Origin of the sequence: Pseudonocardia sp. (assembly GCF_050250275.1) — a bacterium.
Lineage (GTDB): Bacteria > Actinomycetota > Actinomycetes > Mycobacteriales > Pseudonocardiaceae > Pseudonocardia.
The window spans coordinates 1-57,449 of sequence record NZ_JBFWOY010000036.1 but is presented as its reverse complement, the minus strand read 5'-3'; the positions used below and the strand labels follow the sequence as shown (position 1 = coordinate 57,449).

General features: G+C 73.4%; 50 protein-coding genes (1 of these 50 running past the window's edge). 28 read left to right on the top strand and 22 right to left on the bottom strand.

Annotated elements, in window-relative coordinates:
• A protein-coding gene (locus AB7F12_RS26650) for an MFS transporter (RefSeq protein ID WP_428501401.1) crosses the window boundary here: on the bottom strand, positions 1–331 show its beginning. Its footprint begins 848 nt before the window's first position; the window shows 331 of its 1,179 coding nt (coding positions 1–331); its start codon is at positions 329–331; its stop codon lies beyond the left edge, outside the window.
• Positions 332–384: 53 nt separating this feature from the next.
• Here AB7F12_RS26650 and AB7F12_RS26645 point away from each other — a divergent pair, with 53 nt between their 5' ends.
• Positions 385–1,137 carry an AraC family transcriptional regulator gene (locus tag AB7F12_RS26645; RefSeq protein WP_428501402.1) on the top strand — a complete coding sequence of 251 codons (753 nt, stop codon included), beginning with the start codon at positions 385–387 and terminating at the stop codon, positions 1,135–1,137.
• A 9-nt stretch (positions 1,138–1,146) separates the two neighbouring features.
• Here the strand turns inward: AB7F12_RS26645 and AB7F12_RS26640 are convergent, their stop codons facing one another.
• Both AB7F12_RS26640 and AB7F12_RS26635 read right to left on the bottom strand, forming a co-directional pair.
• Positions 1,147–1,968, bottom strand: a complete 822-nt coding sequence (locus AB7F12_RS26640) for a class II aldolase/adducin family protein (RefSeq protein WP_428501403.1) — start codon at positions 1,966–1,968, stop codon at positions 1,147–1,149.
• Positions 1,969–2,059: 91 nt separating this feature from the next.
• The gene (locus AB7F12_RS26635; RefSeq protein WP_428501404.1) at positions 2,060–2,194 is read right to left on the bottom strand and encodes a hypothetical protein; all 135 of its coding nucleotides are present in this window, start codon (positions 2,192–2,194) and stop codon (positions 2,060–2,062) included.
• A 79-nt stretch (positions 2,195–2,273) separates the two neighbouring features.
• Here AB7F12_RS26635 and AB7F12_RS26630 point away from each other — a divergent pair, with 79 nt between their 5' ends.
• Both AB7F12_RS26630 and AB7F12_RS26625 read left to right on the top strand, forming a co-directional pair.
• Complete coding sequence (locus tag AB7F12_RS26630) at positions 2,274–3,008, top strand: DUF899 domain-containing protein (protein ID WP_428501405.1); 735 nt, start codon at positions 2,274–2,276, stop codon at positions 3,006–3,008.
• Positions 3,009–3,051: 43 nt separating this feature from the next.
• Positions 3,052–3,987, top strand: coding sequence for an RNA polymerase subunit sigma-70 (locus AB7F12_RS26625; protein WP_428501406.1), 936 nt, complete (start codon positions 3,052–3,054; stop codon positions 3,985–3,987).
• Here AB7F12_RS26625 and AB7F12_RS26620 read toward each other — a convergent pair.
• The 4 genes from AB7F12_RS26620 to AB7F12_RS26605 all read right to left on the bottom strand — a co-directional run bounded on the left by AB7F12_RS26620 (position 3,932) and on the right by AB7F12_RS26605 (position 7,806).
• On the bottom strand, positions 3,932–4,810 hold the full coding sequence (locus AB7F12_RS26620; protein WP_428501407.1) for a class I SAM-dependent methyltransferase: 879 nt from the start codon (positions 4,808–4,810) through the stop codon (positions 3,932–3,934). The two genes, AB7F12_RS26625 and AB7F12_RS26620, sit on opposite strands and share 56 nt — an antisense overlap.
• Positions 4,803–6,563, bottom strand: a complete 1,761-nt coding sequence (locus AB7F12_RS26615; RefSeq protein ID WP_428501408.1) for a choline/carnitine O-acyltransferase — start codon at positions 6,561–6,563, stop codon at positions 4,803–4,805. The genes AB7F12_RS26620 and AB7F12_RS26615 overlap by 8 nt, the downstream gene beginning before the upstream one ends.
• A 2-nt stretch (positions 6,564–6,565) precedes the next feature.
• Positions 6,566–7,426, bottom strand: coding sequence for a HalD/BesD family halogenase (locus AB7F12_RS26610; protein ID WP_428501409.1), 861 nt, complete (start codon positions 7,424–7,426; stop codon positions 6,566–6,568).
• A gap of 200 nt (positions 7,427–7,626) precedes the next feature.
• Positions 7,627–7,806, bottom strand: a complete 180-nt coding sequence (locus AB7F12_RS26605) for a hypothetical protein (protein WP_428501410.1) — start codon at positions 7,804–7,806, stop codon at positions 7,627–7,629.
• A gap of 110 nt (positions 7,807–7,916) precedes the next feature.
• Between AB7F12_RS26605 and AB7F12_RS26600 the strand changes: the two genes are divergently transcribed.
• Positions 7,917–8,915, top strand: coding sequence for a DUF6925 family protein (locus AB7F12_RS26600; protein WP_428501411.1), 999 nt, complete (start codon positions 7,917–7,919; stop codon positions 8,913–8,915).
• 244 nt (positions 8,916–9,159) lie between these two features.
• Here the strand turns inward: AB7F12_RS26600 and AB7F12_RS26595 are convergent, their stop codons facing one another.
• On the bottom strand, positions 9,160–9,939 hold the full coding sequence (locus tag AB7F12_RS26595; RefSeq protein WP_428501412.1) for an HAD-IIA family hydrolase: 780 nt from the start codon (positions 9,937–9,939) through the stop codon (positions 9,160–9,162).
• Positions 9,940–10,055: 116 nt separating this feature from the next.
• On the opposite strand from AB7F12_RS26595, the gene AB7F12_RS26590 reads away from it, so the two are divergent.
• The gene (locus AB7F12_RS26590; RefSeq protein ID WP_428501413.1) at positions 10,056–10,838 is read left to right on the top strand and encodes a hypothetical protein; all 783 of its coding nucleotides are present in this window, start codon (positions 10,056–10,058) and stop codon (positions 10,836–10,838) included.
• 139 nt (positions 10,839–10,977) lie between these two features.
• Here the strand turns inward: AB7F12_RS26590 and AB7F12_RS26585 are convergent, their stop codons facing one another.
• The 3 genes from AB7F12_RS26585 to AB7F12_RS26575 form a co-directional block, all read right to left on the bottom strand.
• The gene (locus AB7F12_RS26585) at positions 10,978–11,784 is read right to left on the bottom strand and encodes an Fpg/Nei family DNA glycosylase (RefSeq protein WP_428501414.1); all 807 of its coding nucleotides are present in this window, start codon (positions 11,782–11,784) and stop codon (positions 10,978–10,980) included.
• A gap of 131 nt (positions 11,785–11,915) precedes the next feature.
• Positions 11,916–12,752 (bottom strand): Fpg/Nei family DNA glycosylase, encoded by an 837-nt coding sequence (locus tag AB7F12_RS26580; protein WP_428501415.1) that lies wholly within the window; start codon positions 12,750–12,752, stop codon positions 11,916–11,918.
• Between the two features lie 3 nt (positions 12,753–12,755).
• Entirely contained in the window at positions 12,756–13,229 is a 474-nt protein-coding gene (locus tag AB7F12_RS26575; RefSeq protein WP_428501416.1) for an RpiB/LacA/LacB family sugar-phosphate isomerase, read from the bottom strand.
• Positions 13,230–13,246: 17 nt separating this feature from the next.
• Here AB7F12_RS26575 and AB7F12_RS26570 point away from each other — a divergent pair, with 17 nt between their 5' ends.
• Positions 13,247–13,915, top strand: a complete 669-nt coding sequence (locus AB7F12_RS26570) for a DUF429 domain-containing protein (protein WP_428500181.1) — start codon at positions 13,247–13,249, stop codon at positions 13,913–13,915.
• Positions 13,916–13,977: 62 nt separating this feature from the next.
• On the opposite strand, the gene AB7F12_RS26565 is transcribed toward AB7F12_RS26570, so the two are convergent.
• Entirely contained in the window at positions 13,978–14,529 is a 552-nt protein-coding gene (locus AB7F12_RS26565; RefSeq protein ID WP_296143147.1) for a DUF937 domain-containing protein, read from the bottom strand.
• A gap of 434 nt (positions 14,530–14,963) precedes the next feature.
• Between AB7F12_RS26565 and AB7F12_RS26560 the strand changes: the two genes are divergently transcribed.
• From AB7F12_RS26560 to AB7F12_RS26540, 5 genes are all read left to right on the top strand, one after another.
• Complete coding sequence (locus AB7F12_RS26560; RefSeq protein WP_428500180.1) at positions 14,964–16,364, top strand: hypothetical protein; 1,401 nt, start codon at positions 14,964–14,966, stop codon at positions 16,362–16,364.
• A 407-nt stretch (positions 16,365–16,771) separates the two neighbouring features.
• On the top strand, positions 16,772–17,530 hold the full coding sequence (locus tag AB7F12_RS26555; RefSeq protein WP_428500179.1) for an MBL fold metallo-hydrolase: 759 nt from the start codon (positions 16,772–16,774) through the stop codon (positions 17,528–17,530).
• A gap of 285 nt (positions 17,531–17,815) precedes the next feature.
• The gene (locus AB7F12_RS26550) at positions 17,816–20,377 is read left to right on the top strand and encodes a glutamate--cysteine ligase (RefSeq protein ID WP_428500178.1); all 2,562 of its coding nucleotides are present in this window, start codon (positions 17,816–17,818) and stop codon (positions 20,375–20,377) included.
• 21 nt (positions 20,378–20,398) lie between these two features.
• The gene (locus tag AB7F12_RS26545) at positions 20,399–22,180 is read left to right on the top strand and encodes an N-acetylglutaminylglutamine amidotransferase (RefSeq protein ID WP_428500177.1); all 1,782 of its coding nucleotides are present in this window, start codon (positions 20,399–20,401) and stop codon (positions 22,178–22,180) included.
• The gene (locus AB7F12_RS26540) at positions 22,181–24,073 is read left to right on the top strand and encodes a S9 family peptidase (protein WP_428516961.1); all 1,893 of its coding nucleotides are present in this window, start codon (positions 22,181–22,183) and stop codon (positions 24,071–24,073) included.
• 22 nt (positions 24,074–24,095) lie between these two features.
• On the opposite strand, the gene AB7F12_RS26535 is transcribed toward AB7F12_RS26540, so the two are convergent.
• Both AB7F12_RS26535 and AB7F12_RS26530 read right to left on the bottom strand, forming a co-directional pair.
• On the bottom strand, positions 24,096–25,694 hold the full coding sequence (locus AB7F12_RS26535; protein WP_428500175.1) for a serine/threonine-protein kinase: 1,599 nt from the start codon (positions 25,692–25,694) through the stop codon (positions 24,096–24,098).
• 190 nt (positions 25,695–25,884) lie between these two features.
• The gene (locus tag AB7F12_RS26530; protein ID WP_428500174.1) at positions 25,885–27,309 is read right to left on the bottom strand and encodes an aldehyde dehydrogenase family protein; all 1,425 of its coding nucleotides are present in this window, start codon (positions 27,307–27,309) and stop codon (positions 25,885–25,887) included.
• Between the two features lie 330 nt (positions 27,310–27,639).
• Here AB7F12_RS26530 and AB7F12_RS26525 point away from each other — a divergent pair, with 330 nt between their 5' ends.
• The gene (locus AB7F12_RS26525) at positions 27,640–28,074 is read left to right on the top strand and encodes a CBS domain-containing protein (RefSeq protein ID WP_428500173.1); all 435 of its coding nucleotides are present in this window, start codon (positions 27,640–27,642) and stop codon (positions 28,072–28,074) included.
• A gap of 67 nt (positions 28,075–28,141) precedes the next feature.
• Here the strand turns inward: AB7F12_RS26525 and AB7F12_RS26520 are convergent, their stop codons facing one another.
• A complete protein-coding gene (locus AB7F12_RS26520; RefSeq protein ID WP_428500172.1) occupies positions 28,142–28,768 on the bottom strand; it encodes a DsbA family protein in 627 nt (208 codons plus the stop codon).
• 223 nt (positions 28,769–28,991) lie between these two features.
• Between AB7F12_RS26520 and AB7F12_RS26515 the strand changes: the two genes are divergently transcribed.
• Genes AB7F12_RS26515 through AB7F12_RS26505 form a run of 3 tightly spaced genes read left to right on the top strand, consistent with a single transcriptional unit; the run spans position 28,992 to position 31,975 of the window.
• Entirely contained in the window at positions 28,992–30,287 is a 1,296-nt protein-coding gene (locus tag AB7F12_RS26515) for a methyltransferase domain-containing protein (RefSeq protein WP_428500171.1), read from the top strand.
• The gene (locus AB7F12_RS26510) at positions 30,287–30,937 is read left to right on the top strand and encodes a PIG-L deacetylase family protein (RefSeq protein ID WP_428500170.1); all 651 of its coding nucleotides are present in this window, start codon (positions 30,287–30,289) and stop codon (positions 30,935–30,937) included. The genes AB7F12_RS26515 and AB7F12_RS26510 overlap by 1 nt, the downstream gene beginning before the upstream one ends.
• A gap of 15 nt (positions 30,938–30,952) precedes the next feature.
• Positions 30,953–31,975, top strand: a complete 1,023-nt coding sequence (locus AB7F12_RS26505) for an NAD-dependent epimerase/dehydratase family protein (RefSeq protein WP_428500169.1) — start codon at positions 30,953–30,955, stop codon at positions 31,973–31,975.
• 137 nt (positions 31,976–32,112) lie between these two features.
• Here the strand turns inward: AB7F12_RS26505 and AB7F12_RS26500 are convergent, their stop codons facing one another.
• The gene (locus tag AB7F12_RS26500; RefSeq protein WP_428500168.1) at positions 32,113–32,655 is read right to left on the bottom strand and encodes a dTDP-4-dehydrorhamnose 3,5-epimerase family protein; all 543 of its coding nucleotides are present in this window, start codon (positions 32,653–32,655) and stop codon (positions 32,113–32,115) included.
• Positions 32,656–32,778: 123 nt separating this feature from the next.
• Between AB7F12_RS26500 and AB7F12_RS26495 the strand changes: the two genes are divergently transcribed.
• The 3 genes from AB7F12_RS26495 (at position 32,779) to AB7F12_RS26485 (ending at position 37,271) form a co-directional block, all read left to right on the top strand.
• The gene (locus AB7F12_RS26495; protein ID WP_428500167.1) at positions 32,779–33,879 is read left to right on the top strand and encodes a class I SAM-dependent methyltransferase; all 1,101 of its coding nucleotides are present in this window, start codon (positions 32,779–32,781) and stop codon (positions 33,877–33,879) included.
• Between the two features lie 108 nt (positions 33,880–33,987).
• Positions 33,988–36,564: an aminopeptidase N gene (gene pepN / locus AB7F12_RS26490; protein WP_428500166.1), complete on the top strand. Its 2,577-nt coding sequence runs from the start codon at positions 33,988–33,990 to the stop codon at positions 36,562–36,564.
• Positions 36,561–37,271: a phosphatase PAP2 family protein gene (locus AB7F12_RS26485; protein WP_428500165.1), complete on the top strand. Its 711-nt coding sequence runs from the start codon at positions 36,561–36,563 to the stop codon at positions 37,269–37,271. The genes pepN and AB7F12_RS26485 overlap by 4 nt, the downstream gene beginning before the upstream one ends.
• A 20-nt stretch (positions 37,272–37,291) precedes the next feature.
• Here AB7F12_RS26485 and AB7F12_RS26480 read toward each other — a convergent pair whose 3' ends face one another.
• Positions 37,292–38,101: a hypothetical protein gene (locus AB7F12_RS26480; protein WP_428516963.1), complete on the bottom strand. Its 810-nt coding sequence runs from the start codon at positions 38,099–38,101 to the stop codon at positions 37,292–37,294.
• A gap of 256 nt (positions 38,102–38,357) precedes the next feature.
• On the opposite strand from AB7F12_RS26480, the gene AB7F12_RS26475 reads away from it, so the two are divergent.
• The 3 genes from AB7F12_RS26475 (at position 38,358) to AB7F12_RS26465 (ending at position 41,859) form a co-directional block, all read left to right on the top strand.
• A complete protein-coding gene (locus tag AB7F12_RS26475) occupies positions 38,358–39,542 on the top strand; it encodes an FAD-dependent monooxygenase (protein WP_428500163.1) in 1,185 nt (394 codons plus the stop codon).
• A gap of 205 nt (positions 39,543–39,747) precedes the next feature.
• The gene (locus AB7F12_RS26470) at positions 39,748–40,890 is read left to right on the top strand and encodes a GNAT family N-acetyltransferase (RefSeq protein WP_428500161.1); all 1,143 of its coding nucleotides are present in this window, start codon (positions 39,748–39,750) and stop codon (positions 40,888–40,890) included.
• A gap of 9 nt (positions 40,891–40,899) precedes the next feature.
• Positions 40,900–41,859, top strand: a complete 960-nt coding sequence (locus AB7F12_RS26465) for an NAD-dependent epimerase/dehydratase family protein (RefSeq protein WP_428500160.1) — start codon at positions 40,900–40,902, stop codon at positions 41,857–41,859.
• Here the strand turns inward: AB7F12_RS26465 and AB7F12_RS26460 are convergent.
• Both AB7F12_RS26460 and AB7F12_RS26455 read right to left on the bottom strand, forming a co-directional pair.
• A complete protein-coding gene (locus tag AB7F12_RS26460) occupies positions 41,843–42,931 on the bottom strand; it encodes a GNAT family N-acetyltransferase (protein ID WP_428500159.1) in 1,089 nt (362 codons plus the stop codon). The genes AB7F12_RS26465 and AB7F12_RS26460 overlap by 17 nt on opposite strands.
• Positions 42,932–42,945: 14 nt before the next feature.
• The gene (locus tag AB7F12_RS26455; RefSeq protein ID WP_428500158.1) at positions 42,946–44,001 is read right to left on the bottom strand and encodes a glycosyltransferase; all 1,056 of its coding nucleotides are present in this window, start codon (positions 43,999–44,001) and stop codon (positions 42,946–42,948) included.
• Positions 44,002–44,287: 286 nt separating this feature from the next.
• Between AB7F12_RS26455 and AB7F12_RS26450 the strand changes: the two genes are divergently transcribed.
• From AB7F12_RS26450 to AB7F12_RS26420, 7 genes are read left to right on the top strand one after another with little or no spacing between them, the layout of a single operon-like run.
• On the top strand, positions 44,288–45,424 hold the full coding sequence (locus tag AB7F12_RS26450) for a Gfo/Idh/MocA family protein (protein WP_428516965.1): 1,137 nt from the start codon (positions 44,288–44,290) through the stop codon (positions 45,422–45,424).
• A complete protein-coding gene (locus AB7F12_RS26445) occupies positions 45,421–46,437 on the top strand; it encodes an SDR family NAD(P)-dependent oxidoreductase (RefSeq protein WP_428502135.1) in 1,017 nt (338 codons plus the stop codon). The genes AB7F12_RS26450 and AB7F12_RS26445 overlap by 4 nt, the downstream gene beginning before the upstream one ends.
• A gap of 8 nt (positions 46,438–46,445) precedes the next feature.
• Entirely contained in the window at positions 46,446–47,567 is a 1,122-nt protein-coding gene (locus tag AB7F12_RS26440) for a DegT/DnrJ/EryC1/StrS family aminotransferase (RefSeq protein WP_428502136.1), read from the top strand.
• Positions 47,564–48,673 carry a DegT/DnrJ/EryC1/StrS family aminotransferase gene (locus AB7F12_RS26435; RefSeq protein ID WP_428502137.1) on the top strand — a complete coding sequence of 370 codons (1,110 nt, stop codon included), beginning with the start codon at positions 47,564–47,566 and terminating at the stop codon, positions 48,671–48,673. Before AB7F12_RS26440 ends, AB7F12_RS26435 begins: the two co-directional genes overlap by 4 nt.
• 23 nt (positions 48,674–48,696) lie before the next feature.
• On the top strand, positions 48,697–49,242 hold the full coding sequence (locus AB7F12_RS26430) for an acyltransferase (RefSeq protein ID WP_428516967.1): 546 nt from the start codon (positions 48,697–48,699) through the stop codon (positions 49,240–49,242).
• Positions 49,239–50,300, top strand: a complete 1,062-nt coding sequence (locus tag AB7F12_RS26425; RefSeq protein WP_428502139.1) for a glycosyltransferase family 2 protein — start codon at positions 49,239–49,241, stop codon at positions 50,298–50,300. The genes AB7F12_RS26430 and AB7F12_RS26425 overlap by 4 nt, the downstream gene beginning before the upstream one ends.
• A gap of 18 nt (positions 50,301–50,318) precedes the next feature.
• A complete protein-coding gene (locus AB7F12_RS26420) occupies positions 50,319–51,131 on the top strand; it encodes a polysaccharide deacetylase family protein (protein ID WP_428502140.1) in 813 nt (270 codons plus the stop codon).
• Positions 51,132–51,449: 318 nt separating this feature from the next.
• On the opposite strand, the gene AB7F12_RS26415 is transcribed toward AB7F12_RS26420, so the two are convergent.
• The 3 genes from AB7F12_RS26415 to AB7F12_RS26405 all read right to left on the bottom strand — a co-directional run bounded on the left by AB7F12_RS26415 (position 51,450) and on the right by AB7F12_RS26405 (position 57,179).
• Positions 51,450–54,797 (bottom strand): oligosaccharide flippase family protein, encoded by a 3,348-nt coding sequence (locus AB7F12_RS26415; RefSeq protein WP_428502141.1) that lies wholly within the window; start codon positions 54,795–54,797, stop codon positions 51,450–51,452.
• Between the two features lie 161 nt (positions 54,798–54,958).
• Complete coding sequence (locus AB7F12_RS26410) at positions 54,959–56,095, bottom strand: glycosyltransferase family 4 protein (protein WP_428502142.1); 1,137 nt, start codon at positions 56,093–56,095, stop codon at positions 54,959–54,961.
• Between the two features lie 73 nt (positions 56,096–56,168).
• On the bottom strand, positions 56,169–57,179 hold the full coding sequence (locus AB7F12_RS26405; protein WP_428502143.1) for a glycosyltransferase: 1,011 nt from the start codon (positions 57,177–57,179) through the stop codon (positions 56,169–56,171).
• Positions 57,180–57,449 lie beyond the last annotated feature (270 nt).

Below are 57,449 nucleotides of genomic sequence, written 5' to 3'. Positions count from 1 at the left end.
GCGACAGGAACATCAGCGGGTAGGACGGCACGAGCCCGGCGACGCCGGCTCCGATACCGGCGAGTGCGAGCCCGAGCGGCGACATCCACGGCATCCGACGCTTGTCGGCGAGCAGGCCGACGGCGATCTGCGGGAGCGAGCTGCCGAACGTCGCGGCGAGCGCGAGGCCCGAGGCGCCGAGGTAGCCGACGTCGCGCTGCAGCACGAAGTACGGGACAGCCGCGGGGACGAGGCCCTGGTAGAAGTCGTCGACGGCGTGGGCGGCGGCCCACAGCCGCATGCGCCGCCACGGCGATGCCGCGACCTGCGCGATGGTCTCGGAAGTGCTCACCCGGCAACGATCGCTGCCACGCGAACGACGAGCTTCCGATAATCTGCCGTTCGATGTCGCAGATCCGCCACTCCCCCAACGCGCCGACTCTGGTCGAGGCGCACGCGGCCGGCGACGTCATCGACCGGCACCGCCACGACGACCACCAGCTCATCTACGTCAGCACCGGCGTCCTGGCGATCAGCACCGCCCGCGGCGCCTGGGTGGCGTCCAGCGATCGCGCCGTCTGGGTGCCGGCCGGCATCTGGCACGAGCACCGCTTCTACGGGCAGGCCTCCCTGCATTCCCTCGGCTTCCCCCTCGACGACGCCCCGCTGCCCGACGACTCGCCGACCGTCCTGGCCGTCGGTGGGCTGCTGCGCGAGCTGCTGATCGCCTGCACCGAGCCCGACCTGCCCGGCCCCGAAGCGGGCCGGCTGCGGGCGGTGCTGGCCGACCGGCTGCGCCGCGCCGTCGTGCAGCCGCTCGTGCTGCCCACACCCGTCGACGCCCGGCTCGCCGACGCCTGCAGGATCGTCGAGCAGGACCTGGTGCACCCGCGGTCCCTCGGTGGGCTGGCGCGCACGGTCGGGACGAGCGACCGGACGTTGACGCGGCTCTTCCGCACCGAGTTCGGTATGACCTACCCGCAGTGGCGCACCGCTGTCCGGGTGTTCCACGCGATGATCCACCTCGCTGAAGGCTCGACCGTCACCGAGACCGCGCACCTGTGCGGCTGGGCGACGCCGAGCGCGTTCGTCGACGCCTTCACGCGGACGATGGGCCACACCCCCGGCACCCACCGTTCCGCCGCTGCGGCGGAATGAGCGCAGGGCTCAGTCGAAGAGATCGGGGTCGGTGCGGACGATCTCGTCCCACAGCGGCTGGAAGGAGAACCAGCCGGCATACGGGCTGCCGGTCTGCTCGCGGGTGAAGCGGGCGTTCTCCACGTCGATCAGCGTCGGGGTGCCGGCGGCTTCGGCCATGAGCTGGGCCTGGGCGTTGCGCTCCATCTGCACGAACCACCAGGCCGCCTCTGCGACGGTGTCGCCGACGGTGAAGATCCCGTGGTTGCGGTGGATCGCGGCCCGCTTGTCCCCCAGGCCCTCGGCCAGCCGCCGGCCGGCTTCCTCGTCGATGACGACCGCACCCGCGCCGTCCGTCACGACGACGTGGTTCTCGAAGAGGGCGCAGGCGTCCTGGGTGATCGGGTCGAGCACCCGGCCCAGCGACGACCAGGCCTTGCCGTGCACGGCATGCGCGTGGCAGGCGGCGACGACGTCGGGACGGGCCTCGTGGATCGCGGAGTGGATGACGAAGCCCGCGCGGTTGACCGGCCGGTTGCCGTGCAGGATGCGGCCCGTGTGGTCGACACGCAGCAGGTCCGAGGCCCGGACGTGCCGGAACGACATCCCGAAGGGGTTGACCCAGAACGTGTCCGGCTCCTCGGGGTCGCGCGCGGTGATGTGCCCGGCGATGCCCTCGCCGAACCCGAAGCGCCCGAAGATGCGGCACGCCCCGGCGACCTGCTCCTTGCGGTGGCGGCGCTCCTCGGCGCTGGTGGCGAAGACCGGGGGGCGGGGCAGCGAGATGCCCTCCTGCCCGGGCTCGAACGCCTCCATGGTGTCGGCGGGAGTCGTCTCAGCGGGCGCGGCCATGTCCCGACCGTGCGCCGATCCCCGACCGAAATCAAGAGCGACGTGTGCACCCCTCGTGAGCGGTGATAGTCGCTATAGCGACTATTACCGCTCACAGGGTCGTGCGCACGAAGCGGTAGGCCTCGTCGGCGAGGCCGAACCGGCCGGTCGAGCCCGGGGGCGTGACGCCGGGGCGGGACACGAACTCGTCGACGAGCGTCTCGAACAGCTCCTCCACCGTCTCCACCCGCGAAGCAGACCACATGACACCGATGAGTTCGCGGCGCCCGGGTCGTCGGTACTCGTGGCGACGAGAGGAGAACACGATGGCACTGCCCCGGATCGCGAGCCGCGACGAGTGGCTGACGGCCCGCAAGGACCTGCTCGTGAAGGAGAAGGAGCTGACCCGCGCCCGCGACGCGCTCAACACGATGCGCCGCGAGCTGCCGATGGTCGAGATCGAGAAGGACTACCGCTTCACCGGCCCCGAGGGCGAGGTGGGCCTGCTCGACATGTTCGAGGGCCGCCGCCAGCTCATGGTGGGGCACTTCATGTTCGACCCGTCGTGGGAGGACGGCTGCCCCAGCTGCTCGGCGGGTGCCGACGAGATGTCGCAGGGCCTGCTCGACCACCTGGCGACGCGCGACACCTCGCTCGCGTACGTGTCGCGGGCGCCGCTGGACAAGATCGAGCGCTACAAGGCGAAGAAGGGCTGGACGTTCCGCTGGTACTCGTCGAACGGAAGCGACTTCAACTACGACTTCCACGTCACGCTCGACGAGTCGGTGCAGCCCGCCGAGTACAACTACCGTCCGGCCGCGGAGTACGGCCCGACGTGGACGGGTGACGCGCAGCCGTTCGAGATGCCCGGCCTCAGCTGCTTCCTGCGCGACGGCGACCGCGTCTTCCACACCTACTCGCAGTACGCGCGGGGTGCGGAGTCGACGGGCGGCTCGTACTACTTCCTCGACCTCACCGCGCTCGGCCGCCAGGAGGACTGGGAGAAGCCGGCAGGCCGCGCCGACCACGCGCGGACGAACCAGCCGGACTTCGCCTCCTGAGATCGACCGATGAGTTCCGGGCGCGCGCGTCGTTGACACGAACATGAGCGACGACGCCTTCACCGCGCGGATGCAGGAGCACCGCCGCGAGCTGCACGTGCACTGCTACCGGATGCTCGGCTCGTTCGACGAGGCCGAGGACCTGGTGCAGGAGACGTTCCTGCGGGCCTGGAAGGCCCGCGAGTCGTTCGACGAGGCGACCAACCTGCGGGCCTGGCTCTACAAGATCGCGACGAACGCGTGCCTGGACGTGCTGCGCCGCAAGAAGCGGACGCCGCCGAGGTCGGAGAGCCCGGCCGAGGTGACGTGGCTGCAGCCCTATCCGGACGAGCTGCTCGACGCGGTGGCGCCCAGCGCCGAGCGGCCCGACGTCGTCGCGATCGCGCGGGAGACGATCGGGCTGGCGTTCCTCGCGGCGATCCAGCTGCTGCCGGCGCGGCAGCGGGCGGTGCTGGTGCTGCGTGACGTGCTGGAGTGGTCGGCCGCCGAGACCGCGGACCTGCTGGAGATGTCGGTCCCGGCGGCCAACAGCGCGCTGCAGCGTGCGCGGGCGACGCTGCGCGAGCGGCTCCCGGAGAATCACGGGTCGTGGCAGGCGCCGTCGCCGACCGAGGACGAACAGGCGCTGCTGGAGCGGTTCGTCCGCGCGCACACCACGGGCGACCCGGACGAGATGGTGGCGCTGGTGCGTCACGACATCCGCGTCACGATGCCGCCGTACCCGATGGAGTACAACGGCCTCGACGAGCTGTGGCCGTTGTTCGAGCGGGCGACGTCGGGTACCGACGGCGAGTGGCGGCTGCTGCCCACCGCGGCCAACCGGATGCCGGCGGCGGCGAGCTACCTGCGCGTCACGGGCACCGACGAGTACGTGCCGTTCAAGCTCGACGTGCTGCGGATCGTCGACGGGAAGATCGCCGAGATCACGACGTTCGGGCCGTCGCACTTCGCCGATCACGGGCTGCCGGCGACGCTGTGACGAGCACTCCGGGCAGGGGCGGCGCGGCGTCGGCCGGGCGGGTGAGGAAGCACTCGGCGTGGTACCAGCCGGCGGCCTCGTGCCCGCTGGGGTCGAGGCCGCGGGCGGCCACGTCGCGGCAGGCGGCGGCGCGTTCGTCGGCGTCGGCGAACCGGCGCTGCCGGCACGCCGCGGCGGGGACTCGTTCGGTGACCAGCCCGAACCCGTCGAGGACGTCGACGATCGGGGCGTAGTCGAAGACGCGCAGCACGAACGCGACGACGAACATGCGCTCGGGGTGGGCGGCGGCGTCGAGGAGGCGCCGGAACGTCGCGGGGCCGACGTAGCCGATCCCGCCGGTGCACATGATCACGTCGACGCCGGCGAGCGCCGCGGTGAGCGCGGGCGACGGTTCGGTGGTCTCGAGGTCCTCGGCGAACCCGGCGTCGAGCAGCCCGGTCGCGGTGCCGTAGCCGACGGCGGGTGCCGACGCGTCGAGCCCGACGACGTGCGGGCCCGCGGGGTGACGGTGTGCGGCGTGGAACGCGGCGTCGTCGGCGACCACCTGCGCCGACGGCAGGCCGGCGCGGGCGGGGTCGGTGTGACGGGCGACGAGGTCGTCGTAGCCGACGGTCCCGCGCAGCAACGCGGCGTTGATGCCGTAGGAGCAGCACACGTCGAGGACGGTGGCACCCGGACGGGCGTCGAGGACCGCCTCGACGACGGGTTCCGCGTGCCGGGGCACCTGGTAGTCGAGCGGGCCGAGCGTCGAGAAGTAGGCGCGCGGATCGGGGCGTGAATAGATGTCGGTGAAGTCGGCCTTTCCGGAACCTGGGTCAACCATCGCTGTCCTCCCCCAGCAGGGCTTCCATCTCGGCGACCGCCACGGGCAGCTCCCGGGCGAACGCCTCCATCGCCGCGGCGACCGACCGCGGCGTGCTCAGGTACAGGTCGAACCGGGTGGGCATCAGGGCGTAGCCGACGCCGATGCAGTGCGTGCTCGTCGACCCGAAACCCCAGTAGCGCACGTGCGGGGAGGGCACGGAGCTGGTGGAGAGGTGGTCGTCGCGCAGGATGCGCCAGCCCGGGGAGTCGAACAGCGCGGGTGACGGTTCGCCGCGCCGGGTCGCGATCATCTGCAGCTCCCAGAGGTGCTGCTCCGGTGCTTTCCCGCCCTGGCACTCGCGGGCACGGCGGACATGGGCGTCGGCAGCGGCACGCAGGGCGTCGCGACGCACCGGGGCCGGTACCGACGGGTCGTCCATCGCGGCGGTGAACGCGACGATCTCGGGGGTGACGACGCGCATCGCCTCGGTCCGGCCGTGGTGGAAGTGCCGGGTCGCGATCGACTCGTAGGTGGCGCCGATCCGGCCCGTCGCACGCCGGTGCGCGACCTGGAACACCAGCTGCGCGAACGCGTCCGGGGAGATGCCGAGGGCCTTCGCCCGGTCGCTGCCGAAGTCGAGCGAGACGGTGGTCGTCGCGGTGGCGGCGGCGTAGTCGGCGAACGCCTTGGCGGCGTCGGCCACGGTGGCGCGCAACGCCTCGTCGAGCACCCAGGGCACGGCCGCGAAGTCCGGGACGTCCGCCGCGGCCGGGGCCGGGCCGAGGTCGGCCGTCGCCGCGAGGACGGCGTCGAGCAGCGCGATGACCGTCGTGCCGTCGAGGTTGCAGTGCTCGCCGTTGTAGCCGGCGGTGCCGTCGCCGAACACGATCAGCGAGACGGCCGTGTCGAACCAGCGGTTCGCGCTGTTCCCGGCCAGCAGCGCGTCGCAGGCCGCGAGGGGCGAGGAGGGGATCTCGTCCTCCAGGCACACGCAGAACAGCGCCGACTCGATCGTCTCCAGCGCGGCCGCGTCGGCCGGGTCGTGGGCGCGCAGCCGTGCGCGGGCGCGGGCCCAGTCCGCGCGCGCCATCGTCGTCAACGCGCCGACGCCCTCGCCCTGCACCGCGGCCGCCTGCACGGCGCGCAGCCCCGCGGCGATCTCGGCCCGGGTGTGCGGACGCCCGTCGGGGGCGATCACGTCGAGACGGAACACGTTGCCGCGCAACAGGACCACGATGTGGCGCGCCTGCGACGGCCCCGGGTGGGCGTCGCTGTAGGGGGTGCGGGCGGAGTCGCGGTCGACGCCGGGGATGCGCGTCGAGGAGAACAGGTAGCGGTGCTGCACCATCGACAGCGGCCCACCGCGGCCCTGCGCGGGTTCGAGCGATCCGTCGTCGATCCTCGCCTTGTAGGACACGATCCCCTCGACCAGCGCCGCCGCCCGGTCCACCTGCCCGAGCCGCGACTCCTCGAACAGGAAGAAGAAGTTGGCGTTCAGCGCGATCCGGTCGCGGCGACCCAGGTAGCGGTAGGGCCAGAACGTGTCGAGCCAGCTGTGCACGCCTTGCGTGGCGTCGTAGGCGACCAACGACGCGTGCAGGCGCTCCCCGTCGCCACCCGGGCGGGCGAACCCGGCGACGGCCTCCCGGGTCGCGACGCGCTCGGCCTCCGACAGCAGCGGCGCGCACCAGTCGAGGAAGCGGGAGCAGCTGTCGGCCAACGTCGGCAACGGGACCCGGGGCAAGGCGTCCTCGGCCTCGAATGTGCGCACGGTCAGTCCATCAGCGAGTCGACACGGACGCGGTCGGCGTCGGTGTGGGCGGGGGTGACCCGGCCGAACAGCTGCCGGGTGCGCGTGACGGCGCCGACGACGCCGGGCCGCGCGCTGTAGGCGAGGATCGCGGAGTGCCGGGCGTGGGCGCCGCCGACCGCCGTGACCCGGTGCAGCGAATAGCGTCCGGCGAAGATCTGCAGGTCACCGACGCGCAGCGGCAGCCGGCGCACGAGGTCGCCACCCTCGCCGTCGAGGACCGCGGTCACGGCGGTGAGGTTCTCGTCGTCGGCCGAGCGGATGCCCGGGCAGTACTCGAACACCCCGCCCGCCTCAGGTTCGCGGGTCACCATGCTGACCGTGAACTCGTTGGTGTCGAAGTGCCACGGGTGCCCGCGGCCGGGGACGACGACGTTGAGCGTCAGCCCGGCGAGCGGGTCGGCGAGCTCGAACACCTGCGGCAGTCCCACGCAGGCGGCGACGAACTCCTGCAGCGCCGTGCTGGTGTAGAGGTGCTGGACGACGGCGTCGGCGGGGATGCGGTCGCGTGCGACGAAGGCGTTGCCGCGCTCGGTCGTGCGCCGGGCGGGATGATCGGGCGACAGGGCAGGGTCCGGGTCGGTGTTGTAGACGTTGACGATCTCGACGTCGTGGTGGGCGAAGCCCGCCGCGGCCGCGCCCTCGGCCTCCAGGACGCCGCGGACCCCGGGGCGGACGAACCCCGGGAGCACGCTGCAGCCGTCGACGGCGAGGTCACGACGGACCCGCTCCACCACCGCGTCGCGGCCCGCACCCGGTGTCGCCACCGGGAACCGGTCGGTGTCGATGACGCGCTCGATCGTCGGCCGCTGGCTGGACCCCATCGCTCCTCCGCGCGGGCGCCGACGTCGTCGTCGACAGCCCCGGGCGTCAATGCAACCCGAGTTCGCCGGTGATCGCCCGCCCTGGCGGGCACTCGACCGAGCCTGACGCGGGGATCGGCAGGTCAGGCGGGGTGCGCGCGCCGCCGTCGGTCCTGGCCCGTCGATCAGGTGCGACCCGGCACCGACGGAGGGCCCGCGGGTCAGGCGGCGGAGTGGGCCGACGCGGTCGTCGCCCCGTCCCAGAGCCACTGCTCGGTCATCTCCTCGCCGCACTCCGGGCACGGCACCAGGAAGCCCAGGCCGTCGATCCCGGGCAGCTCGGCCTCGACCTCGCAGCGGACGCACGTCCACCACCCGATCGCGCTCTTTCCGGCATCCATGACATCCGATGGTAACCACATCCGTGTAGTTCGCCCGTCCGCCACGCGACGGACGTGTCGTCGTCGGCGTCCGCTTGCCGTGAAGACCTCCTGACTGCGACGCTTTTCCGATGGCAGGTACGGACGCCACCGACGCAGCCGACCCCGTCTCCGACCTCATCGAGTCCCAGCTCGCGGACGCCGGCGCGACGTGGACCGTCGGCGTCGGCGGCGCGATCGCCGAGTTCCAGCGACGCCCCGCCGAACCCGCGGCACGCGGCCCGCGCTGCGTCGTCACCGCACGCGGCGGGGTGCGGCTCGACCTGCCGGCCGGTGTCGAGGTCGTGGCCTACGAGACCCCGTCGGGCCCGGGCCAGCGCTGGGACCACGCCATCTCGTTCTGCCTGCCCGCCGAGGACGCCAAGCGCGGCAACCGCAGCGTCGTCACCCGCCTCGGGCCCGACGACGACGCCGTCCGCCCCCGCGACCGGGCCGCGATCCTCTACGACCTCGGCCTCGGCATCCCCACCGTCGACGCGTGCGTCCGCACCGCCGACCCGGCCCTGCGTGACCTGCTCGAGGACGCCTGCGGCGAACCGCTCGACTCCGAGACCGTCACGACGCTCGTGCGCCGCAGCCCCCACCGCGTCTTCGTCGGCGCCTGTGGTCGCGTGGAGGTGTTCGCCCACATCGCCCAGCCCGGCACCGACACCTCCGACGGCCCCCACACCCACGTCCGCCCCGAGCTGCTGCGCCCCGAGCACACCCACCCCGGCACCGCGCCGATCGGGCCCGGGCTCGTCACCTGCATGACGCTGCACCCCGTGCACCCGGTCACCAACGCCAACGGGCACGCCGTCGACTTCGACGAGACCCGCCACGCCGCGTTCCAACGGCTGCTCGACGCCTTCGGCGACCCCGTCGCCGGCGCCCACAAGGCCATGACGATCGCCGCCGTCCGCGCCGGCGTCGGCCCCGACCTCACGATGCTGCCGCGCGACCCCGCGTCCCGTGCCGCCGTCGCCGTGACGCTGCGTCAGCTTTTCCACACCGACGGGCCCTCCCCCACCCTGGACGTCTGGAGGGCACGGCATCCGCCGGATGCCGGTCTGCTGCATCCGGACGGCTGAACATCAACGGCGCGTCGCTCCGGCCGCGCCGGTCGCGCTAACGAACAGCAGCGCTTCACCGAGTGCATCGGCGGACGGGAAAGCCCAGATCGGATGCTGAATCCGCGGTGCGCTGGTGGTATCGCGGATGGCACGGTCGACCGGCCCGTCCGTGGGTCGGTTGGTGCCCTCCCGCCACCACCCACGGTCCACGCCGGCGTGCCCGCCGGCGTGGACCACCGGGCGACCATGACGGTCGCCGCCGTCACACTTCGTGCACGAGATCCGCGATCGAGTCGACGACGCGCCCCGGCCGGTACGGGAACCGCTCGACGTCGACGGCCTGCGTGATCCCGGTGAGCACCAGCACCGTCTGCATCCCGGCCTCCAGGCCGGCGACGACGTCGGTGTCCATCCGGTCGCCGACCATGACGGTCGTCTCCGAATGGGCCCCGAGCCGGTTGAGGGCGGCCCGCATCATCAGCGGGTTGGGCTTCCCGACGAAGTACGGCTGCACCCCGGTCGCCTTGCTGACCAGCGCCGCCACCGCACCCGTCGCGGGCAGCGGCCCCTCCGCCGACGGGCCGGTCGGGTCGGGGTTGGTCGCGACGAACCGGGCACCGGCCGCGACGAGCCGGATCGCCGTCGTCACCGCCTCGAAGCTGTAGGTGCGCGTCTCCCCCAGCACCACGTAGTCGGGGTCCCGGTCGGTGAGGACGTACCCGATCTCGTGCAGCGCCGTCGTCAGCCCCGCCTCGCCCACGACGAACGCCGTCCCCGCCGGTCGTTGCCCCTCCAGGAACGACGCCGTGGCCAGCGCGGAGGTCCAGATCGCCTCCTCCGGCACGTCGATCCCCGTGCGCAGCAACCGGAACCGCAGGTCGCGCGGTGTGTGGATCGAGTTGTTCGTCAGCACCAGGAACGGGGTGGCGGACTCGCGCAGCCGCGACACGAAGGCGTCGGCACCGGGGATCAGCCGACCCTCGTGCATCAGGACGCCGTCCATGTCGGTCATCCACGCCTCGACGGGCCTCGTCTCGGACATCCGCGCAGCGTAGGCCCGATGCTCCCGCTCGGCTGTCCGGGAACGATCGTCCCGTCTCGTCCGTTCCATTCGTAGGATCGGGTCGCCGACGGCGGACCCACGACGAGGAGGGGCTCATGGGCACGGTCGTGACCATCATCATCCTGGTGGCGATCGTCGCCGGCGGGGTCTGGCTCGTGCGGCAGCGCTCCGCGTCCCAGGCCCGTGAGCTCGAGGACGCCAAAGCCGAGGCCCGCCGCTGGGTCGAACGCCTCGGCGGTCAGGTTCTCAACCTCGTCGGTACCGACGAGGCCTCCAAGCAGGCCATGGCCGACGCGTCCGAGCGCTACAACGCCGCCGGCTCGCAGATGGAGCAGGCCCGCACCGCGGCCCAGTGCCGTCAGGTCACCGAGACCGCCTACGAGGGCCTCTACTACGTGCGCGCGGCCCGGACGGCGATGGGCATCGACCCCGGCCCCGAGCTGCCGCCGCTGCCCGGCCAGCAGCGTGCGGGTGCCGTCTCCGAGGACCGTGACGTCGAGGTCGAGGGCCACTCCTACAGCGCCTCGCCGAACCCGTCCGACCGCAACTCGCACTACTACCCGGGCGGCAACGTCGCCGGGCGTCCGGTCCCGGCGGGCTGGTACTCCGAGCCGTGGTGGAAGCCCGCGCTCGTGGCCGGCGCGTGGGGCCTGGGCTCGATGATGCTGTTCAGCGCCATGTTCTCCGGGATGTCCGGGGTCGCCTACGCCGACGGATACGCCGACGGCATGGCCGCCGACGGCGGCGACTACGGCGACGGGGGTGGCGACGGCGGCGACTTCGGTGGCGACGCCGGTGGCCAGGACTTCGGGGGCGACTTCGGCGGCGGCGACTTCGGCGGTGGCGACTTCGGCGGTGGCGGAGGTTTCGACTTCTGATCTTGGGGTACTCCAACCCCTGTCGGCGGCACCGCGGCCTCCGACCCTCATGCAACCGGACTCGTCCGGATTCCCCGTCGGCCGGCCCGGTGTTCGAACCCTGGGCCGGTCGACGATCTTCTGGGCCGGCCCGACTGCGTCAGGCCTGGCAGGTCGGGCCCCAGAAGAGGTTCCGCGCAGCGTGGGTCGCGTGCGCGATCGGTGTCCCGCACTGCAGGCACGGCCGGCCCGTCCGCCGGTAGGCGTAGACGGTTTTCGCACACACCGCGCCCCGGTCCGCAGGTTCCAGCAGCCGCGGGTCGTGCTCGGGCCGCAACGTCTCGATCTTCCCACGCCGCGCGCCGTCGGCCATGAGGTCGACGAGGTCGGCCCAGATCGCGTCCCACCGCTCCCGGCCGAGATCGCGACCCGCCGTCTGCGGGTGTACACCCTGGCGGAACAGCACCTCCGCCCGGTACACGTTGCCCACGCCGGCGACGACCTGCTGGTTCATCAGCAACGTCGCGATCGGCGACCGCGACCTCCCGATCCGCGCCCAGGCCCGCTCCGGGTCGACGTCGGCGCGCAGCGGGTCCGCGCCCAGCCGGTCGTGGACCGCGGCGACCTCGCCGTCGGTCAACAGCTCGCAGATCGCGGGACCGCGCAGGTCGGCGTAGTGCGAGGGGCCGAGCAGCCGCATCCGGACCTGGCCCCGCGGCGGTTCCGCGGGAAGCTTCCGGCTCGCGAACCGGCCGTACAGGCCGAGGTGCACGTGCACGACGAGGTCGGGGCCGTAGCGGTGGAACAAGTGCTTGCCGTGCGCGTCGACCGACTCCAGGACCCGCCCGTCGACGAGCTCGGCGTCGGTGGCGAAGCGGCCCTGCGGGCTCGACAGCGCGACCGGTTGCCCGCCGAACCGTCGACGGTGCAGCCGGGCGAGGCGGTGGATCGTGTGGCCCTCGGGCATGCGTCGACCCTGCCTGCTCGCTGGCCGAAGCGCGCGACGAACACCCGCCCCGAATTCGACGTCGAGCTGGTTCGATCATGGTCGGGACCAGCGTCACGTCGACGTCGGCGCGGTCCTTGCGTGGCGACGCCTCAGGGGCGGCCGACGGCGGGCTGACACGTCGGGCACCAGAACAGGTTGCGCGCGGCGTGCTCGGCCGTGAGCACCGGCGTCCCGCACACCAGGCACGGCATTCCCTGCCGCCGGTACACGTAGACCTCGCCGCCGTGCCGGTCCTTGCGCCCCGGCTCACCGCGCCGCCGCGGATCGTGCTCCGGCGCGACCGTGTCGATCCGGCCCTTGCGCACCCCGTCGCGCATCAGGGCGACGAGATCGACCCACATCGCGTCCCACGTCGCCCGCGACAACGCCTTCCCCGGCAGCTGCGGGTCGATGCCGTGCCGGAACAGCAGCTCCGCCCGGTACACGTTCCCCACCCCGGCGACGACCTTCTGGTCCATCAGCAACGTCGCCAACGGCGACGCCGAGCGGCCGATCCGCGCCCACGCCAGGTCCTGGTCGGCGTCACGGCGCAGCGGGTCCGGGCCCAGCCTCGACCGCAAGACACGCACCTCGGCGTCGGTGATCAGCTCGCACGCCGTGGGGCCCCGCAGGTCGGCCCAGTGCGTGGCGCCGACGATCCGCATCCGCACCTGCCCGCGCGGCTCCGGCGGCGCGCCACCCGGCTCGGGCAGCTCCGTCTCGTCGAACGTGCCGTACAGCCCGAGGTGGACGTGCACCACCCGGTCGCGGCCGTAGCGGTGGAACAGGTGTTTGCCGTGCGCGTCGGCTTTGGTGAGGACAGCGCCGTCGAGCAACGCCGCCGACGCCTCGAACCGCCCCTGCGGGCTGCTCACCCGCACCGGCGCGCGGCCGAACAGCCGTCCGTGCCGCCGCGCCAGCCGGTGCAGCGTGTGACCCTCCGGCACCGGTCAGGCGCTCGGCAGCGGCGGGTAGTCGTGGTCCTTCTCGAACTCGGCCAGGATGTCGATGCGGCGCTGGTGGCGCGGCTCGTTCGAGAACGGGGTGTTCACGAACGCGTCGACGATCGCCTTCGCCTCGTCCTCGGAGTGCATCCGGGCGCCGATGCCGACGACGTGCGCGTTGTTGTGCTCGCGCGCCAGCGTCGCCGTCTCGACGTTCCAGGCCAGGGCCGCGCGGCAGCCCGGAACCTTGTTGGCCGAGATCTGCTCGCCGTTGCCCGAACCGCCGAGCACGACGCCCAGCGAGCCCTCGTCGGCGACGACACGGCGGCCCGTCTCCAGGCAGAACGCCGGGTAGTCGTCCTGCGCGTCGTAGGCCAGGGCCCCGACGTCGACGACCTCGTGACCGGCACCCGACAGGTGCTCGATCAGCACGGCCTTGAGCTCGAAACCGGCATGGTCAGATCCGAGATACACGCGCACGGGGAGAATCCTGCCCCATGGTGGAGGTCGCGGGGGTCGACGGGGCGCCGGGTGGCTGGGTGGTCGCCCGCGTGCGCCCGGGGGCGGTCCGCTGGGACGTGGTGCCCGACGCCGCCGCCGTCCTGGACGTGACGGCCGGGTGCGCGGCGGTGGGCGTCGACATCCCGCTCGGTGTGCACGCCACCGCCGGACGCCGGGAGTGTGACGACGCCACCGCGCGCCGGCTCGGGAAGGCCCGCTCGTCGGTGTTCCCGGCGCCGCCGCGGGAGGTCCTCACCGCGCCCGACCACCCGACGGCCTGCGTGCGCGCACGGGCGTTGACGGGCAAGGCCATCAGCCTGCAGACCTTCCACATCGCGCCGCGCATCCTCGACTGGGATGCCGTCACCGACCGTCCGGCGCACGTCGTCGAGGTGCACCCGGAGCTGTCACTGCGCACGCTCGCCCCCGACGTCGCGTTCACGTCGAAGAAGACCGCACGCGGTGCGGGACAACGCATCGCAGCGCTCGCACGATGGCTCGACCCGGCCGTCGCGCTCGTCGACCTACCCATGGGCGCCCGCCTCGACGACATCCTCGACGCCCTCGCCGCCGCCTGGTCGGCCCGACGCTGGGCGCGTGGGGAGGCCGACGTCCTCGGCCCGGAACACGACGACCGCGGCCGCCCGATGTTCGTGGCGGTCTGACCCGACCCTGTGCGCGGTAATAGTCGCTATAGCGACTATTACCGCTCACGAGCCCTACCAGGTCATTCCTTGCGGCCGCCGCCGAGCAGGCCGCCGAGCAGGTCGCCAAGTCCACCGCCGAGCGCGCCGCCCCCGGCCTGGCCGCCACCGCCGCCGAGGAGACCACCGAGCAGGTCGCCCAGCCCGCCGCCCGCCGCCGCACCGCCCGCGGCCGCGCCGCCGCCCATCTTCTTGGCCAGATAGGACATGACGATCGGCGCCAGCAGCGGCAGCAGCTTGCCGATCAGCCCGCTGCCCCCGGCGCCGCCCAGCGACAGCTGGTTGATCACCTGGTCCTGGTTCGCGCCGAACACGTGGCCGACGATCTTCTGACCGTCGTTCGTGTCGACATCGTTCAGGTTCACCCCGCCGTCGATCAGCGAGCTGCTGTGCTGATCGACCGCCTGGGCGAACGACGACGCGCCACCCGGATCGTCGGTGTTGGCCTGGATTCCGCCCAACAGCGCGGGCAGCGCCTGCCGCGTCGCCTGCTCGGCCGTGGCCTCGTCGGTGCCCAGCTGGGCCGCGAGGTCGCTCAAGGGGATCTGCGACAGGATCTCGTCCACCGGACTCATGGCCGGAGCGTAGCGCCGAATCCGCGTCCGAAGCAGACACTCCGCGTGCCCGTCCTCAAACGCGGTCCCACGATGTCGTCACCCGGACGAGGGCCTATCGCGCCCGATGTGGGTGGTGCGACTCCGAGAAGTGACCACGAGAGCCCGAATGGGGATACGGTCCCACCGACAACACAAGCACCACCCGTCACACCCCGGGAGGTCCGCACAGGCGCTCGGAAATGCGAGACGGGACGGTTCCGCCAAGAACCGCCCCGTCGTCACGTCGCACCGTCGACAGGGTCGCACCCCTGACGACGACAGCGCCCCGGACGAACCGGGGCTTCTCCCCTCCTGCCACAAAGGGGCCTTGCCATGCTCACCATAGACCGCGGGCCGCGCCGTGCCCGGCCGACCGCCCCTGTCCCCACCGCGTGTCCCGCGGAGGTGACCCGATGGGCCTGACCGTCCTCGCCGCCGCCACCGCCCTGGTGACCGCCGGCCTCGCCCCCGCGGTCACCACCACCCCTGTGGACCCCGCGGCCTGCCCCACCCCCGCCGCCGTCACCGCACCCGCCTGCGCGGGCGGCTCCTCAGCAGGCGCCGGGAGCGCCACCGTCCCCGGTGCCGCCGCCTGCCCCGGCACCGCGATCGTCACGAAGCGGCCGTTCTTCCAGAAGGCCGACTGGCTCTGGGACCCGATCCCCGACGGCGCGAAGCTCGACCCCCAGTCGTCGGCGATGGCCGAGGAGCTCTCCTCCGGCGACCACATCCTCAACACCGGCGACTTCGGCGTCGCCCTCGTCGACCCCGACGACATCCCCGACGACGCACCCCGCTCCGCCATCCCCGTGTCGGAGAACTGGGGACCCGACCCGCTCGCCGGCCTGAAGGTGCCCGTGCCGCCCGACCTGAAGATCCCGCCGGGCTCCGACGGCCACGTCGCGATCGCCGACGAGAAGTCCAACACCGTCGTCAACCTGTGGGTCACCGAGAAGTCCGGCAACGGGCTGCGCGCCAACTGGGGCGCCGCCGTCCCCTTCGACGGCGACGGCCGCGAGCACAACGGCTCCTCCACCGGCGCCGGCATCGCCCGCTACGCCTCCGTCGTCCGTGCCGAGGAGATCGCCGACGGGCACATCCCGCACGCGCTGTTCTTCTCGACGAACGTCGTCAAACCGAAGGAGGTCCGCTACCCGGCGACCAAGACCGACGGCTCCAACATGGACGGTGCAGGCTCCCCGATCCCCGAGGGCGCCCGCGTCCAGCTCGACCCGAGCGTCGACGTCGACGCCATCCCCGGCATCAGCCCCGGCGAGAAGACCATCGCCAAGGCGCTGCAGACCTACGGCGCGTACGTCGGCGACAACGGCGGTGCGCGGATGGCGTTCATCGCGGAGTACGCGCCGGACTCCGACGCCTACGAGAAGGCCGGGCTGTCCGGCGACTACGTCGGCCTCAAGTCGATCCCGTGGAACAAGCTGCGGGTCCTGTCCGACTGGAGCGGCGGCACGCAGCCGACCCCGGCCGACCCGGACTCGTCCTCCTCGTCCTCCTCGTCCGACGACGACTCCGCCGACACCGAGCAGGTGCCGCCCACGACCCCGCCCGCGCCCGCCGCACCTGCCGACTGTGTGCCGGGCAGCGGCACGGCCGTCGTCCCGGGTGCTCCGGCAGTCCCGGGTGCTCCGGCGGTGCCGGGTGCGCCGGCGGTTCCGCCGACCGCTCCGGTGGTGCCCCAGACCGCGGGGGTCGTTCCGCAGGCGCCGCCGGTCGTGCCGCAGACCGTGCCCGTGGTGCCGACAACCACCGCTCCCGTCGTGCCCGCGAGCCCCGGTGAGGTGCCGGTCGGCTGAACCCTTCCCTGTTGCACGAACGGCCCTTGCCTGCAGCTCGATTGCGGGAAAGGGCCGTTCGTGCACTCGGGGGTCACGGAGCCGGTGCCGGGGTGATGTGGGTTGCGCCGGTCGACGCGGGAGTGATCATCGAAGCCGGGACATCAGCGACGGGTGCGTTGCCCAGGTCCCGGGCACGCCGATCACGACGACCCCCGGCCGCCCCCTGACCCCGTGATCGCCGTTCCTGGCGCCTGAGCGACGGATCCTACGCCGAACCGCCACGAACGATGATCACCCCGAGGCCCGCCGAGCTGGAGCCGCCGAGCAGTGGACTGCGCCGCGCGGGCCCTACCTGTGGCGGCCACGATCATCCCCGAGAGCTCGGCCGGGAGGCCCGGCAGACTGGGGCGGTGATGGACCGGTGGGTGGAGGTCGGAGACGGGGTGCTGGCCCGGCGGCACGAGGAGCTGGACCTCACCACCGGGCTGGTGGTCGGCGGCGAGCGGGCGCTGGTCGTCGACACCGCGGGCGACTCGGCGCAGGGCTCCCGGCTGTACGCGGCGGTCCGGGAGGTGACGGCACTGCCGATGGTCGTCGCGATCACGCACGCGCACTTCGACCACTGTTTCGGGACGGGCTCGTTCCCGTCCGGCGCCGTGCACGCGCATCCGCGGTGCCGGGCCTCGATCGTCGAGACCGCTGCGGCACAGCGCCGGGAGTGGACCCGGTACTACCGGGAGCGTGGCGACGACGCGACGGCCGACGCCCTGGCCGCGACCGATCCACCGCTGCCGGAGCCGACCGTCGATCCGGAGCTGCATGTCGACCTCGGCGGCCGCACCGTGACGCTGCTGCACCCGGGGCGCGGGCACACCGACCACGACGTCGTCGCCGTCGCGGGGGACGTGGTGTTCGCGGGCGATCTCGTCGAGCAGGGCGCTCCCCCGGACTTCGGGGACGCGGTGGTCGCGGACTGGCCGGCGACGGTCACCCGGCTGCTCGGGCTCGGGGCGTCGACGTTCGTGCCGGGCCATGGCGATCCGATGTCGCGGCCGGAGGTCGAGGCGCAGCGCGACGGGCTGGCAGAGGTGGCCGCGCTGTGCGTGGCGGTCGGCCGCGGAGAGCTCGACCCCGCAGGAGCGCAGGCGCGCTCCCCGTTCCCGAACGTCCCGTGGCCGGCCTGAACCCGCACCGTCCGACCCGAGCGTGTCACCAGCGCACGCGGACCGCGCTCATCACACGTTCGGCGGCGCGGCCGGACCCGAGCGGGTCACCCGCGCGCGCGGCGCTCGCTGATCACACGCTCGGCGACCACGCACCAGGCCCCGGCCCGGCAGCGCACAACGGTCGGCCCGACAGGGTCGTGTGCGGCCGAACGGCGCAACCGACACGCCGGCGCGCTACGACGCGCGGGCGGAGGTGACGTCTCGGACATGTGTTCGTCACGGCGGACCCCTACCGTCTGGGCGATGAGCGACCTGCCTCAGATCGGCGTCGAGGAGGAGTTCCACGTCGTCGACCTGGAGACCCGCCGCGCCGCACCGGAGGTCGACGCGCTGCTCGGCAAGCTGGCCGGCGACGAGTTCGCGCCGGAGCTGCAGCGCTCCCTCGTCGAGACGAACACGCCGCCGTGCCGGACGCTCGACGAGCTGCGCGAGCACGTGCAGCGGCTGCGGGGGACCTTGGAGAAGGTGGCGCACCCGCTGGGGCTGGGGGTGGTCGCCTCGGGGACGGTGCCGCTGGTCGAGCTGTCGGGGACGGACATCTCGGCGGGCGCCCGGTACGAGCGGATGCAGCACGAGTACCAGATGCTGGTGCGCGAGCAGCACATCTGCGGGGCGCAGGTGCACGTCGACGTCCCGGACCGGGACATGGCGGTGCAGGTGGTGCGCCGGGTCGCGCCGCACCTGCCGGTGCTGCTGGCGATCTCGGCGAGCTCGCCGTACTGGCGGGGCGAGGACACGGGGTACGCGAGCTACCGGTCGATGGTGTGGTCGCGGTGGCCGACGGCGGGCCCGCCGGGCGACGTGGAGACGGCTGACGATTACGACCGGATGGTCGAGGACCTGATCTCCTCGGGGACGATCAGCGACCCGGGGATGGTCTATTTCGACATCCGGCCCAGCGCCCATCTGCCGACAGTGGAGCTGCGGGTGTGCGACGCCTGCCCGGACGTCGACGACGTGGTGCTGATCGCAGGCCTGTTCCGGGCGTTGGTGGCGCGGGCGAGCGAGGAGGCGCGGGCGGGACTGCCCTTGCCCCAGGCGCGCCACGAGCTGCTGCGGTCGGCGAACTGGCGGGCGGCGCGGTCGGGTCTGGAGGGCGACCTGGTCGAGCTGGTGGGTCCGGCGCTGGTGTCGCCGGCGCTGCTGGTGGGGCAGCTGGTCGACTCGTTGCGGGGGCACCTGGAGGCGGCGGGCGACTGGGAGCAGGTGCTGGAGCTGTCGCGCCAGACGTTGGCGCGGGGCAGTGCGGCGGCGCGGCAGCGGCGGGCGTTCGGGTTGCGCGGTGAGCTGGTCGACATCGTCGACGGCCTGGTGGAGACGACGCAGGGCCGGGCGCCGACGGGGGTCGCGGTCCCGGTGGCTCCTCCCCCGCCCGCGCTGCTGGGCGGGTACCGGCCGTCGGCGTTCGACGAGGCGGTGTCGGAGGGCGGGCAGGTGCTGCCGCACTACGGCTTCATGTTCCGGGTGCTCGACAGGTTGGGGCCGCGCGGGATGACGGCGGCGGAGTCGGCGTTGCGGACGGAGCAGCGGGCGCGCGGGGTGACGTTCCGGGTGGGCGACGAGCCGGACCGGCTGTTCCCGCTGGATCTGGTGCCGCGCATCGTGACGGCCGAGGACTGGTCGGTGCTGTCGGCGGGGCTGGCGCAGCGGGTGCGGGCGTTGGAGCGGTTCGTGCGCGACGTGTACGGGCCGCGGGAGATCGTGGCGGACGGGGTGGTGCCGGCGCGGGTGGTGGACGGGGCGCCGGGGCGCAGCCGGACGGGTGCGGTGATGCCGGCGGACGCGGTGCGGATCAGTGTCGCGGGGATCGACCTGGTGCGGGACAGGGCGGACCGCTGGTTCGTACTGGAGGACAACCTGCGGGTGCCGTCGGGGATCGGGTTCTCGATCATCTCGCGGCGGCTGGTGCGCAGCGTGCTGCCGGACCTGGAGCCGCCTGCGGGTGTGGTCGGGGTGGACGACGTGCCGCGGATGCTGAAGGCGGCGTTGCTGTCGGCGGTGGCCGACCCGGTCGCGGCGGGTGCCGACGAGGTGGCGCTGCTGTCGTCGGGTCCGGTGGATCCGGCGTGGTTCGAGCACACGTTGCTGGCCGACCGGATGGGTGTGCCGGTGGTGACGCCGCGGGACCTGCAGGTGACCCGCGAGGGTGTGTTCGCGGTGGGGCCGGGTGGGCGGCGCCGGCTGTCGGCGCTGTACCGGCGTCTCGACGAGCAGGATCTGCTGGACGCGACGGGTGCCGACGAGCGGCCGATCGGGCGGGCGTTGTTGCGCGCGGCGGCGTCGGGGACGGTGCGGCTGTGCAACGCGCCGGGCAACGGTGTCGCCGACGACAAGCTCGTCTACGCGTACGTGCCGGCGATGATCGACTATTACCTGGGTGAGAAACCGTTGCTGGACAACGTGCCCACCTACTCGTGTGCCGACGCGCGGCAGCGGGCGGAGGTGCTCGACCGGCTGGGCGAGCTCGTCGTGAAGCCGGTGGACGGGTACGGCGGGAACGGCATCGTGATCGGGCCGGACGCGACGCGGGCGGAGCTGGCGGACGCGGCGGCGGCGATCCGGGCCCGTCCGGAGGGCTGGGTCGCCCAGGAGCTCGTCCAGTTGTCGACGCATCCGACGTTCACGGGGTCGGCGTTGCAGCCGCGGGCCGTCGACCTGCGGGTCTTCGCGTTCCAGTCGCGGGTGGGCGATCGGACGCGGGTGGACGTGGCTCCGGCGGCGCTGTCGAGGGTTGCGCCGGCGGGCAGCCTCGTCGTCAACTCGTCGCGGGGTGGCGGCGCGAAGGACACCTGGGTGTTGCGGTAGGCACGAGGCAAGGAGACGGGCATGTGCGGGATCGCCGGCGAGATCCGGTTCGACGGCCGGGGCGCCGACGTGGCAGCCGTCGCGCGGATCACCGACGCGTTGGCGCGCCGTGGCCCGGACGGGCACGGCATCCACGCGGCGGGGCCGGTCGCACTGGGGCACCGGCGGCTGAAGATCATCGACCTGTCGGAGCGGGGCGCGCAGCCGATGGTCGACCCCGAGCTGGGGCTGGCCGCGGTGTTCAACGGCTGCATCTACAACTTCCGGGAGCTGCGCGCGGAGCTGGAGGGGCACGGCTACCGGTTCTTCTCCGACTCCGACACCGAGGCGCTGATCAAGGCCTACCACCGGTGGGGCGACCGCTGCGTCGAGCACTTCCACGGGATGTTCGCCTTCGCCGTCCACGAGCGGGACTCGGGCACCGTCGTGCTCGGCCGCGACCGGCTGGGGATCAAGCCGCTGTACACCGCGGAGCGGCCGGGGCGGGTGCGGTTCGCGTCGTCGCTGCCGGCGCTGCTGGCGGGCGGGGACGTCGACACCTGCGTGGACCCTGTTGCGCTGCACCACTACATGACGTTCCACTCGGTCGTCCCGGCGCCGCGCACGATCCTCACGGGCATCCGGAAGCTGCCGCCCGCGACAGTACGGACGATCCTCGCCGACGGCACGACGACCGACCGCGAGTACTGGTCACCGCGCCACGAACGCCGACCGGCCGACACGGGGATGAGCGCGGCCGACTGGCGCGACGCGGTCCTGGAGGCACTGCGGACCGCGGTCCGGCGGCGGATGGTCGCCGACGTCCCCGTCGGGGTGCTGCTCTCGGGCGGGCTGGACTCGTCGCTGATCGTGGGGCTGCTCGCGCAGGAGGGCCAGACCGGGCTGAAGACGTTCAGCGTCGGCTTCCACGCCGCGGGCGGCGAGGCGGGCGACGAGTTCCGCTACTCCGACCGCGTCGTCGCCGAGTTCGGCACCGACCACCGGAAGATCCTCGTCGACCCCGCGCGGATGCTCCCGGCGGTCGACCACACGATCGCGGCCATGGCCGAGCCCATGGTCAGCCACGACTGCGTCGCGTTCCACCTGTTGTCGGAGGAGGTCGCGAAGAGCGTCACCGTCGTGCAGTCCGGGCAGGGTGCCGACGAGGTGCTCGCCGGCTACAACTGGTACCCGCCGCTGGCGGGGGTGCCGCGGGAGCGGGCCGTCGACGAGTACGCCCGCGTGTTCACCGACCGCCCGCACGCCGACCTGGCGTCGATCCTCGAGCCGGAGTGGCTGCTCGACCACGACCCGAGCCGGGAGTTCGTCGCGGAGCACTTCGCCCGGGAGGGCGCCACCGACACCCTCGACGCCGCGCTGCGCCTCGACAGCACGGTGATGCTCGTCGACGACCCGGTGAAACGCGTCGACAACATGACGATGGCGTGGGGGCTGGAGGCGCGGGTGCCGTTCCTCGACCACGAGTTCGTCGAGCTGGCCGCGGCGTGCCCGCCGGAGCTCAAGCTCGCCCACGGGGGCAAGGGCGTGCTCAAGGAGGCGGCGCGCGGGGTGGTCCCGGACGCGGTGATCGACAGGCCGAAGGGATACTTCCCGGTACCGGCCATCAGGCACCTCGAGGGGCCGTTCCTGGAGCGGGTCCGCGACGCCGTCACCGACCCGGTGGCGAAGGCGCGGGGGCTGGTCCGGGGCGACTGGCTCGAGGCCATGCTGACCGACCCGAACACACAGCGCACCAACCTGGGTTCCAACGCGTTGTGGCAGGTGGCGCTGCTGGAGATGTGGCTGCAGGAGAGGGGGGTGTAGATGACGTTGGCGGATCGTCGCCTGGAGCGTCTCGTGGCCGACATCGGACCGGCCGGGGACGTGCTGCGTGCCGCGTCGTACCGGGCACCCCGTCCGGGTCCCGACGGCCGGTCGCTGGCCTGGATCTGCGACCGCGACGGACGGCCCCGGCTCTACGTCGGCGAGCTCGACGCCGGGTCGGTCGTCGAGCCGCACGGGTTCGTCCCCACCGATCTCGACGATCCCGACCTGCCGGCCGCCGACGTCGACGGTGTCGCCTGGTCGCCCGACGGCTCGTGGCTGGCCTGCCAGCTCGCGCCCGGCGGCGGTGAGCGCACCCGCGTGCTGCTGGTGTCCCCCGACGGCGCCCGCCGCCACGAGATCGCGCCCGGCGCGGCCGCGGTGGTGCTGGGCTCGTGGTCGCCGAGCGGGTCGCACCTGGGCGTCACGATCTACGGCGAGGGCCGCGGCGAGGGCCAGGCGTGCCTGGTCGACCTGCGCGACGGCACGTCGACGGTGCTCGCGTCCGGGCCGGCCGCGGTGGTGTGCGCGGTGTCGGGCGATGGGCACCGCGTCGTGGTGCGCCATGGCCGCCGCGGCGACCGCCGGCTGGAGCTGGTCGACCTGCGCACCGGGGTGCGCGTCGAGCTCGTCCCCGGTGGCGCGACGGTCGCCGACGCCCGTTTCGGCGTCACCGGCGGCATGGTCTACCTGCACACCGACGCCGGCCGTGACCGTCCGGCACTGCTCGCGGTGCCGTTGAACGCGGGCCGGCCGGGGATCGCGTCGCCGGTGGCCGAGCGTTCGCACGACGACCTCGATCTCGTCGCGCTCGACCCGGCCGGTGCCCGCGCGGTCCTGGTGTGGAACGTCGACGGCCGCAGCGAGGCGGAGATGCTCGACCTGCGCAGCGGCATGCTGTCACCGCTGCCCGATGCGGCGGGCGACGTCGTCACCGATGCGGCGTTCACCCGCGACGGCGGGGGGCTGCTGCTGGCCAGCGAGGGTCCGACGGTCGCGCCGCACCTGTCGCTGGTGCCGCTGGTCGACGGGCTGCCCGGCACCGAGGCGGACGCGGTCCTCCCCCCGGCACCCGACGACGAGGACGACGCGCCCGACCTGCTGGTCACGCCGACGCTGCACGAGTTCCGCGCCGACGACGGCCTCACCCTGACCGGTTGGCTCTTCCGCCCCCGCGGCACCCTGGGCGCGACGCCGACGCTGGTGTGGCTGCACGGTGGCCCCGAGGCGCAGGAGCGACCCGTCTTCCAGCCGCTGTTCCAGGCCCTGGCCGCGGCCGGGATCGCGGTGTTCGCGCCCAACGTGCGCGGCTCCGCCGGGTTCGGGCAGGCGTTCTCCCGTGCCGACGACGTGGCCCTGCGCTTCGCCGCGATCGACGACGTGCGCGCCGTCGTCGACTTCCTGTCGCGGTCCGGGCTGGCCGATCCCGCCCGGATCGGCGTCGCCGGGCGCTCCTACGGCGGCTACCTGACGCTGGCCGCGCTGGTGCGCTACCCGGACCTCTTCCGCGTGGGTGTCGACGTGTGCGGCATGGCCGACCTCGAGACGTTCTACGCCCGGACCGAGCCGTGGATCGCCGAGGCCGCGACGACCAAGTACGGCGACCCGCGCACCGACGCCGAACTGCTGCGGCGGCTCTCGCCCATCCACCTCATCGACCGGCTCACCGCGCCGCTGCTGGTGGTGCACGGCCGCCACGACACCAACGTCCCGGTGTGCGAGCCGGAGCAGGTCGTCGCTGCGCTGCGCGAGCGGGGTGTCCCGCACTCCTACCTGTTCTTCGACGACGAGGGCCACGAGGTGCACGACCTGGGCAACCGCGCGGTGTTCGTGCGCGAGGTCGTGAGCTGGGTGGGCGGGCACCTGTCCGAGGCGAGCACCCGGACGGCCTGACCCGGGTGCGCCCGCCCCTCGCTCAGCCGGTCTTGGTGAACGACTCGATCTTCTGCGAGCCCGGGCCGCCGGACACCTCGAACCGGTAGGGCTCGCGGGTCGTCGTGCCGTCGGGGCGCAGGAACACGATCGTCGCCGTCACGGTGTCGGCGTCGACGGCGCGCAGCGTCTCGGCCCACACCTTGCTCAGGCCGGAGTAGAACGCCTTGAACCGGTCGTACCCCCCGGATGCGGCCTGGGCGTCCGGGCCGAGCAGGTTCCAGGCGCCGTCGACGTTGCCGGGCAGCATCCCGTAGTACTGCTGCACGAACTCCACCGACGCCATCCCCGAGCCCGGGGTGGTCGGGGTCGTCGTCGGCGGCGGTGGCGGCGTGGTGGTGGTGGTGGTGGTGGGCGCGGCGCCGCTCGGCGGGGTGGCCGACACCGTCGACGTGCCGCCCAGCGCGCCGGGCTCCTGCGGGCCGCCCGACGACCGGACCAGCCCGATGATCACGCCCGCGGCGACGACGAGGACCGCGAGCACGGCGACGACGGCGATGACCAGTGGGCGGCGGCGACGTCCGCCGGCGTCGTCCGGGCCACCGCCCGACGGCCCGGCCGGGGCCGGGGCTGCGGCCGGGGGCACGGGCGGCGGGGCGGTCAGCGTCGGCGTCGCGGCGGGCGGGACGACCGCGGGGGCGACCGACGCGGTGGCCGGGCGGGTGGCCTCGGGGTCGGCGTCCTCACCGACGGCGAACGCGGTGCCCGCGGGCAGCCCCGACGGCTCACGCCCGGCGGCGACGGCGGCGAGCGCGGCCCGCGCCTGCCCGGCGGTGGGCCGGTTCGCGGGGTCGGGCGCCAGCAGCGTCGACAGCACCGGGGCGAGTTCGCCCGCCGACGAGGGCGGGTTCACCGCACCCGTGGCGACCTTGTGCAGCAACGCGTATGCGTTGTCGTCGAGGCCGAACGGGGGCAGCCCCTCGACGGCGGTGTAGATCGTGGCGCCGAGCGCGAACACGTCGGACGCCGGCGTCGGCTGGCCGCCACGCGCGATCTCCGGCGCAAGGAACGCCGGGGTGCCCGCGATCATGCCGGTGCGGGTGAGCTGCACGTCGTCGACCGCGCGGGAGACGCCGAAGTCGGTGATCTTGGCGGTGCCGTTCTCGGCGATGAGCACGTTGCCGGGCTTCACGTCGCGGTGCACGACCCCCGCCGCGTGCGCGGCCGCCAGCCCGTCGGCCACCTGCTCCCCGACGGCCGCGGCCTCACGCGGCGCCATCGGGCCCTTCTCGGCCAGGACCGCCGCGAACGAGCGCGACGGCAGGTACTCCATGACGAGCCACGGCCGGTCGTCGTGCACCACGACGTCGAACATGCTGATGACGTGCGCGTGCTGCAGCCGTGCACCGATCCGGCCCTCGCGCAGGATCCGCTGCCGCGACTCCTCGAGGGTGTCCTCCTCACCGGGCGACGCGGCAGCGAGCAGCTCCTTGAGCGCAACCGTGCGGTTCAGCAGCTCGTCGGTGCCGCGCCACACCGCGCCCATGGCTCCGGCGGCGATGCGCTCGTCGAGCCTGTACCGGTTCCCGATCCGCCGGACCGTGGAGTTCTCGGGGCGGATATCGGACTCGGGCGGGCTCATCGAACTCCAGCGTGGAGGGTCGCGGTTCAGCTTCCGACGATCCTATCGAGCGACGCCGGGCCGCCCGGGCGGGGATGCACCCCGTCCGGTTCGGCCCGGTTCGTCACCCTCAGCGACGTGATCTGTCACTCCGGGAGGGTGCCGAACAACTCCGGCCGCAGTAGGCCCGGGTTGTCCAGCGCGCTCCCTGTCAGCGCTGGATCGCCTTGGTCTCCAGGAATTCCTCCAGCCCGTAACGCCCCAGCTCGCGACCATTGCCCGACTGCTTGTAGCCACCGAACGGCGCCATGATGTTGAAGGCGCCGCCGTTGACGTCGATCTGCCCGGCCCGGATCCGGCGGGCCACCGCGAGGGCGTGGTCGTCCTCGCCGAACACCGCACCCGCGAGGCCGTACACGGTGTCGTTCGCGATCGCGACGGCCTGCTCCTCGTCGCGGTACGGGATCACCGACAGCACCGGGCCGAAGATCTCCTCGCGGGCGATGACGGCGTCGGGGGCGACGTCGGCGAACACGGTCGGCCGCACGTAGGCGCCGGTCTCCAGCCCCTCGACCTGCCCGGCGCCGCCGAACACGACGCGCGCGCCGTCGGCGATGCCGCGCTCGATGTAGCCGTGCACCCGCTGCCGCTGGGTCTCCGACGACATCGGGCCGATCCGGGTGGACTCCTGCGCCGGGTCGCCGACGGTGTACTTCGCCGCCGCGGCCTCGACCATCTCCAGGATCTCGTCCTGCTTGTCGGCGGGGACCAGCATCCGCGTCCACGCCGTGCACGTCTGGCCGCCGTTGATCCAGGCGTTGCCCATCCCGAGCTTCACTGCCTTGCTCAGGTCGGCGTCGGGGAGGATCACGTTGGCGGACTTGCCGCCCAGCTCCAGCGCGACCCGCTTCACCGTCTCCGAGGCGACGACCGACACCCGCTTGCCCGCCCGCGTCGACCCGGTGAACGACACCATGTCGACGTCGGGGTGCGCGGCGATGGCCTCGCCGACGACCGGCCCGGTGCCGTGCACGATGTTGAACGCCCCCGCAGGCAGGCCCGCCTCCGCGGCGACCTCCGCCAGCAGCTGCGCGGTCAGCGGCGCGATCTCCGTCGGCTTGAGGACGACGGTGTTGCCCGCCAGCAGCGCCGGCGCGACCTTCGCGACGATCTGGTGCAGCGGGTAGTTCCAGGGCGTGATCGCCCCGACCACGCCGATCGGCTCCTTCACGACGAGGGAGTTGCCGATCTCCTCCTGCCACGGGAAGTCGGCGGCGAGCTTCGCGAACCCGCGCGACGACCCGACCGGCATGGTGGCCTGCACCTTGCGCGAGAAGGTGATCGGCGAGCCCATCTCCGCGGTGATCGACGACGCGACGTCCTCCGCGCGGGCCTTCAGACCGTCGGAGATGCGCTGGACGACGGCCGCGCGCTCGGCGACGTCGACGTCCGCCCACTCCCGCTGCACGGCCCGTGCCGCGCGCACCGCGCGGTCGACGTCCTCGGCGGTGCCCGCGGGCACGGTGCCGACGACCTCGCCCGTCGCCGGGTTGACGACGTCGATCGTCTCGCCCGTCGCGGCGACCGTCTCTCCTGCGATCCAGTGTCCGGCTGTGTTCAGCGTCGGTGCTGCCATGCGCCCGATCCTCACACGGTTGCCCCGGGTCGTGCCGTGTCGTGCGGGGCCGATCCGCACCCCCGTGCCACGACATCCGTCACACCGGGTCCGGTCGTTCGCATCCGTGCCGGCGCTGTCGTGGCGGGACCGTGTCCGGCCTGGCCGCGGTGCTGCTCCTGGGAGTGGCCGTCCGGGTGACGGCACACCGTCGGCACGTGCTCGCGGCCGCACCCGAAGCGGTCGAAGTCCGCCCCTGAGTTCCCCCACAGCGGTGAGGCAGGTCACGCGCTCCTGCCCGAACATGATCTCCGCCTCATCATTGGGGCTCGCCACTGCGAGGAGGTACTCATGAACATCGCCGATGTCCTCGATGCCAAGGGGCGGACCGTGCACAGCGTGGTGCCCTGGGCGACCGTGGCAGAGGCTGTCGAACGCCTCGAGAAGCACCGGATCGGAGCGCTGCTCGTCAGCGACGGCGACGGCCGCATCACCGGCATCGTCTCCGAGCGCGACGTCATCCGCGAGCTGGCCAGGCGTGGCACGCGCCTGCTGGCCGCCAACGTGGAGGACATCATGACGCGCAATGTCTCCACGGTCACGTCGACCGAGTCGCTCACCCACGCCATGGCCCTCATGACCCGCGGCCGCTACCGGCACCTGCCGGTCGTCGACAGCGGTCGGCTGGTCGGGATGGTGAGCATCGGAGACCTCGTGCAGCACCGGGTGCGCGAGATGGAGCTGCAGACGGGCGTCCTGCGCGACGCCTACATCGCCGCACGCTGACCCACCCCCTGGGCGCAGAACGGCCCGCCACACGGACGTGGCGGGCCGTCGCTCGTGTTCGGGGAGATCAGTAGTCGAAGTGCGGGTCGTCGGTACGGGTGCGCTTCAGCTCGAAGAAGTACGGGTACTCGGCGAGCAGCCGGGCACCGTCGAAGATCTTGCCCGCCTGCTCACCCTTCGGGACCCGTGAGATGACCGGGCCGAAGTAGGCGATGCCGTCGACGTGGATGGTCGGGGTGCCGACCTCCGTGCCCACCGGGTCCATGCCGCGGTGGTGGCTCTCGCGCAGCTCCTCGTCGAACTCGGTGCTGGTGGCCGCCTCGGCCAGCGACTCCGGCAGGCCCAGCTCCGCCAGCGACTCCTTGATCACGACGTCGAGGTCCTTGATCTGCTTGTTGTGCAGCCGCTCCCCCATCGCCGTGTACAGCGGGCGCAGGATCTCCTGGCCGTGCTCGCGTGCGGCGGCGATGCACACCCGCACCGGACCGAAGCCCGGGCCGAGCATCGCCCTGTACTGCTCCGACAGGTCCTCACGCTTCTCGTTGAGGACCGACAGGCTCATGACGTGGAAGTTCAGGTCGATGTCGCGGACCTTCTCGACCTCGAGGATCCAGCGCGACGTCAGCCAGGCCCACGGGCACCTCGGGTCGAACCAGACGTCGACTCGCGTCCGTGCGGACTCGGTGCTGCTCACGTTCTCTCCGTTCGTCGATCTCCGGGTTCGTCGTGGGGGTCCGCGAACGGGCCGGGATGCGGAGCTCTCTGACCTGGACGTGCCTCCCCGCAGGCGACAACCACCGATCCCCCGGACGTGTTCCCCTCCCCCTGGGGACCGCACGACGTCGCGAGCCTCACCAAACGTAATCGGCCGCCGATCCGAGACCACGGGGGACACGATCCGTCGACCGGAGGAACCGATGACGTCGTCGACCACCGAAAGCCCGGCCACCGCGCAGGCGCCCGACGTCGCGCTGAGCTGCCGGCTCTGCGGCTCGACCGACCTGCGCAGCTTCGTCGACCTCGGCGCGACGCCGCCGTGCGAGCTGTTCCTCACCGCGGAGGCGCTGGAACGGGCCGAGGCCACGTTCCCGCTGCATGCGCGGGTGTGTGCCGACTGCCTGCTCGTGCAGCTGCCGCCGCTGATCGACCCCGGTGAGACCTTCACCGAGTACGCCTACTTCTCCTCGTTCTCCTCCTCGTGGGTCGAGCACGCGCGACGGTTCGTCGACGCCGCCGTCGAGCGGACGGGCCTGGGCCCGGACTCGCTCGTCGTCGAGGCCGCCAGCAACGACGGCTACCTCCTGCAGCACGTCGTCGCCCGCGGCATCCGCGCGCTCGGGGTGGAGCCGAGCGTCAACGTCGGCGAGGCCGCGCGGGAGAAGGGTGTCCCGACGCTGACGGCGTTCCTGTCCCCCGAGACCGGGGCCCGGGTGCGGGCCGAGAACGGGCCGGCGGGGCTCGTCGTCGCCAACAACGTGTTCGCCCACATCCCCGACGTCGTCGGGTTCGCCCGAGGCCTGCGCGCCATGGTCGCCGACGACGGCTGGGTGTCGATCGAGGTGCAGCACCTGCTGACGCTGGTGGCGCTGCGTCAGTTCGACACGATCTACCACGAGCACTTCCAGTACTACACGGTCGCGACCGCGCAGAAGGCGCTCGCGGCGGGTGGCCTCGACGTCGTCGACGTCGAGCTCGTCCCGACCCACGGCGGCTCCGTCCGGCTGTGGGCCCGGCCCACCGAGCTGGGTGCGGTGCCCGCCCCGGCCGTCGCCGAGGTGCTCGCCGCCGAGGCCGCCGCCGGCCTCGACACCGTCGAGGGACACGCCGGCTTCGCCCGCGACGTCTCCCGCATCCGCAACGACCTGATGCGCTTCCTCATCGACGCCGCCGACGCCGGGAAGACCGTCGTCGGCTACGGCGCACCGGGCAAGGGCAACACCCTGCTCAACTACTGCGGCATCCGCCCGGACCTGCTCGCCTACACCGTCGACCGCAACCCCTACAAGCACGGCCGGTTCACCCCCGGCACCCGGATCCCGATCCACTCCCCCGACCGCATCGAGGCCGACCGGCCCGACTACGTGCTGGTCCTGCCGTGGAACCTGCGTGAGGAGATCACCGCGCAGCTCGCCCCGGTCGTGGGTGCGTGGGGCGGGAAGCTGGTGTTCCCGATCCCCACGCTTCAGGTCGTCGACCCCGGTACCGGGTCCTGATGCGGGGACTCGCGCCCGAGGCGCTCGACGAGCTGGTCCTGCTCGGCGCGCACTGCGACGACATCGCGATCGGGGCGGGCGGGACCGTCCTGTCGCTGTGCCGGTCGCGGCCCGGGCTGCGGGTGCGCGCGTTCGTCCTGTCCGGCGCCGGCACCGACCGCGAGGACGAGGAACGTGCCGCGCTCGCGGCGTTCTGCCCGGACGCCGACCTGTCGGTCACGATCCTCGACGTCCCCGACGGCCGGCTGCCCGCGCACTGGAACCGGGCCAAGGAGGCGCTGGAGGACTTCCGGCGGACCTGCGAACCCGATCTCGTGCTGTGCACGTCGCGCCACGACGACCACCAGGACCACCGCGGTCTCGCCCGGCTCGCACCGACCGTCTTCCGCGACCACCTGGTCCTGGGCTACGAGATCCTCAAGGCCGGGCCCGACCTCGCCCAGCCCGCGGTGCTGTGGCCCCTCGACGCCGACGTCGTCGACGAGAAGGTGCGGCTGCTGCACGAGCACTACCCGTCGCAGAAGGCCCGGCACTGGTTCGACGAGGAGACCTTCCGCGGCCTGGCCCGCGTCCGCGGCGTCCAGTGCGGGCGCCGCTATGCCGAGGGCTTCCACCCCACCCGGATGATCGTCGGCGCTCCAGGCGCCTGAAAGGGGAACTGCGCGATGCGCGTCCTGCTCACCGGCCACCAGGGCTACCTCGGCACGCTGATGGCCCCGATCCTCACCGACGCCGGGCACGACGTCGTCGGCCTCGACTCGGGCCTCTACGCGACGTCCGTCCTCGGCCCCGCCCCCTCCGACCCGCCGGGCATCGCGGTCGACCTGCGCGACGTCGAGGTCGACGCCCTCGCCGGGTTCGACGCCGTCGTGCACCTCGCGGCGCTGTCCAACGACCCGCTCGGTTCCCTTGCGCCGCAGCACACCTACGACATCAACCACCACGCGTCGACGCGGCTCGCGCGGCTGGCGAAGGAGGCCGGTGTCGGGCGCTTCGTCTACGCCTCGACGTGCTCGGTCTACGGCGCCTCCGGTACCGACGACATCCTCGACGAGAACGCCCCCATGCGGCCGGTGACGCCGTACGCGGAGTCGAAGGTCCGCGTCGAGGGTGACCTCGTCGACCTCGCCGACGCCGACTTCGTGCCCGTGTCGCTGCGCAACGCCACCGCCTTCGGCTTCTCCCCGCGGCTGCGCGCCGACATCGTGCTCAACAACCTCGTCGGGCACGCGATCCTGTCCAACACGATCAAGGTGCTCAGCGACGGCACGCCGTGGCGGCCGCTCGTGCACGCCCGCGACATCGCAGGAGCCGTCGTCGCCGCGCTGGCCGCACCGGCCGACGTCGTGCGCGGCGAGGCGTTCAACGTCGGGTCGACCGACAACAACGTGCAGGTCAGCGACATCGCGGCCGAGGTGAAGAAGGTCGTCCCGGAGGCCGAGCTGCTGGTCACCGGGGAGACCGGCGGCGACCCGCGCTCCTACCGCGTCGACTTCACCAAGATCGGCAAGCTGCTGCCCGACTTCCGGGCCGGGTGGTCGGTCGCCGACGGCGCGGCCGAGCTGGCCCAGGCCTACCGGACACACGGCCTGACCCAGGAGGCCTTCGACCGGCGCTTCACCCGCCTCGCGGTGCTCGCCGACCGCCAGGCCGCCGGGACCCTGGACGCGACCCTGCGCCCGGCATGAACCCCTGTGCGCGGTAATGGTCGCTATAGCGACCATTACCGCGCACGAGGTCTGCCGCCCCGGTCCGGCCGCTGCTCGGTCCGGCCGCCGCCCGGTCCGGCTGCCACTGACGACGGCTCCCGCGCAGCGGCCGTCGCTCACGTCGCCGCGACGAGGGCGGCCCAGCTGCCGGCCGCGCGGTCGCGGTCGCTGATCGCCGTCACCGGCAGCGGCCAGACGATCGCGAGGTCGGGGTCGTCGTGGGCGACCGACACGTCCTCCCCCGGCGCGTGCGGGCGGTCGATCCGGTAGCAGACGTCGGCGACCTCGGTGAGCGCCTGGAACCCGTGCAGCAGCCCGGCGGGGACGTAGAGGTGGTGGAACTCCTCGTCGTCGAGCCGGAACGAGGCGACGGTGCCGAACGTCGGCGAGCCGGGGCGGGCGTCGACGAGCACGTCGTGCACGGCGCCGTGGGCGGCGCGGACGAGCTTCGCCTCGCCCTCGCCGCGACGGCCGTGCATGCCCCGGATCGTGCCGAGCCGCGACCGGGACTGGCTGTCCTGCGCCAGCGGACCGAGGTCGACCCCGTGGGCCGCGCCGATCGCCGCGTCGAATGTGCGGGTGAACAGGCCTCTGTCGTCGCGGAACGGCGTCGGCACGAACAGCAGTACGCCCTCGATGGCGCAGGTGCGAACGTCCACGTGTCCACTCTGCTCCACCCACGACCGTGTGACACCGCAGGGTCGGGTAACACCTCGGGGCCGGGCGCCGAGTGACCCGGTGCCGGCCGCGGTCGCCGGCACCCCCTGCGGAAGGACCGGTCCGTGTCGTCGATCGTGTGCCGCTGGTGCGGCGGCGACCGTGGTGAGCTCGTCCTCGACCTGGGCTCCCAGCCCGCGAGCGAGTACTTCCCGCCGATCACCGAACCGGGCCCGGACCCGCTGTACCCGTTGCGGCTCTGGCTGTGCGCGGGGTGCGGCCTGGCCCAGCTCCCCGACGACGACGAGGTCCCCGAACAGCCGGAGGGCATCGAGCCGCGGGCGCTCACCGACCAGCGCCGCGACGCCGTGGCCGCCGCCGCTGCGGCCGGTCTGCTGCCGGCGGGCGGGACCGTCGTCGAGGGCCCGACCCCGCACGGCGGGTCGTGGCTGCCGGAGCTGGCCGGCCGCGGCATCCACCCCGCCGGGCCCGGTGCGCGGGCGGACGTGGTCGTCGACGGGTCGTTCGGACTGATGCACGCCCCCGACCAGGCCGCGGCGCTCGACGGGCTGCTGGCCCGCCTCGCCGACGACGGCGTCTTCCTCTTCCAGTTCCACACCTTCGCCGCGATCCTGCGCCACGGGCAGTGGAACGCGGTGCGGCACGGGCACTTCGCCTACTACTCGACGCCGACGGCCGTCGCGATGCTCGCCGAGCGCGGGCTCACCGTCACCGATGCGTGGACGTTCCCGCTCTACGGCGGCACCGTGCTGCTCGCCGCGCGCCGCGGGGGCAGCGCGGGGCCGTCGGTCGCCGAGGTCGTCGACGCCGAGCTCGCCGGTGGGGTACACGACCCGGTCAGGGCCGGGGCGCTGCAGGAGTCGGTGGGCACGTCGGCGACAGCGCTGCGCGAGACGGTCGACGCCGCGGTCGCCTCGGGCGGTCGCGTCATGGGCTACAGCGCGGCCTCGCGGGCCGTGGCGTTGCTGCACATGGCCGGGGTCGGCCCCGACACCCTGACCGCCGTCGCCGACGCCTCACCCGCCAAGCACGGCTGCCGGATGCCGGGGTCGGGGATCCCGGTCGTACCGCCCGCCGACCTGCTCGCCGCCGAGCCGGGGGTCGTCGTGCTGTTCGTCCCCGACCTGATGGACGAGGTGCGCCGCGCGCTGCCGGAGGTCGAGGCCGCGGGTGGGCGCTGGGTGCCCGCGGGCACCACGGTCTGACCGGGTAACGGGGGTCGCCTCCCCGACGGGATCGCGCGCGACGCGGCGTCCGTTCCGTGATTGGATCGCACCCGTCGCAACCGCCCCCCGGAGGAGTCCCGAGAGCGCATGGCCCCGCCCAACCTGACCCGTGCCGACGCCGAGCTGCGCGCATCCGCGATCGAGGTCGACTCCTACACCGTCGACCTCGACCTCACCGACGGCGCGGGCGCCCCGGGCGAGACGACGTTCGCGACGACGACCACGGTCCGGTTCCGCGGCCTCCGGCCCGGCTCGTCGAGCTGGATCGACTTCGTCGGCGAGTCGGTCGCGTCGGCGACGCTCAACGGCACCGCGCTCGACGTCTCGGGCTACCGCGAGGACGACGGCATCGCGCTGCCCGAGCTGGCGGCCGACAACGAGCTGACCGTCGTCGCCACGGGCCGGTACATGAACACCGGTGAGGGCCTGCACCGCTTCGTCGACCCGGTCGACGACGGCGTGTACCTCTACTCCCAGTTCGAGACGGCCGACGCGAAGCGACTGTTCGCCTGCTTCGACCAGCCCGACCTCAAGGCGCGCTACACGATCACGGTGGCGGCGCCGGAGAGCTGGAAGGTCGTCTCCAACGCGGCGGCCGACAGCGTCGAGAAGGGCGTCCACCGGTTCGCGACGACCGAGATCATGTCGACGTACCTGGTCGCGCTGATCGCCGGGCCGTACGCGGAGTGGACCGACACCTACTCCGACGGCGACGGCCCCGACATTCCACTGGGCATCTACTGCCGGGCGTCGCTGGCCGAGCACATGGACGCCGAGCGGATGTTCACCGAGACCAAGCAGGGTTTCGGGTTCTACCACCGCAACTTCGGCGTCCGGTACCCGTTCGGCAAGTACGACCAGCTGTTCGTGCCGGAGTTCAACGCGGGCGCCATGGAGAACGCGGGCGCGGTGACGTTCCTGGAGGACTACGTCTTCCGGTCGCGGGTCACGCGGTTCCTCTACGAGCGGCGCGCCGAGACGATCCTGCACGAGATGGCGCACATGTGGTTCGGCGACCTCGTGACCATGCGCTGGTGGGACGACCTGTGGCTCAACGAGTCGTTCGCGACGTGGGCGTCGGTGATCTGCCAGGCCGAGGCCACCGAGTACACGAACGCGTGGACTACGTTCGCGAACGTCGAGAAGTCGTGGGCCTACCGCCAGGACCAGCTGCCCTCGACGCACCCGGTCGCCGCCGACATCCCCGACCTGCAGGCGGTCGAGGTCAACTTCGACGGGATCACCTACGCCAAGGGCGCGTCGGTGCTCAAGCAGCTGGTCTCCTACGTCGGGCTGGACGCCTTCATGACGGGCCTGCGGGCCTACTTCGAGGCGCACGCGTGGGGCAACGCGACCTTCGGCGACCTGCTGGGCGCGCTGGAGAAGGCGTCGGGTCGCGACCTGTCCGACTGGGGCGCGCAGTGGCTGCGCACCACCGGGCTCAACATGCTGCGCCCGTCGTTCGACGTCGACGAGCACGGCCGGATCGTGCGCTTCGAGGTCGTGCAGGGCGGTGCCCGGCCGGGCGCCGGTGAGCTGCGCACGCACCGGATCGCCGTCGGCGTCTACGACGACGAGCCGCAGGGCGACGACGCGAAGGGCAGCCCGCGGCTGGTCCGCACGCACCGCGTCGAGGTCGACGTCACCGGCGAGCGCACGCCCGTCCCCGACCTGATCGGGGTGCCGCGCGGCAAGCTCGTCCTGGTCAACGACGACGACCTCACCTACTGCGCGCTGCGGCTGGACCCGGACTCGCTGACGGTGCTGGTCGACCGCATCGGCGACATCGCCGAGCCGCTGCCGCGGACGCTGTGCTGGTCGGCGGCGTGGGAGATGACGCGTGAGGCCGAGCTGAAGGCCCGCGACTTCGTCTCGCTCTTGGCGGGCGGGTTCGGCGCGGAGACCGAGATCGGTGTGGTGCAGCGGCTGCTGATGCAGGCGCAGACGTCGGTCGCGTCCTACGCCGACGAGACCTGGGCGGCCGAGCGCGGCTGGCCGCTGCTCGTCGACGCGCTGCGGTTCCGCCTCGACACGGCCCCGCCCGGGTCGGACGCTCAGCTGTCGGTGGTCAACTCGCTGGCGGCGTGCGTGCTCGACGACGCGACGCTGGAGCGGTTCCGGGGCTGGCTGCTCGACGTCGACGTGCCGAAGGGGCTCAGCGTCGACACCGACATGCGGTGGCGGCTGCTGCAGGCGCTGTCAGCCCACGGCAGGGCCACCGACGCCGAGATCGACGCCGAGCTGGAACGCGACCCCACGTCGACGGGTCGCCGGCAGGCGGAGCGGGCGCGGGCCCTCGTCCCCACCGCGGAGGCCAAGGCCACCGCCTGGGAGCGGGCCGTCCACGACGACGACATCCCCAACGCCGTCAACGAGGCCATCATCGGCGGCTTCTCCCACCCCGGCCAGCGGCCGCTGCTCGCGCCGTACGTGGAGCGCTACTTCGCCGAGGTCGCCGGCGTGTGGGAGCGGCGCACGTCGGAGCGGGCTCAGTCGGTCGTGCTGGGTCTGTTCCCGTCGTGGGCCGTCGAGAAGTCGACGGTCGACGCCGCCGACGCGTGGCTGGCCGACGAGTCGCACCCGCCGGCACTGCGCCGCCTGGTGTCGGAGGGCCGGGCCGGCATCGTGCGGGCGCTGGCCGCCCGCGAGTTCGACCGGTCGTGACGGGGGCGGAACGGCTGCGGTCCGAGGCGCGGGAGGCCGTCACCACGCTGCGCTGGGACCGGGTCGTCCTGCCCCGCCCGTTGAACGTGATCGCGGTCGTCGTGATCGTGCCCACGCTGATCGTGCTCGTCGTGGGCGCGGTGCTGGTCGCGGGCCACGACTACGGCAGCGCGGTCGACGAGCGGATCGAGGCCTCGCTCGTCGGGATCCGGGCCGGCCGGGCGGGGTTCTTCCCGGTGGTCGTCGCGCTGGGCAACGTGGCGTCGATGGTCGTGCTCGTCGTCGTGGTGACGGCGGTGTGCCTCGCGGTGGGGCGGCCGCGGATCGCGCTGCTGGCGCTGTTCGGGCCCGCGCTCACCGGGGTCCTGACGTCGATCGTGCTCAAGCCGCTGGTCGGGCGCACGCTCGACGGCGCCGACTCCTACCCGAGCGGGCACACCGGCGCGGCGACGGCGTTGACGCTGGTCATGGCGCTGCTGCTGGCCTCGGCGGTGCGGGCGACGGCTGCGCGGATCGTGATCGTCGTCGTCCTGCCGCTGGTCGTGGCGGCGACGATGGCGACGGCGCTCGTCGTGCAGCACGTGCACTACCCGACCGACACCGTCGGGGGCGCGTGCACGGCGCTGGTGGCGGTGCTCGCCGTGGCACTGGTGATCGACCGGACCGCCGGCCAGGTCCTGGGCCGGCGCACCGGGAACGCGGCCTGACGCGGGTCAAGCCGCCTGCGTCACCGCGGGGGACGGCGGATGCCGGTGACGAACGCGCCCCAGGGCAGCCGCTCGATGCTGGTGTCGAAGCCGAGGCCCTCCAGCAGGGCGACGGCCTCGTCGTAGCGGTCCTGGATCTCGACCTTGATGCAGCGGACCGAGCGGGCCCAGCCGGCGTCGTGGGCGAGCAGGTCGTGCCAGCCGCCCTCGATGTTGACGAGCAGGTAGTCGACCGGGCCGTCGTCGGCGAACCCGTCGACGACGTCGGCGGCCGCGACGGCCTCGACGACGGTCTCGGTCCCGTCCGGCTCGGCGGGTGCGACCGACAGGCCCCACGCGTCGGTCTCCCAGCCGAGGGAGAGCGTTTCGGCGGTGTGCCACACGGCGGCCTCGACGACGGACGCGCGATCGGCGATGCCGGCCAGGTTGGCACGGGCGACGCGGACGTTGTCGGCGTCGGGCTCCACGCCGAGCAGCCGGGCGTCCGGGTAGCGGTCGGCCAGGTCGGCCATCGGCAGGCCGATGTTGGCGCCGAAGACGACGATCCGCTCGACCGGACCGGCGAGGTCGGCCGGCGGGAGGTGGTGCCCCTCGGTGAACACGAACTGCAGTGCGAGCACGTCGCGGGAACGAGGGCGCAGGTAGAGGGCCCCGTCGTGGTCCGGGACGCGGACGGGGCGGGCCGAGCGCGCGGAGGGCCGGCGGGCCTCGGGGACGAGCAGGGTGCTGGCGACGAGCGAGGCCATCCGCGGCCGGCTCGGGCCGGTGACGGTGCCGACGAGGGCAGCCTTGTCGACCGCCGAGCGCAGCTCGCCGCCCGTGCGGCGCACGATCGTGCGGATCCGACGGGGCACGAGGTGCGTGACCGGTCGGCGTGTCGGCCCAGAACGGCTCGGCGTCACATTCCGTGACGGAGAGGTGTCCTGTGCCGCCTTGTCCGCTTCGACCACTGCCATACCGGCGACGTTAGCCCGAACGATGTAAGCCGCCAGACCGCAACGGGTTAGCGGATGGCAAAGCGTGGTCACCGGAGGTGTGACCTGCACCCCATCGGGTTCACCGTCCGTGATCTCGTAACGTCGCGCCGTGCGCATCGCAACGATCGGCGGGGGCCCCGGCGGGCTGTTCTTCTCCATCCTCGCCGCGCAGCTGACCCGGGTCGACGAGGTCACCGTCTTCGAGCGGTCGCCCGAGGGTGTCACCTACGGCTGGGGCGTCGTCTTCTGGGACGAGCTGCTCGACGATCTCGCCGCCGCCGACGCCCCGACCGCACAGGCGCTGCGCGACGTCGCCTTCACCTGGCACGACCAGGTGATCGACGTCCAGGGCGGCGACCCGGTCAACCTCGGCGGGCACGGCCACAGCACCGGCCGGGCGGAGCTGCGTGAGCTGCTCACCGCGCGCGCCCGCGAGGTCGGCGTCGAGGTGCGGTTCGGCGAGGAGCCCGACCCGGCGGCGCTCGCCTCCTACGACGTCGTCGTCGGTGCCGACGGGGTGGGCAGCGCCGTGCGTGCGGCCGGCAACTTCGGCACCACGGTCACCCCGGGCGACAACCGCTACGTGTGGCTGGGCACGAGCAAGGTGTTCGACTCGTTCACCTTCCCGTTCGTCGAGTCCGCGCACGGCTGGCTGTGGGCGCACGCCTACGGCTACACCGCCGGGGCCAGCACGTTCGTCGTCGAGACCACCGCGGCCACCCATGCGGCGCTCGGCCTCGACACGATGCCCACCGCCGACGCGCTCGCGCTCGTCGGCGAGCTGTTCGCGGGACAGCTCGACGGGCACCCGCTGCACGCGCCGCAGGGCACCGGCGAGACGCTGCCGTGGCTGCGGTTCCGCACGGTGCGAAACGAGCGTTGGTACGACGGCAACGTCGCGCTGCTCGGCGACGCCGCGCACACCACGCACTTCACCATCGGGTCCGGCACCCGGCTGGCCCTGGAGGACTCCATCGCGCTGGCCGCCGAGCTCGGCCGTCACGACACCGTCGCCGCCGCGCTGGCCGCCTACGGGCTGCGCCGCACGTCGGAGATCGCGCCGCTGGTCACCGAGGCCCGCGGCAGCGCCCGTTGGTTCGAGGACGTCCCGCGCCACATCGCCCACCCGGCGCCCGACTTCGCCCGCCTGCTCATCAACCGCCGCCGGCCCATCGTGCGCCGCCTCCCGGGCGCCTACCTCGGCTACGGCCGGCTCCGCCGCGCCGCGGCGGCAGCCCCTGTCACCCGTCCGGCCCGTGCGGCATTGCACGCGTTGCGCGGACGCAACGGCTGACCGGCCGTTCCACCGCTCAACCGTTCGACGCATCGGCGCGCCCGTCGGTCGATGCTGTGTGCGAGCTGTGCGCACGCCGGTAACACCGGCCACGGGACATGACGAAACTGAGCCAACCGCTCTCGAGACCGAGGAGTTCCGGCTTGTCGTTCCACCAGTCGCTGCCAGGGCCGTCGACGGCGCCGACCTCCGGGCCGGGCGCCCGGTGACCGCCGCGCTCGCCTCGCCGGGCACCGCCGTCCTCGCCGACGACGCGCTGCTCGCCGAGTGGGACGACCTCGCCGACCGGGTCGGTGCGAGCCCCTTCCAGCGCCCCGGCTGGTACCGGGCGTGGTGGTCGGCGTTCGGCACCAGCCCGGTGCGGCTCGTCCAGGTGCGCCGCGACGGCAGGCTCGCCGGGGTCCTGCCGGTGACGCGCCGCTGGGGCCGGGTCACGACGCTCGACAACTGGCACAGCTTCCTGTGCGGCCCGCTCGCCGAGGACGCGGCGACGCGGTCGTCGCTGGTCGACCGCGCGATCAGCGCGGCCAGCCTGTCGGCCGACCTCGGGCACCTCAGCAGCGACGACGCCGAGCACGTCGCCGGGCTCGCCGTCGACCGCGGCTGCCGGGTGCGCCGCTCGATGATCCAGCGGTCGCCGTACGTGCCGCTCGACGGGACGTTCGACGCCTACCGCAGCGGCCTGAGCTCCAAGTTCGTCGGCCGCATCCGGTCACGGCGGCGCAAGCTGGAGCAGGCGGGCGAGCTGCGCCTGATGGTGCACACCGCACCGGACGAGGTCGAGGCCGCGCTGCGCGAGCTGCTGCGCATCGAGAACCTCGGCTGGAAGGCCGAACAGGGGTCGTCGATCGTCGCCCAGGACTCGACGCACCGCTTCTACCGCTCGGTCGTCGGCTGGGCGGCCGCGGCGGGCCTGCTGGAACTGTCGCTGCTCCGGCTCGGGGGCCGCGCGATCGCCGGCGAGCTGGCGCTGGTCGACGGGCAGTCGCACTACGGCCTGAAGATGGGCATCGACCCGGAGTTCCGCGCGGCGGGCCCCGGCTTCATCCTCGCCCACGACCTGATCGAGCGGTCCTTCTCCCAGGGGCTCGCGACGTTCGAGTTCATGGGGTCGGCGTCGGAGGAGAAGATGCGCTGGACCGGGGAGACCCGGTGCATCGAGCAGGTCCGGCTCTTCCCACCGACGGTCGGCGGACGGGCCGCGCGGCTGGCGGGCCTCGGGGCCAAGGCCGGACGCCGGGCCGGATCGGCCGCGAGCCGGCTGGCCGACCGTCCGGTCAGGGCGCTGACGGGTGTCGTCGGTCGGGGCGCCCGGTCCGGCGAGGAGACGGGTCCCGTCTCCTCGTAGGCTCGGAGCGTGCGTGCAATCGTCACCGGCGGTGCCGGGTTCATCGGGTCCAACCTCGTCGACGGGCTCGTCGCCGCGGGCGACGAGGTGCTCGTCCTCGACGACCTCAGCCACGGCTCCGAGGCCAACCTCGCCGCGGCGTTCGCCGCCGGAACCCGTCTCGAGCAGGTCGACGTGCGCGACGGCGCGGCGGTCGCCAAGGCCGTCACCGCCTTCTCCCCCGAGGTCGTGTTCCACCTGGCCGCGCAGATCGACGTGCGCGTCTCCATGCGCGAACCGGCCCTCGACGCGACGACCAACGTCGTCGGCTCGGTCAACGTGCTGTCCGCGGCCCTGGAGGCCGGCGTGCGGCGCGTGGTCAACACGTCCACCGGGGGCGCCATCTACGGCGAGACCACCACGGTGCCGACGCCGGAGACCGAGCCCGCGCAGCCGCTGTCGGCCTACGGGCTGTCCAAGCGCACCGCCGAGGAGTACGCCGCCTGGTTCCGGGCCGCGCACGGCCTCGACACCGTGACGCTGCGCTACGGCAACGTGTACGGGCCCCGGCAGGACCCGGCCGGCGACGCCGGCGTCATCGCGATCTTCTGCGACCGGGTGCTCACCGGCCGCCGGCCCACCGTGTTCGGCGACGGCGCGCAGACGCGCGACTACGTGTACGTGGGCGACATCGTCGCGGCCAACCTCGCCGCCGCCCGCGCCGAGGCGCCCGGGTTCGACCGCTACAACGTCGGCACCGGCACCGAGGTGAGTGTGCTGGAGCTGGTCGAGGCCGTCGGGATCGCGGCCGGGCTCGCACCGGGCGAGTTCACCGCCGAGCTCGCCGAGGCCCGCCACGGCGAGGTGCAGCGCAGCTGCCTCGACGTCACCCGCGCCCGCACCGACCTGGGCCTCGGGGCACCGACGCCGCTGGCCGACGGCCTGCGCGCCACCCTGGACTGGGTGCGGACGGTCACGCCCGGCGCGTGAACGCGGCCCGGGCGCGGGTGGTGACCTCGTGGGCCGCCCGGTGCGCCACCCGCGCCCCGTCCCGCGCGGCGCGGGCCGCGAGCCCGCCCGCGGTGCGCGGGAACAGCCGGACCTCGTCGATCTCGTGGACGGTGTCGGTCCAGTCGAGCTTGTAGCGGTCGGCGGAGCCGAGGAACTCGTAGGTGTCGAGGCCGAGCTCGAACGCCCGCGCCACCATGTCGCGGCGCAGGATCAGCCCCGGCGCGAGCCTGCGCAGCTCCGGGTCGAACCCCGTCTTCAGGAAGTAGTGCGACCGCTCGTCCTCGAGCGCGAGGTCGGCGACGACGGTGCGCCCGTCGAGGGTCATCAGCGCGACCCGCAGCAGCCCCGCCGACGCCGCCCAGCGCGCCAGCGCCGCGTAGAAGCTGTGCGTGTCCGGCCGCGACACGATCGCCGTGCCCGCCTCGGACTTCCAGCCCAGCGCCTCGACGCGGAACAGCTCGGTGAGGACCCGGTCGAGCTCGAGCGGGTCGCCGGACCCGTCGTGGACCTCCAGGCGCACCTCGCCGGCCTTGGTCAGCTTGCGGCGCCGGGACTCGAGCTGGCGCAGCCACCGGGTGTCGCGGGTGGCGGCGTAGTCGTCGAACGCGCCGTCGATGGCGATGTAGGGCGCCCGCTGCATCGTGTCCGGGACGGCGGTGAACCGACGGTCCTGCGCGACCCCGACGAGCTGCGCCCGGTCGGCCGCGGGCAGGTGCTCGACGTGCGCGGTGAACCGGCACCGGTCGAGGTAGCGCGCCCACAGCTCGCGGGCCGCCTCCTCGTCCTGGGCCAGCGGCCCGTGGACGAACGTGTGCCAGTTGGCCGGCGCCGACAGCACCCCGTGCCGGTCGACGACGGGCAGCACCCCCACGAGCTTGCCCTCGCGACGTGCCGTGAGGACCTCCAGCCGACCCGCCGCCGGCCCGAACGACGCCCACCACGCGGCGTACCAGCCGTGCCGGTGGAAAGGCGTCGATGCGGTGCGGGCCGCGAGGTCGTCCCACTCGTCGGCGAGACCACGATCGCCGAGGACGCCGCCGGTGAGATCCATCTCGGCGATCCGCCTCACACGCCGGCGCGGTCGAGACGCCGGTCGCGCCAGATCTGGCGCACGCGCCGGCCCGCGGCCGTGACGACGAGTGGGCTGACCGCGTGGGTCACCTTCGGGCCGAGGCGTTCCCGCAGCTTGAGGGTGTGCCACTCCGGCAGCGAGCCCAGGTCCTCGACGGTCTCGCGGGCGAACGCGACCAGCTGGGCGTTCACGGCCTCGTCGGCCGTGCCCTTGTCGTAGGAGCGCGACACCCGCTGCAGGGCGTCGGCCGCCAGCCGCCGGCGCACGGTGCGGTCGAGCTTGTCGGCGTCGGGCAGCACGTCACCCGCCTTCTCCAGCAGGACCGTGCAGGCCAGCAGCCGCATCCGCAGGTCGCCGACGCCGCCGTCGCGCTCCTCGTACTGCACCGACATGTTCTCGCCGTGGCCGCGGCAGTACGCCTGGTCGACATCGGCGAGGAAACCCACCGAGCCGTACAGCGACAGCCGCATCCACATCTCGAAGTCGCTGGTGTGCAGGCACTTCGCGTCGTACCCGCCGGCCTTCTGCTGGGTCTCGGTCCGCGTGATCACCGCGGGCGACGCGGCGCAGTTGGCGCCGATCGCGAACCGGCGGCGCAGCCAGTCCCGGCCGTCGTGCACCACGTGGCGCGCCGGGCCCGTGCGGGCGGGTGGCAGCGGTTCGGACCCGTCCCAGTCGATCGAGTTGCCATACACCAGCACGACGTCGGGGCGCTGGTGGAACAGGTCGGCGGCACGGCGCAGCGCACCCGGGGTGAGCGCGTCGTCGGCCGACATCAGCAGGGTGTAGTCGCCCGTCGGGAAGTCGATGACGCCCTCGGTGAACGTGGCGATGTGGCCCTTGTTGACGGGGTGCTCCACGACCTCCACCCGCGGGTCCGCCGACGCCAGCTCGCGGGCGACGTCGGCGCTGCCGTCGCCGGACGCGTCGTCGATGATCCTGACCCGGACCTCGACACCCTCCTGGTCCAGGACGCTGCGCACCGCCGTCGGCAGCATGGCGCCGTAGCGGTAGCACGGGATGGCGACGTCACACGTCGGGAGTCCCAACATTCCTCCGTAGCTCGTGGCGGAACCCGGCGGGTGCGCCGGCGGGAGCGGGGAGCGACCCGGGCCCCGTGCACGCGACTCCGTGCGTGCCAAGGGCCGGGCCCGCCGGTGCGGCCTCGGGTCACCGCTGCGGGCGGAGACGACGGCGCCGGGCCGCGCGGCCCGCCGGTCGGCGTCTCCGACCCTCACCCTATCGTTGGACCGTCGACGCCGACGCCGCACGGCGGGGGTTCCACCCCGGACCCCGTTCCCTCCCCGAACCGGGCCTGGCGTAGGAAGGACCAACGTGACCACCGAAAACCCACAGATCGGGATCGCCGTCGTCGGAGCCGGGTACTGGGGCCCCAACCTGGTGCGCAACGCCCAGGCGACGCCCGGCCTGCGGCTACGGTACCTGTGCGACATCGACGAGAAGCGGGCCCGCACCGTCCTGGGTGAGTACTCGACCGTCGCGACGACCCCGTCGCTCGACGAGGTCCTGGCCGACCCCGCGGTCGACGCGGTGGCCATCGCCACCCCCGCCGCCACCCACTCCGCCGTCGCCACCGCCGCGCTCGAGGCCGGCAAGCACGTGCTGGTCGAGAAGCCCCTGGCGCCGACGTTCGAGGAGGGCAAGGCGCTGGTCGAGACGGCCGACAAGCACGGCCGCATCCTCATGCTCGACCACACCTACTGCTACACCTCGACGGTCGGCTACATCCGCGACCGCCTCCGTAGCGGCGAGCTCGGCGAGCTGCAGTACCTCGACTCGGTCCGGATCAACCTCGGCCTCGTCCAGCCCGACGTCGACGTGCTGTGGGACCTCGCCCCGCACGACCTGTCGATCTTCGACGCGATCCTGCCCGACGACCTGTTCCCCGTCGCGGTCTCCGCCCACGGGTCCGACCCGGTCGGCGCCGGCCACGCCTGCGTCGCGCACCTGACGATCCAGCTGTCCAACGGGGCGCTCGCCCACGTGCACGTCAACTGGCTGTCCCCCACCAAGATCCGCACGATGATCGTCGGCGGGTCCAACCGGATGATCGTGTGGGACGACCTCAACCCGACGCAGCGGCTGTCGGTGCACGACCGGGGCGTCGACACCTCCGACCCGACGACGCTCGGCCCCGACAACCGCGGCCGAACGATCGTCTCCTACCGCACCGGCGACACCATCGCCCCGGCGCTGGCCAACACCGAGGCGCTGCGCAGCGTAATGGTCGAGTTCCGCGACTCGATCAACGAGAACCGCGCCCCGCTCACCGACGGCCGGTCCGGCCTGCGGGTGCTGGCGCTGCTCGAGGCCGCGGCCACGAGCCTGGCCAAGGACGGCGTGTACGTCCCGGTCCCCGACATCGTGCGCGAGCGGACCCCCCAGCCCATCGGCGGCCCCGCCGCCACGATCGACGAGTCGCGGCGCGGCCGCGGAGAGGTGACGGTGTGAGCGCCGAGCAGAGCACGGCTCAGCCCCTCGAGGGCCAGCGCATCCTGGTGACCGGGGGCGCCGGCACGATCGGGTCCGCGATCGTCGACCAGCTCGTCGCGGCCGACGCCGCCGAGATCGTCGTCGTCGACAACTTCGTGCGCGGCCGCCGGGAGAACCTGGCCGACGCCACCTCCGCCGCGGGCGACACGCTGCGCGTCGTCGAGGGCGACATCAACGACCGCGCGCTCGTCACCTCGCTGACCGAGGGCATCGACGTCGTGTTCCACCTGGCCGCGCTGCGCATCACCCAGTGCGCCGAGGAGCCCCGCACCGCGCTCGAGTCGCTGGTCGACGGCACCTTCAACATCATCGAGGCCGCGGCCGACGCGGGCGTGAAGAAGATCGTCGCCAGCTCGTCGGCGTCGGTGTACGGGCTGGCCGAGTCGTTCCCGACGACCGAGCGCCACCACCCGTACAACAACGACACGTTCTACGGCGCGGCCAAGGCGTTCAACGAGGGCATGCTGCGCAGCTTCAAGTCGATGCGCGACCTCGACTACGTCGCGCTGCGCTACTTCAACGTGTACGGCCCGCGGATGGACACCTACGGCGTCTACACCGAGGTGCTGATCCGCTGGATGGAGCGCGTCGCCCGCGGCGAGGCCCCGCTGATCTTCGGCGACGGAACGCAGACGATGGACTTCGTCCACGTCCACGACATCGCCCGCGCCAACATCCTGGCGGCGCGCGCCGACGCGACGGACACCGTCTACAACATCGCGTCCAGCGTCGAGACGAGCCTGCTCGGCCTGGCCGAGGCGCTCCTCGCGGCGATGGACTCCGACCTCCAGCCCGAGTTCGGCCCGGCACGCAAGGTCAACAACGTGACCCGCCGCCTCGCCGACATCTCCGCGGCCGAGCGCGACCTGGGCTGGCGCCCGGAGATCGAGCTGGTCCCGGGGCTGCGCGACCTGGTCGCCTGGTGGCGCGCCGAGACCGCCGCCACGGCCGCCGCGGGGGCGCCCGCGTGATCCCCGTCATGAAGCCCCTCCTCGGTGAGGAGGAGGCAGCGGCGGTCGCCGAGGTCGTGCGCTCCGGCTGGGTGGCGCAGGGCCCGAAGGTCGCCGAGTTCGAGAAGGCGTTCGCCGCCGCGGTGGGTGCCGAGCACGGCGTCGCGGTGTCCAACTGCACCACCGGCCTGCACCTGATGCTGCACCTGCTGGGCGTCGGGGCGGGCGACGAGGTCGTGGTGCCGTCGTTCTCGTTCATCGCGACGGCCAACTGCGTCCGCTACGTCGGGGCCACCCCGGTGTTCGCCGACGTGCTGGAGTCGAACGGCAACCTCGACCCGGCCTCGGTGGCCGCGGTCATGACGCCGCGGACCAAGGCCGTGCTGGCCGTGCACCAGGGCGGGCAGCCTGCCGACATCGCCGCCCTGCGCGCCGTCGCCGGCGACGTCCCGGTCCTCGAGGACGCCGCGTGCGCCGCCGGCTCGACGCTGCGCGGTGCACCGGTCGGCACCGGCGCCTCCCTCGCCGCCTGGTCGTTCCACCCGCGCAAGCTCCTCACCACCGGTGAGGGCGGCATGGTCACCACCGACGACGCCGAGCAGGCCGGCCGGCTGCGGCGGCTGCGCGAGCACGGCATGTCCGTCTCCGCCGCCGACCGCCACGCCGCGGGCAACACGGTCAAGCTCGAGGCCTACCTCGAGACGGCGTTCAACTATCGGATGACCGACATGCAGGCCGCCGTGGGCCTCGTCCAGCTCGGCCGGCTGCCGGGGATGGTCGCGCAGCGTCGCGAGCTGGCCGCCCGCTACGCCGCGCTCCTCGCGGAGCAGGGCCTGCGCCCCGTCGCCGACCCCGAGTTCGGGACCAGCAACTTCCAGTCCTACTGGGTGCACCTGCCCGACGGCGCCCCCGACTCGACCGAGGTCCTGCAGGCCCTCGCCGACGCCGGCGTCTCCGCCCGGCGCGGCATCATGGCCGCCCACCTCGAACCGGCCTACGACGGGCACCCGCACGTCCCGCTGCCCGTGACCGAGTACCTGACGCGGCGCACGATCATCCTGCCGCTGCACCACGAGCTGACCGCGACCGACCAGGACCACGTCGTCGGCTCGCTGACCGCCGCACTCGCCGTCCCGACTGGAGCATCGTGACCGACACCCCCGTTCCCCTCGTCGACCTCGGCGTCCAGCACGCCCAGGTGGCCGACGAGGTCGCCGAGGGCTGGGCCGCCGTCCTCTCCCGCACCGCGTTCGTCGGCGGTGCGGCGGTGAAGGAGTTCGAGGAGGCCTACGCCGCCTACACCGGCGCCGCGCACTGCATCGGTGTCGGCAACGGCACCGACGCGATCGAGATGGCCCTGCGCGCGCTCGGCGTCGGCCACGGCGACGAGTGCATCGTCCCGGCCAACACCTTCATCGCGACGGCCGAGGCCGTGGCCCGCACCGGCGCCACCGTCGTCCTGGCCGACTGCGACGAGGCCACCGCGCTGCTCGACCCCGCCGCCGCAGGTGCCGCCGTCACGTCGCGCACCAAGGCGATCCTGCCGGTGCACCTCTACGGCCAGGCCGCGCCCGTCGAGGCCATCCGCGCCGCCGTGGGCGACGTCCCGATCGTCGAGGACGCCGCGCAGTCGCAGGGCGCCCGCCGCAACGGCGAGCCCACCGGCACCCTCGGCGTGCTGGCCGCGACCAGCTTCTACCCGGGCAAGAACCTCGGCGCCTACGGCGACGCGGGCGCGGTCCTCACCTCGGACCCCGAGCTCGCCACCGCGGTCCGGCTGCTCGGCGAGCACGGCTCGCCCCGCAAGTACGAGCACACCGTCGTCGGCTTCAACAGCCGGATGGACGCGCTGCAGGCCGTCGTGCTGTCGACCAAGCTGCGCCGCCTCGACGAGTGGAACGCGCAGCGCCGCGCCGCCGCCGATCGCTACGCCGCGCTGCTCGCCGACGTCGACGGCGTCGTGGCCCCGGTCACCGCCGAGGGCAACGAGCACGTCTGGCACCTCTACGTGGTGCGCGTCGCCGAGCGCGACTGCGTGCTGGCCGACCTGCACGCCGCCGGCATCGGCGCGGGCATCCACTACCCGACGCCGGTGCACCTGACCGGCGCGTTCGCCGACCTCGGCTTCTCGGAAGGCGCGTTCCCCGCTTCCGAGACCCTCGCCGGCGAGATCCTGTCGCTGCCGCTGTTCCCGGGCATCACCGAGGCCCAGCAGGAGCGCGTCGTCGAGGTGCTCGCCAAGGCCGTCGTTCGATGACAAGCCTCGCCGGCCTTGTCAAAGTGCACCCGCAGGGACTCTGCGAGAGCGACGACGTCGGCGAGGGCACCCGGGTGTGGGCGTTCGCCCACGTCCTGCCCGGCGCCCGCGTCGGCCGCGACTGCAACATCTGCGACTGCGCGTTCGTCGAGGACGGCGCGACCCTCGGCGACAACGTCACCGTCAAGAACGGCACGCTGGTCTTCCGCGGCGTCACGTGCGAGAACGACGTCTTCCTCGGACCCAACGTGCTGTTCACCAACGACCTGCGGCCCCGCGCCGCCAACAAGGTCGACCCCGACGCCCTCGTCACCACCCTCGTGCGGCGGGGAGCGTCACTCGGAGCGGGCACGGTCGTTGTGTGCGGCACGGAGATCGGCGAGTACGCGTTCGCCGCGGCCGGAGCCGTCGTCACCCGCGACGTCCCGGCCCACGCGTTCGTCGCCGGTAATCCCGCCGTCCACAAGGGATGGGTCTGCCGCTGCGGCGCCCGTCTCGACAGCGAGCTCGCCTGCACCGAGTGCGGCGAGCGCTACCGCGAGAGCGAACGGGGGCTCGTCCCGGCATGAGCGAAGGACCGAAGGTCGATGTGGTCATCCCCTGCTACAGGTACGGGGAGCTGCTGCCGTCGTCGGTGCGCAGCGTCCTCGCGCAGGACGGCGTCGACGTCCGGGTCCTGATCATCGACGACGCGTCCGGCGACGGCAGCGCCGACGTCGCCCGCTCCCTCGCCGCCGCCGACGCCCGTGTCTCGGTGGAGGTCCACGCCGAGAACCGCGGCCACATCCGGACGTTCAACGAGGGCGTCATCGACTGGGCCTCCGCGCCCTACACCCTCCTGATCTCCGCCGACGACGAGCTCGCCCCCGGCGCCCTGCAGCGCGCCACCACGCTGCTCGAGGACAACCCCGGCGTCGGCTTCGCCTACGGCAACTCCCAGATGTGGGAGCCCGAGGACGACGGCCGCCCCGCCCTGCGCACCGGCCGCTGGCGCCCGATCGTCTACTCGGGACACACCTGGCTGCGGCGGCGCTGCGCGTCGGCCACCAACCCGGTCTACTCGCCGTCGGTCGTCGTGCGCACCGCGCTGCAGCAGCAGGTCGGCGGCTACGACGCCCGCATGCTCCACACCAGCGACCTCGAGATGTGGCTGCGCATGTCGCTCTACGCCGACGTGGGCTTCGTCGCCGGCGTCGACCAGTCGATCACCCGCGTCCACGAGAAGAACATGTCGTCGGCCTACCTGGAGTCCGACCAGGGCCTCGACGACCTGCGCATGCGGCTGCTCGCGTTCGACGCCGTCCTCGACCGCGGCGCCACGCTGCTGCCCGACGTCGACCGGCTCCGGCAGCGGATGCGCCGCGCGCTCTCGCGCGACGCGCTCATGCGCCTCGACCGGGCCGCCGACAAGAACATCCCCCTCGGCGACACCGCCGACGCCCTCGCCGAGTTCGCCCGCACCACGTGCAGCCGCTCGATCCACAGCCCCGAGGGCCGGGCCCTGCGCCGCCGCCACAACCTCGGACCGCGGCTCGCCGCCGTCGTCCGCCCGCCCGTCGTCGCCGCCGCGCGCCGCAAGCTCCGTCAGGAGACCCGCGACCGCGTGCAGCTGCACCGCGGCGTCTAGACACGTGAACGGAGAGACGTGAGCCTGCAGGAACGTATCCGCGACTCGCTGGCCTGGCGGACCGAGATGGCCCGCGACCGCGCCGCCCTCGGCCGCGCCTTCACCGAGCGGCAGCTCATCGCCCGCACCCGGGCCCCTCAGGCGCCGACCAGCCGCATCCTCGCGTACCACACCGTCGGCATGCCCAAGATGGGTCTCAACGACATCTCGCTGCAGCGCATCCGCCGCCAGCTCGAGATGGCGAAGATCGCCGGCTACCGGTTCGTGCCCGCCACCGAGCTCGTCGCACAGCCCGAGGACACCGCCCCGGGCGACCGCCGCATCGCGCTGACCTTCGACGACGGCTTCCGCAGCATCCTCACCACCGTCGAGCCGCTGCTGCGCGAGCTCGACATCCCGTGGACCGCCTTCGTCTGCAGCGGGCTCGCCGACGGCGACAAGGGCCACGACGACTACCTCGACTGGCGTGAGATCGAGGGCCTCGCCGAGCGCGGCGTCACGATCGCCAGCCACTCTGTCACCCACCCCAACTTCGCGACGCTCACCGCCGCCCAGACCGTCGACGAGCTGGAACGCTCACGCGACGCGCTGCGCGACCGGCTGGGCATCGAGACCACCGAGTTCGCGATCCCCTTCGGACAGTCCCGTGACTGGCCCGAGACCGCCCGCCGCGCCGCCGCCGACGCGGGCTACACGACGGTCTACGCGCAGTCGATGGACCGCCGCCCCACGGGCACGGTCCCCCGCACCTTCGTGACCCGCTTCGACGACGACCGTATCTTCCGCGCCGCCCTCGGTGGCGCCTACGACCGCTGGGAAGAGTGGTACTAGGCCGGGGTCCCTGTTCTGCCGAGTGCCCGTCCCGCGTCGCGGGGCGGGCACTCGCGCGTCCGGGCCCCGGCTCCTCTCCCTGTGGCTGCCCGCAGCGGTGAGGGTGCGCCCGACACCCCGCGCGCAACCTCACGGTCGTACAGGCCGCCCGGGACAGCACTGAGGTTGCGCCCGACGGCCCCGGCCCCTGTCCGTGTAGCGGCCCGCAGCGATGAGGACGCGCCCGACACCCGCGCGCAACCTCACGGTCGTACACGCCGCCCGGGACAGCACTGAGGTTGCGCTCCGCGGCCCCGACGATCCCGTGCTCGTGCTGGACTACTTCGGAGGGTTGCCGTCCGACGGGGCCGGTCGCGGACGGGGGCGCGGGGACGGGCGCGGGGCCGATCCGTTGTCGCCCTGAGGGGTGCCTCCAGCCGGTCCGGACCCGTTGCTGCCGTTCTGCCGGCCACCGTTGGTTCCCGGGCCGGCCGGCTGCGGGCCGTTCGGAGCCGGGGTCCGGGGCGGAGTGCCGCTCGGGCTCGTCGGCGGAGCGGCATTCGGGCTGCTCTTCGCGGGCGCGCCGTTCGGCTTCGTCGGCGGGGCGCCGTTCGGGCTGCTGCTCGGGGGCGCACCCTTGGAACTGTTCGGAGGCCCGCCCGGGCTCTTCGGCGGCGCACCGTTCGGGCTCTTCGCCGGCGCACCGTTCGAGTTCTTCGGTGCCGCACCGTTCGGGCTCTTGGACGGCGCACCGTTCGCACTCTTCGGGGGCGCCCCGTTCGGAACGCCTGGCTTCCGCGGTGCGGGCTCGGGGCCCGTCGTGTTCGGTACGCCGCTCGGGGCCTTGCGAGGCGGCGTGCCGCCCGAGGCCGGCTTCGTCGGCGCCTGCGGGGGCCGGGCGGCCAGCTTCCGCGTCTCCTCGTCGGCGGGGCCGCTCTTCGGGGCCGCGCCCGGACGGTCGGGCGCCTGCTTCCCGGGTGGGGGCGTGGTCGGCTGCTGTGCCGCCTTCGCGGGCTGGACGGGCTTCGCCGGCTGTGCAGGCTTCGACGGCTGTGCAGGCTTCGACGGCTGTGCAGGCTCCGGTGTGGACCGGTCCTTCTCGGGGGCCGCAGGGACCTTCGCGGTCGCCGAGGGGTCCCCCGGCGGCTGCGACGCGTCGTCGCGTGGGGCGGGACGCGGCCGCGGCGACGGGCGCCGGGGAGCGGTGCCGTCGGTGGCGGGCGGGGTCGGGGTGACCGAGCGCGTGACGGTCGTGGCCTCGGCGTCGGCGCCCGGCGTCGGCGGCACCGGCGCCTGGGCGCGGGTCGCCTCGGGATCGGCGGACGCGTCGGACTTCACGGGAGCGGGCGGCGTCGCAGCGGCAGGCGGCTTCGGAGCAGGCGGCTGCGCGGCAGGCGGCTTCGGAGCAGGCGGCTGCGCGGCAGGCGGCTTCGGAGCAGGCGGCTGCGCGGCAGGCGGCTTCGGCGGAGCGGGCGGCTGTGCGGCCGCGGGCGGCTTGCCCGCGCCGGGTGTGCCCACATCGGACTTCCCCGCACCCGTCCTGCCCGCGTCGGTCTTGCCCGCGTCTGTCGCACTCCCGGCGGTCTTGCTCCCGGCGGCGGGCGCCGTCGGCTGCAGGCTCTCGAGGCGGCCGCTCCAGCGCCGGCCGTCGCTGGTGACCGTCGCGTCACGGGAGGAGTCGTCGGGCGCGGCGAACAGGTCGGCACCGCTGCCGGCCCTGGCCTGCGTCGTGACCGTCCGCTCCGCGTCCGCGGGCGCGGCCGGCGCCTTTCCCGAGGCTGCCGGCGGCGGCGTGTCGGGCGTGATCGCCTTCATGACGATGGTCTCGTCGGTGGCGTTGCGGCCGTCGTCGGAGCTCGTGCGCTGCGGGAGCGGGGCGAGCGGGAGCTTGCGGTCGCTGCGGTTGCGGGACCTGACCGTCGGCATGGGCTGGATGAGCCGCATCTGGACGGTCGCGTCGTCGAGGCCCTCGGAGATGACGGCGCGCGCGAGCCCGATCATGCCGCTGGCGGTCATCGGTGGCAGCTGGATCGTCATCTCGGACGCGCTGGGTGTGGCGCCGACGAGCTCGCGGTCCGGGCCGGTCGGGCCGGGGCCCGCGCCGACGCCGGCGGTGTCGTCCTCGTCGCCGTCCTCGTCGTCGTCATCGTCGCTGCCGCCGCGGCGGACCTTGTTCATGACCGCGCCGATCAGCGAGCGGCCGAGCTTCGGGGCGATGACGGTGAGGACCGCGAGGTAGATCAGCGCGAAGATGATCGTCTCGAGGATCAGCAGCAGGATGCCGAGGATGACGCCGTGCTCGTCGGCACCGAAGACGTTGCGGTCGAGCCACCACACGGCGGCCATGGCGACGGCGGCGGCGATCGCGGGCGGGACGAGCATCCAGGCCAGCCGCGGGATGGAGAACTTCACGACACGCCGCGACAGGATCAGCACGACGATGCCGACGGCGATCTCGGTGATCGACATGGCGATGCCGACGCCCACCAGCCCGAGCGGGAGCAGCGCGATCAGCGAGCCGATGCCGAGCACGAGGCTGGTGGCGGTCGTCCAGTTGAGCAACTTGGACGCGCCGACGGCCTTGATGACCTCGCTGCCGACGGCCTGTAGCGCGATGCCGACGCCGTAGCCGGACATGACCATGAGCGCGACGCCGGCCTCGCGCCACTTCTCGCCGAGGAGCACGACGACGGCGGGTTCGCCGATGGCGATCATCAGCCCGGCGAACGGTGCGGCGCCGACCCAGGTGACCTGCAGGGCGCGTTCGAAGGCGCGTGCGAAGCGGGGCGGGTCGGACTGCAGCCGGGAGAACGCCGGGAACAGGACGTACGAGCCGATCTGGACGATCACCAGCGCGGGCAGCTGCGCCAGGCTCATGCCGTAGCGGTACTGGCCGAGGGTGTTGGCGTCGAGCCGGCGGCCGATGAGCGCGGTCTCGGCGGCGGTGCGGACGCGGTCGACGATGCCCTCGACGAGCAGCGGTGCGGCGTAGGCGGCCATCTGGCGCCACAGCGTGAACGAGAACTTGCCGACGCCGGGGCGCCAGCGGGCGTAGCGCCAGCTCAGGAACAGCCAGATCGCGATGCCGACGTAGTTGCCGATGACCATGGACCACACGCCGAAACCGAGCGCGGCGAGCGTGATCGTGACGACGGCGTAGCCGAGGACGCGGGTGGGGTCGACGATGAGGCGCCGTTTGAAGTTGAAGCGGCGCTGCATGAGGCCGTCGGGCACGTTGGTGAGCGCGTGCAGGACGACGGCGCCGGAGGAGACGGCGGCGATGGTGCCGGCGACGTCGCTCTTGAAGACCATGCCGACGATCGGCGCCGTCGCCAGCGACAGCAGCGCCAGCCCGAGACCGGAGACGAAGGTGACCCAGAAGACGGTGTCGGCGGCGTCCTCGACGTCGCCCTCACGCTGGATCAGCGCGCCGCGCAGGCCGCCCTCGGAGAACCCGAGGAGGAAGCCCATCAGGACGGTGCCGGCCGCGTAGAGGCCGATCTGTTCCGGGTCGAGGATGCGGGCGAGGATCAGCGTCTGGACGAACGACACGACCTGCACGAGGCCGAGCGCGAGCGCCGAGAGCATGGCGCCGCGCTTGAGCGTGCTGCCGAGCGTCGAGATGTCCGGGTCGCTCGTCGCCTCGCGCGTGGTGGCGATGCTCGCCCGGTGCTTGCCGAGAGCCACTCAGCACCGCCGCGCCGGGGCGAGGACGGGACGGCCCACGGCCGTTCCACGTGCACTGGTCAACTCGGCATCCTCGGGTCGCCTCGGCGAAGTGTTACCCCGAGCAGGGTAACGGCGTGCCCGTGCGGCGCTGCGACGGCCGGACCAACTCGCCGGGGACGTCACCGCTTCCGGTGGTCGAGGTCCTGGTAGAGCCGGTCGAGGTTGCGTGCCGTGACGTCGGCGGCGAAGTGTTCCTCGACGCGGCGGCGCCCTGCGGCACCCATCTCCCGGCGGACGGCGACGTCACGCACGAGGGGTTCGAGGGCGTCGGCGAGCTTCTCCGGGTCCTGCACGGGTACGACGCGACCGGTGACGCCGTCGTCGATGGCGCGGCCGATGTCGCCGACGTCGGTACCGACGACGGGCAGCCCGCCCGCCATGGCCTCGAGGATCGACAGGGGCATGGCCTCCCACCAGGACGGCAGGCTGAAGATGTCGGCCGCGGCGTACTCGGCGGGCATGTCGGCGGGGTCGCGGGTGCCGAGCAGCGTGACCCACGGCGGCAGGTTGTCGCGGACGGCGGCCTCGGCCTCGGGGCCTTCGTCGGGGGCGCCGCCGAGCAGGTGAAGCTCGTGGTCGGCGCCGCGCTCACGCAGGATGCGGGAGGCCTCGACGAGGTCGAGGACGCCCTTGCGCGGGGTGAGCAGGCCGACGTAGAGGATGCGCGGCGGGTCGCTGGGCGGCCCGGGCTCGGGGACGCGGTCGAGCGGCACGCCGTTGTCGATCAGCGTGACCTTGCCGGCCGGCAGGACCTCGCGGAGCGCGTTCTCACCGGCGGTCCAGACGGCGACGACGCTGTGCGCGGGCGCCATGGCGAGGCGCATGACCGCGCGCCGCAGCGGCGTCGTCAGCCAGGTCTGGATGTTGCCGCCGTGCGCGTGCACGACGACGGTGCAGCCGCGGCTCCGCCCGGCCAGGGCGAGCAGCCCGGCGCGGACCACCGTGACGGCGGGCGCCAGCGCGGAGTGGATGTGGACGACGTCGGCGCGGCGGCCGTGCTTGCGGACGTCGAGCGCGTCGCGCACGGTGCGGCCGATGTTGCCGGTGGTGAACTTGCCGCCCTGGCGGACGCCGTCGTGGGCGACGTTGAGCAGCCGGACGTCGTGGCGCTCGGCGAGCGCGCCGCCGCGCAGCATCTCCAGGAAGGTGGGGATGCCGCCGCGGTCCGGATAGGACTTGCCGACGAGCAGCACCCGCATCCGCCTGCCGGTCGACTCGGCGTCGTGACGTGCGGGGGTGACCTCCTGCGCGCTCATCGCTCTCCCTCGCCGGAGCTCGGTCGGCGCTGCGCGCAGGCGCTGTGTCGACCGGTCGCTCGCTGCCGCTCGCTCATCGCGTGCTCCGGACCCGGGCGACGACCTCGTCGGCGACGCCGCGCCAGAAGCCGACGCCCCAGCCGATGTGCATGGCGAGGAACGCGGGGGCGACGTGGCGGCCGTCGCCGGGCTCGAGCTCACCGGCGGTGCGGTGGGATGCGGCGGCGACGGCGGCGGCGTAGGGCGCGACGAGCGCGGCCCCGAGCAGCGGCCGCTTGAGCGCGACGACGGCGGCACCGGCCAGGTAGGCGACGAACGCCGGGACCATCAGGTGGCGCGGGCGCATCGAGCGCGGGTGCAGCAGCGCGACGGCGACCTTCCCGCGGCCGTAGCGGCGGTACTGCCCGTAGAGGTCACGCACGGTCTGGCGGCTGTGCCAGCTGATCGTCATCGACGGGTCGAACAGCAGCTTGTGGCCGGCCAGCCGCAGCCGGTGGTCGAACTCGAAGTCCTCGTTGGCGACCAGGTTCTCGTCCCAGCCGCCGAGCTCGCGCACGAGCGCGGTCGGATAGGCGCCGAACGGGATGTGGTCGACCTCCTGACGCTCGGTGCCGTGGTGGTACACCGAGCCGCCGACGCCGAACGGGCTGCCCAGGGCGGCGGCGATGGCGCGGCCCTCCGCGGTGACGCCGCGACCGTCCTTGCGGCCGCCGACCCCGCCCCACTCGCCCTCTTCGAGGAGCGCGACGGCGGTGGAGACGTAGTCGGCCGGGACCGTGGAGTGCGCGTCGACGCGGACGAGCCAGCGCCCGCGCGCGGCGGCGACGGCGATGTTGAGCGAGACGGGGATGCCGCCCCGCTCGTTGCGGTGGATCTCGATCCGCGGGTCCTCGGCGGCCATCGCGGCGACCTGCTCGGCGGTGTCGTCACGGCTGCCGCCGTCGACGACCACGACGATCTGGAGGTTGCGGTGGTCCTGGGCGCGGACCGACCCGAGGCAGGCTCCGATGTAGCCGGACTCGTCACGCGCGGGGACGAAGACCGTCACCAGGTCTCCCGCCTCGGCGGATGTGGTCTCCGTCACGGCCTGGGCAACCGTATCCGGGTCTGTCACGGACTCCACCTTCCGGCAGTTCGTCGGGGCGGCCCGACCGTACTCGGCAGCCCCGACCGGGCGATCCGCGCCCCGGCGCCCACCTGGCCCGTTGTGACGGATCCGGCGACGACCTGCGGATTCGCAGGCCTCGGCGCCCCTTCGGCCGACATGCGGCCGATCGCCCGAACGGGTAGGCCGAACGGTGTACGTCGGGAACCGACCGTGACTAGAGCCCCACTGAAGGGGGCACCGACTAGC

Bases quoted from the DNA above. Each gene is read 5' to 3' on its own strand.
- AB7F12_RS26545 (WP_428500177.1), top strand. From the start codon at position 20,399: ATGTGCGGGATCGCCGGCGAGATCCGGTTCGACGGCCGGGGCGCCGAC.
- AB7F12_RS26600 (WP_428501411.1), top strand. From the start codon at position 7,917: ATGGCAGGTACGGACGCCACCGACGCAGCCGACCCCGTCTCCGACCTC.
- AB7F12_RS26525 (WP_428500173.1), top strand. From the start codon at position 27,640: ATGAACATCGCCGATGTCCTCGATGCCAAGGGGCGGACCGTGCACAGC.
- AB7F12_RS26605 (WP_428501410.1), bottom strand. From the start codon at position 7,806: ATGGATGCCGGAAAGAGCGCGATCGGGTGGTGGACGTGCGTCCGCTGC.
- AB7F12_RS26560 (WP_428500180.1), top strand. From the start codon at position 14,964: ATGGGCCTGACCGTCCTCGCCGCCGCCACCGCCCTGGTGACCGCCGGC.
- AB7F12_RS26505 (WP_428500169.1), top strand. From the start codon at position 30,953: ATGCGCGTCCTGCTCACCGGCCACCAGGGCTACCTCGGCACGCTGATG.
- AB7F12_RS26645 (WP_428501402.1), top strand. From the start codon at position 385: ATGTCGCAGATCCGCCACTCCCCCAACGCGCCGACTCTGGTCGAGGCG.
- AB7F12_RS26625 (WP_428501406.1), top strand. From the start codon at position 3,052: ATGAGCGACGACGCCTTCACCGCGCGGATGCAGGAGCACCGCCGCGAG.
- AB7F12_RS26515 (WP_428500171.1), top strand. From the start codon at position 28,992: ATGACGTCGTCGACCACCGAAAGCCCGGCCACCGCGCAGGCGCCCGAC.
- AB7F12_RS26530 (WP_428500174.1), bottom strand. From the start codon at position 27,309: ATGGCAGCACCGACGCTGAACACAGCCGGACACTGGATCGCAGGAGAG.
- AB7F12_RS26540 (WP_428516961.1), top strand. From the start codon at position 22,181: ATGACGTTGGCGGATCGTCGCCTGGAGCGTCTCGTGGCCGACATCGGA.
- AB7F12_RS26610 (WP_428501409.1), bottom strand. From the start codon at position 7,426: ATGGGGTCCAGCCAGCGGCCGACGATCGAGCGCGTCATCGACACCGAC.
- AB7F12_RS26535 (WP_428500175.1), bottom strand. From the start codon at position 25,694: ATGAGCCCGCCCGAGTCCGATATCCGCCCCGAGAACTCCACGGTCCGG.
- AB7F12_RS26440 (WP_428502136.1), top strand. From the start codon at position 46,446: ATGAAGCCCCTCCTCGGTGAGGAGGAGGCAGCGGCGGTCGCCGAGGTC.
- AB7F12_RS26590 (WP_428501413.1), top strand. From the start codon at position 10,056: ATGGGCACGGTCGTGACCATCATCATCCTGGTGGCGATCGTCGCCGGC.
- AB7F12_RS26640 (WP_428501403.1), bottom strand. From the start codon at position 1,968: ATGGCCGCGCCCGCTGAGACGACTCCCGCCGACACCATGGAGGCGTTC.
- AB7F12_RS26585 (WP_428501414.1), bottom strand. From the start codon at position 11,784: ATGCCCGAGGGCCACACGATCCACCGCCTCGCCCGGCTGCACCGTCGA.
- AB7F12_RS26595 (WP_428501412.1), bottom strand. From the start codon at position 9,939: ATGTCCGAGACGAGGCCCGTCGAGGCGTGGATGACCGACATGGACGGC.
- AB7F12_RS26620 (WP_428501407.1), bottom strand. From the start codon at position 4,810: ATGGTTGACCCAGGTTCCGGAAAGGCCGACTTCACCGACATCTATTCA.
- AB7F12_RS26425 (WP_428502139.1), top strand. From the start codon at position 49,239: ATGAGCGAAGGACCGAAGGTCGATGTGGTCATCCCCTGCTACAGGTAC.
- AB7F12_RS26410 (WP_428502142.1), bottom strand. From the start codon at position 56,095: ATGAGCGCGCAGGAGGTCACCCCCGCACGTCACGACGCCGAGTCGACC.
- AB7F12_RS26570 (WP_428500181.1), top strand. From the start codon at position 13,247: ATGGTGGAGGTCGCGGGGGTCGACGGGGCGCCGGGTGGCTGGGTGGTC.
- AB7F12_RS26550 (WP_428500178.1), top strand. From the start codon at position 17,816: ATGAGCGACCTGCCTCAGATCGGCGTCGAGGAGGAGTTCCACGTCGTC.
- AB7F12_RS26460 (WP_428500159.1), bottom strand. From the start codon at position 42,931: ATGGATCTCACCGGCGGCGTCCTCGGCGATCGTGGTCTCGCCGACGAG.
- pepN (WP_428500166.1), top strand. From the start codon at position 33,988: ATGGCCCCGCCCAACCTGACCCGTGCCGACGCCGAGCTGCGCGCATCC.
- AB7F12_RS26510 (WP_428500170.1), top strand. From the start codon at position 30,287: ATGCGGGGACTCGCGCCCGAGGCGCTCGACGAGCTGGTCCTGCTCGGC.
- AB7F12_RS26565 (WP_296143147.1), bottom strand. From the start codon at position 14,529: ATGAGTCCGGTGGACGAGATCCTGTCGCAGATCCCCTTGAGCGACCTC.
- AB7F12_RS26630 (WP_428501405.1), top strand. From the start codon at position 2,274: ATGGCACTGCCCCGGATCGCGAGCCGCGACGAGTGGCTGACGGCCCGC.